Here is a 57671-nt window from a genome sequence, read left to right on the forward strand (position 1 = left end):
TTTTTGGCCACCTGGCATCATTGAAGGACCTTCAAGTGCACCAAGCTCACCACCCGAAACACCAGTACCAATAAAGTTGATACCTGAATTGTCTAATTCTGCATTTCGACGCATGGTGTCTTCAAAGAAAGTGTTCCCACCGTCAATTAAAACGTCACCTTTATCCAAATGAGGAAGTAATTCAGCAATTACCGCATCGGTTGGCTTTCCAGCCTTAACCATCATCATAATGCGACGAGGTTTTTCCAGTGAATTAACAAAATCTTCAATTGTATAGCTTGGTACTAAATGTTTATCAGGGTGATCAGAAACCACTTTTTCAGTCTTTGATCCAGTTCGATTATAGATTGCAACTGTGTAGCCACGGCTCTCAATGTTAAGGGCCAAGTTTTTACCCATAACAGCCATGCCAACTACCCCAATTTGTGGTTTATCCATGTTGTTGCCTCCTAATTTTTAATTCCTACTAATCGTAACAAAAACGCTCTCAAAATTAAAGTTTTTACATTTTAATTTTTATACCAAACAAAAAAGCAGGAAAAACCATGGCTTTTTCCTACTTTTCGTTAAATAACGAATTATTTACTTTTGACATCTAATACTTGTTTGCCATCATAATATCCACAACTTGGGCAAACACGATGTGAAACACGTAATTCACCACAATTTGGACATGGTGCCAAACCTGGAGTTTGTAATTTAATATGTCCACGACGATTACGTTTGCGTGATTTTGATGTTTTTCTTGCTGGTACGGCCATCAATAGCACCTCCTTTAAGAGAATTACGGTTTCCCGTTAAATTTTATGTCTCACTCAGATAAATTCATTTTAAATCAGAGTCTTCTGATTTAAACAGATCCTTTAATTTAGCAAGACGTGGATCAACTTGTTTAGTTTGCACTTCTTGTTCATCCTGTTCGGAAACGACTTCCCAATCTTTGCCAGAAGGCATCGGGACCTTGCCACTTTCTTCATCAGGTGAAAAGATTTGCATCGGAATTTGCAAAATTACATTATCCGCAACTGCCTTGGAAAAATCAATTTGATCATCTTGAACCGGCAACACCGTCTCCGTTGATTCAAAGCGATCCAAATTGGTCCCTTCAGCAACATAATACTCGTTGATCGCGAAATCCAACCCTAAATCAACAGGCTGAAGCGATCGCGATGACGGTACTACAATTTTCCCAGTAACATGTGCGGAAACTAATACTGCATTCCGATCTTTAATTGCATACCCATCAACTTTAATTAATGAAACGTCCAAAATTTCGGACACTCGATTAACTAAATCCTTCTTTAAATCAAGAGATTCATTAAAATGGAGGGGTTCCTTGTGTTTCATAAGATCAGAAAATGACCAATTCATTCAAAAACCTCCTAATGCAACGAATGTAATTATACCTGTGCACAAATTCTTTGTCAATGGAAATTCCTTGACAGTTATAACGAAATAATTGGTTTCCGTCCAATATTTTGCTCTTTTTGCGTCAAAAGTCCGTAAATTTGATCAGCTTGATAAGTACTTTGATACCCTACTGCGTTTTCTTTTTGACCAATCTTACTCAGTACAGGGATATCAAACTCCTTTAATTTGTGTAAGTATGTTTGCCCTTTTCGATTAAAACCAAGGACTCGATAAACGGGAACTTGACCACGCATTTGGTCCTTTTTTAAATTCAAAGCAATTGCCAAACAGAGGCGTTGAAGGTGCGTATAAGTATACCTTTTTGTTTTGAGGCTTTGCAAAAAAACTTCAAAACTGGTTGATTTGGGAGCTACCGTTTTAAGCCGATACTCAATTCCTTCTGAGCATCCGTAAATAGTTCTTAGCTCTGCTAATGAGGCTGTCAATAACCGATATTTCAAGTACGGCCACAAATCATTCCAGCTCACAAGCTGTCCCATTAAATCAATTGCAGTTTGTTTGGGGACAAAGTGTGTAAACACATCATTATGCGCCAACCTAGCTTTTCGAATGGCCGAACTGCTCGCAAAATGCATCCCTTTAAACGTCGCATCTGCGTGATCAGCCTCGTGTCTTTTTATTGGCATGAGGGCCATTGGCTTAGTCAGACTTTGGTTGGCATAAAAATAATTAAAGGCCAAAATATCATTTGCTGTATGCAAATTGATTTCCGTTTTTTCATAAAGTGCCGAAAATAATTGTCCCGCAAAGCTTTGTGAATACGTACTTGTGTTCAAACTGATTTTTTTAGCTTCCGCAGCTAAAACATTAAAATCAAGATTCGGATGTTCACTGCCAAATACTAAATAATCACTATGGATTTGGCTAGCCATTTGAACTGCGCCTTGAGCAAATAGGTGTGCAGCTTGCATAGACACGTAAATTGGTAATTCGATAACCAAATCAGCCTGCCCATTTAATGCTTCTTTTGTGCGCTGCCACTTATCAACAATTGCTGGTTCGCCTCTTTGCAAAAAATTACCACTCATCAAAACAACCAATACATCGGCATGTGTTACTTTTTTGGCTTGTGTTAAAAGGTATTCATGCCCGTTATGAAAAGGGTTAAATTCTGCAATCACACTACAAACATGCATTTACTCCTCACCTACTTTAAACACTCAAAAAACCATCTCGTGCTTTTTTCTCCAATTGTCCCTCTCCCAAAATCACTTGAAGTGACAATCTTTTGAAAACCAACCGTTTGCAATAAATCTAAATAAACTTGTAACTCATAGGTCCGTTCATGATGAATTTCGCTAATCTTATGAAATTGTTCATTTTGACTATTTTTAATAAAGAAAGTAAGTTCATGTTCGACACCATGAGGAATCTCAGTGGCATAAGACGACCACAAAAAAGCCTGCTGTTCATCCACATAATTATACATATAACCAGGATATACCTCGTCCGTTTGATAAGGTGAAATAACGTCAAATAAAAACTTGCCTCCTGGTTGTAAATGATCATAAACTTGCTTCAAACATTGTGCTAATGCTTTTTCGTCTGGTAAATAACACAAAGAATCTGCAAAACACGAAATCACATCATATTGACTTAATTCTTCTAAATCCAGCATGTTGCCCTGAATTAGTGGTAATGTGACGTTTGCTTCCTGAGCATGCTCATCTGCCAAAGCTAGCATTTCTTCTGAAAGGTCGAAACCAGAAACTTGATAACCTTGTTGGATAAGTTTAACAGCCAGTCGACCACTCCCACAAGCTAAATCCAACCAATTGGCGCTTTTGTCAGATTGACGTTGCGAAACAAAATCCAGCCACTGATCGTACATGGTTGGATCCATTAATTCATCATAAAGTTTTGCAAAGGTCTGATAAATCATGCCTCAACCCACTGATGGATATCGACTGGATCTGCTTGAGACCATAACTTCTCTAAATTATAGAATTTACGTTGATCCGTCTGGAACACGTTAACCACAACATCACCCAAATCAATAAGTACCCACTGTGCAGCACGTTGGCCTTCCACATGACGAATTTCTGTTTTATCTTTTTCATTAGCTTCAATGATAGCATCCGCAATGGCATCAACTTGACGACTTGAATCTGCGCTCATAATCACGAAATAATCAGCCAATAAACTAACCTTTTCCATGTCCAGAGCCACAATTTTCTCAGCGCGTTTCCCATCAGCCGCTTTAACGGTTGTTTCTAAAATTGTTTTACTTTCTGTCAATGAATTTCCTCCTATTGTATGTTCTGCCAGGCATTATATGTTGCAATGGTCCCCGGATAAATCGGGCGGCCGTTCTCAACTAAATATTTTAAAGTTTGCTGTGTTTGAAAGAATACACCCTTCTTTAAGCTCTGATTCGTAAGTTCTCTCGCTTTTTCAACGCCGGGGAAATCTCGACCAGGCTCAATGTAATCGGCCATATAAATAATTTGATCTAATCTTGTCATATATGGTGCTCCAACCGTATGGCGCCGTACTGCATTTAAAATTTCCTCATCAAAAATATGAAGTTCATCTTTGATAAATTCTGCTCCGACGACACCATGCCAAATCGCATTGCCATAATCGAGTAGTTCGGGATCCATCTGTTTATCATTAATTACCTTGATAAAATCATGGTCAGACCGCTGCTTTGCATAATCATGAAGTAATCCAGCGATAGCTGCTTTCTCAGTATTGACTTGATTTTGCTTAGCTAATTGAAATGCTTGTTGCTCCACACGTAAACAGTGTTGAAACCTCTTATCATCTAATTTTTCATGAACTTTTTTTATTAATTCATCTCTTGTATATGGGATCAAATTTTCTTGATATTCAGTAATTTCATTTTTTTCCATATAATTTATGCTCCTTGATGTACGCTAAAACTTGGTCGGGAACAAGATAGCGAATAGAGTGGTGTTTGGCAATTTTATTTCGAATTAGAGTTGAACTTAAATCAATTGTGGGGGTATCTACCCATAAAATGGGATACTCACTGTGAATCTTCACCCCAGGTCGTTTCACCCCGACAAATTGGACAATCTTAACTAAATCAGCAATTCGATACCATTTGGGCAAATAAGCCACCATGTCAGCTCCAATAATAAAGTAGTACTGATTTTCAGGATGGGCGCGTTTTAAAGCAACCAGAGTATCGTAACTGTAACTTTTACCTTGCCGTTTTATTTCGGCCAATTCGATACCAAAATTCGGATTGGAAGCAATTGCCGCCTTTACCATTGCTACTCGGTGTTTAGCCTCAATTGCCTCTTTAGTATCCACATGCGGTGGTATATAATCCGGCATAAAATCTACCCGATCTAGTCCTAATTGTGTGCAAACCTGTTCAGCCATAATTAAGTGACCTAAATGTGGTGGATTGAATGTTCCCCCAAGTAAGCCAATTCGTTTTCGCTTAATCTCACTAACTAATTCACTTTCAACAGCCACTTTTGTTTGTTGAATTGTTCTTGTTGCGCTCAAAATTCTCACACTCCGCTGATTAACTTAAATTGCTTTAACCTGTAACGAAATATTTCGTTTAGCTTCAATATCAGATTCTTTAAAAAGCACTAAAACATGGCCAATAATTTGGACAACTTGAATTGTAGTGTTTTTTTCAATATAGGCTTTTACTTCTTCGGGCGTCACGTCAGTATTTTGTTGTAAGTTGATTTTAATGAGTTCGTAATTATTCAAGGCACCATCCAACTGATCAACCCAGGCCCTTGTCAATCCGTTTTTACCCACAGAAAACTTAGAACGAAAACGCTGTGCCTTACTTCTTAAAAATCTTTTTTGTTTACCTCTTAAATTCATAATGTCCTCTTTCGTTTTAAACTAAAGGTTTTCGAACAACTGCGGCAATTCCCTTTGGCGCCCAAATTACAATTGTCGAATGTGCTGGTACTGTTAACCAACCTAATCCTTCAATGACCACATCACTTTTAGCATCTAGATGAAATTCATGCCGTTGTAATGCTGGTAACTTTTTTAGGCCCTCTTGATTAGGAGGCGTAAGCAGTTCACCAAGATGTTTTGTATAAAAATGGTCTGCATTGTCTAATTTGGTTCGGTGAATCATAAGATTGTTTTCAAAATACGTGCTAATTGCACCGTGACCACTTAAATAATCAAATCTTCCCAAACCACCAAAAAATAAAGTCTGTTGGTCGTCTAACTGAAAAGTTTTGGGCTTAATTGTTTTTTGCGGCGACACAAATTTTAAGTCTTTACCATCTAAAACATGTGCCATTTGATCTTCGTGAACAATTCCTGGAGTGTCAATCAACATTTTGCCATCTTCAAAAGGAATATCAATTTTATCAAGCGTTGTGCCAGGAAAACGTGACGTGGTAATTAAATCTTTGGTCCCGTTATTCAAACGAATAATTTGATTAATCAGCGTGGATTTTCCAACATTTGTCACACCGACCACATAGGCGTTACGGTGTTTACGATACTTTTCAATTGTATTCAAAAGATCTTCAATTTCATCAAGGCTCTTGGCACTTGTGAGCAAGACATCGATAGGTCGGATTCCTTGTAATTTAGCCTGTTGTTTCAGCCATTCTTTCATTTTAGATCGTTTTAAAGATTTTGGAAAAACGTCTTCTTTGTTACCCACTAGCAAAATAGGATTATCACCTACAAAGCGGTGAATTCCCGGAATCATACTACCATTAAAATCAAACATGTCCACTACATATACGATCAACGCATCGTCATCTCGAATTTGACTTAATAAGGCTAAAAAGTCATCATCCGTTAGCGATACAGGCGCAATTTCATTGTAATGTCTAAGCCGAAAACAACGTTGACAATAGACTTCCCCTTTTTCAAGTCCCTTTTCTAAAGCACTTTTGGGTGTGTAGCCTAACTGGTCTTTATCCGTAGTCTGTATTTTTGCACCACAACCGATACAGTAAACTTCTTCTTCAGTTTGATCCATTTACTTAATTTCCTCCTGCCAGTTGTTCATCTCTGGATATTTTTTGGTTAATCTTTTTTGAATAAAGTATTCAAAAAAGCGATTTATTTTTGTGTTCCATGCATCCGAGTTCAATAAAGGTTTCACTAAAATACTGCGTGTTCCGGCCATATTTGCAGCCAGGACATCTGTCAGTAATTGGTCGCCTACCATGACAACTTCATCAGCATCAAGACCTAGTTGCCGTAGCGCCCTAGAAATACCGTAGTTTAAAGGTTTCAGTGCTCTGGAAACAAATGGCAACTGAATGCTTTTTAAAGCTCGTTTGACACGCGAATGACTATTATTAGAGACAACCACAACAGGAATTCCTGCATTTTCCATACGTTTAATCCACGTCCACAATTCTTGCGTCCCATCAGGATTGTCCCAAGCAATCAACGTATTATCCAAATCTGTTAAAACCGCTTTAATTTTGGCTCTTTTTAACTCCTCTGGTGTCAAACTGTAAATTTTGTCCAAACACCAAGTTGGTTTAAACTTCTCAATCATACTACTCTCCTTAAAACACACTATCCAACCATTATAGTTGATTTTGTCTATTTTTGCATTTATAGACACTAGAAAAAATAAATCAGGTTCAAACTAGGTCATATGTTTAAATAAATTTGCCAAGATGCGTTAAGATAAAGCACAAGCTTAATTAATTAAAAGGAGGCTCCCCAGCATGAAAGCATTTGGTTTTAATCAATTTGGTAGTGCCGACGTTTTTGAAGAGCTCACAAGTGAAAATCTCACGCCTAAAAAAGGCCGCGTCATTGTGCAAACACACGCATTTGCCATGAACCCCTTTGATCGTAAAATGCGCCAAGGTGAAGTTAAGATGAAGCAACCGCCCTTTTTTCCAATCATTCCAGGGAGTGACATTTCTGGTACCGTGATCGATAAAGCCGCTGACGTTTCTGAATTTCACATCGGTGATGAAGTAATTGGCCGCGTTATCTCTGGTGGCTATGCTCAGCAGGTATCCGTTCCCCACCTCAAACTTGTTTTGAAACCCCACAATCTTTCGTTTACAGAAGCCGCTGGCATTCCCAATGCTGGTATTACTGCCTACGATATTTTGAAAGGCGCACTTAATCTGGAACACGTGACCTCAATCTTAGTCTTGGGGGCATCTGGAGCAGTAGGCGCTTTCCTGGTTCAGATTGCTCGAGCTACCGGTTTATTCGTCGCCGCAACGGCTTCATCAAAACATGCAAAGTTTGTCAAAAATTTAGGTGTCGATTTATTTATTCCAACAGAGCAGCTCACAAAGCGAAACTTTTTGGATGATGCCCCAGTCGACGTACTCATTAATGCCACTCCGGCTACGTTTGATAATAAGCTGGGTAACAATCGGTGGCTAAAACCAGACGGTCAGTTGGTCTCTCTAAACGGCTTTTCGCCAACTTTTAAAGCTGTATCAAATCAGCAACAGCTCACTGATTTTAATGATGCTGCTTTTCACCAAAATCGCAAAGCGTTAGTTTATTTAACCGAACTTGTTAAACATAATCAGCTTAAAGTTCCCATCGCACGCACTTATCCCTTTACTTTAGATGGCGTGATTCAAGGCCAAAAGCTTTTGGACGCACATCATATGCCAGGAAAAATCGTGATCACTCAAGAAGCTCCTAATAAGTAACTTTTCTTATCACTTATAAGCAAAAAAATCCCCGATGATTAAACAGCATTTCTAGAAATAACTGCTAATCCGAGGATTTTTTATTAAGCCAACGCTTTTTTGGCTGTTTCAACTAATGTTGTGAATGCGGCCGCATCATTGACAGCAAGATCAGCAAGCATCTTACGGTTCATATCAACGTTAGCTACCTTCAAGCCATGCATTAATTGACTGTAACTCATATCATTCAAACGAGCTGCAGCATTGATTCTTGCAATCCAGATTTTGCGGAAATCGCCTTTACGATTACGACGATCACGGAATGCATATAAACCAGATTTCATAACTTGGTCTTTAGCAACCTTAAAGTTAGTATGTTTTGGTCCGCGATAGCCCTTAGCAAGCTTTAAAATACGTTTACGACGACGATGTGTGACTGTTCCACCTTTTACTCGTGGCATAATAATTCCTCCTAGAACTGGTTACCCAGCATTTTATTCTTTTAAATTAAACTATTTGCTGATTGTAGATAACATCTTACGATAACGTTTAACGTTCGTATGATCCATCATGCTTAATCCACGTAATTGACGACGTTGTTTCTTCGTCTTTCCGTGAAAACGGTGACTTGTATAAGCATTGCCGCTTTTGAAACCACCCTTACCAGTTCGTTTGAAGCGCTTTGCAGCAGCGCGGTTTGTCTTCATTTTTGGCATAATATGTTCCTCCTACTTTTACTTTTCTGAAATTGGTGCCAACATCAAAAACATACTTCGTCCATCCATCTTAGGATACTGTTCAATCGTAGCCACATCAGATGCTTCTTTAGCCATGCGATTCAATACATCGCGACCAATATCCTTATGGGTAATTGCACGCCCCTTAAATCGAATTGAAACTCGAACTTTATCGCCCTTGGCTAAAAATTTCTTAGCGTTCTTAAGCTTGGTGTTAAAGTCATTGGTATCAATCGTCGGACTTAGACGAACTTCTTTAATGCTGACTGTCTTTTGTCGTTTACGAGCTTCACGTTGTTTCTTTTGTTGCTCAAAACGATACTTTCCATAATCCATGATCTTGGCAACCGGCGGCTTAGCTTTCGGGGAAACCAATACCAAATCAAGACCAGCTTGATCCGCTAACTCTAAAGCATCTCGTTTCGACTTCACACCCAATTGTGTGCCATCATCACCAATTAATCGTACCTCATGTGCACGAATACCGTTATTGACCATCATATCACTAGCTATGGCAATTCACCTCCAAATTATTTTAAGAAAAAGGCAGAAAAAAACGAGGTGCATACACACCCCGCCATTAAGACCATTCATAGTCTTTTCATCGTTTTAGCCCAGCAATCTAAATTACTAAGGCGAGAAGCGGGTGCCTCTGCTTAATTTCTTAACTTATACAGAATACCAGATTCCATGCTTCTCTGTCAAGAATTGTTTACTTGATAAGGTTATCGTTTTTGGCATTGTCTCCAGTACGACTATAATTTTGAATTTCTGCTAGCAAACTATCAATAAACATATTATTGTTTTCACTCTCAGAATCCTTTTGACCATACTTCCGAACACTAACTGAACCTGCTTCCAATTCCTGATCTCCCACAACTAAGACGTAAGGAACCTTTTGTGTCTGAGCTTCACGAATCTTGTAACCCATCTTTTCGTTACGATTATCTACATTAACGCGAATTTGTTTAGCAGCCATTTTTGCGCGCAGTTTTTCGGCATACGCACCATGCGCTTTTTGGTTAACAGGGATAATTGTCACTTGTTTTGGTGCCAACCAAGTTGGGAAAGCTCCCTTATAAATTTCAGTCAAGTAAGCTGTGAACCGTTCCATTGTGGATACTAATCCACGATGAATCATGACAGGACGATGATCTTGACCATCTGCTCCAACGTAATGCAAGTCAAATCGTTCTGGTAGCATGAAGTCTAACTGAATTGTCGAAAGTGTTTCTTCATTACCCAAAGCAGTTTTTGTTTGAACATCTAACTTTGGTCCGTAGAAAGCAGCTTCGCCTTCTGCCTCAACATAATCTAAACCAAGATCATCCATAGCAGCTTTTAACATAGTTTGTGATTTGTTCCACATCTCATCATCGTCAAAATACTTTTTAGTATTCTTAGGATCACGATAACTTAGGCGGAAAGTATAATCAGTAATGTCAAAATCATCATAAACTTCAACCATTAAACTGAGAATTTTTTTGAATTCATCTTGAATTTGATCTGGTGCCACAAAAGTATGACCATCATTCAAAGTCATCTCTCGTACCCGTTGCAGACCGGATAAAGCACCTGATTTTTCATAACGATGCATCATCCCTAATTCAGCAATGCGAATTGGTAACTCCCGATATGAACGAATGTGATGTTTATAAACTTGAATATGTGAAGGGCAATTCATTGGACGCAATTCCAACATTTCGCCGTCTCCCATGTCCATTGGAGGGAACATATCCTCACGATAATGCTCCCAATGACCAGAAGTCTTATAAGCATCCAAATTCATCAATACAGGTGTATAAACATGCTGATACCCATTAGCCACTTCTTTGTCAATAATGTAACGCTCAATGGTGCGCCGAATTGTCGCACCATTTGGCATCCAGTATGGAAGTCCTGCGCCAACTTTAGGGTCAACAAAGAACAAATCCAAATTATTACCAATTACTCGGTGATCGCGATCATGAGCCTCTTTTTGACGTGCTAATTCAGCATCCAACTCTTTTTGCTTGTAAAAAGCCGTTCCGTACACACGTTGAAGCATTGGATTGCTTGATTTACCTTCCCAATAGGCTCCCGCAACGGATAATAACTTAAAGACTTTGACGTCATGTGTATTTGATAGAACAACGCCACTACTCAAAACAGTACTGCCGTTAACCTGATACACGCTAACTTTTCCATCTTGAGCCAAGCGAGAAACTAATTTAGCCTGGTACGGATCGCCGTCTACAACCTTAAGTGCCTCGGCTTCACTAAGTTGCGCAGAAGCAATTGGTAATTTAGCATTAACTAACTCAGCCATCTTATCTGAAATAGCTGGCAATGCATCAACACTAATTTGTTCACTACCATTGTCTGTATCACAGTAAAAACCGTGTTCCACATTGCCCTTCATTCCAAAATGGATATCTGGATAAATTTCTTTGATCGCTGCCTGTAACACAACAGCGGCCGTGTTCCAGATAACTTGGAGGCCTTCTTCAGAATCTTTGGTCACAATTTCAAGTTTTGCAGAATTTAAAATTTTGTAGTCTAAAGCGACTAACTTGCCATCTAGCTGGCCGGCAACGGCCTTTTTAGCCAAACTTGTACTGATTTCTTTTGCAACATCCAATACACTTGCACCGGAATCTAATTCTTTTTTTGCACCATTTGCTAAAGTTATCTCAATCTTTGCCATATCCTTCGCTTCTTTCTAATTTTTTAATAAAAAAATCCCGAGTATACGATTGTATACTCGGGACGTTATTAACGCGGTTCCACCCAAAATTACAGACTAATGTCTGCATCTCATTGGGTTCGATAACGGGAACAATCCGTCCTGGTATTTCCACCAGGCTCAGAGAAGTGGTAATCATTGGCACTCATAGGCAGCTTTCAGTTATAACCGCCATTCCCTAAATGATTCAACAATGATCTTGTCTTCTCTTTGATTTCATGACTAATTAAACCACACTCAAAAAAAATGTCAATAACTTTCAGCACATTTTCTACTGGGAATTTAGTTAGAATTCTGACGTCTGTTGACGCCAACCATCGTAATCTCAGTAGCTAAAAAGCGAATTCTTTCCATCAAGCGTTTTGCTTTTAAAGGTTCCAATTCACCACGCTGATTCATCTGTAAATGTTCATTTTCTAACTGTGCCATCGAGAAATTAGAACTGAAAAATGTGGGTAATTCATTTTGCATACGATACTCCAAAATCACCCCTAAAACTTCATCTCGTACCCAACTGGACATGGCATCAGCACCAATATCGTCAAGCATCAAAAGAGGTGCCTTTTTGATGGCATCTAGTTTTTCAGCTAGTGTATTTTCCCCGATCGCTGTTTTCATTTCCACAGCAAAGCTTGGAAAATGTACTAATGTTGAAGCTAAATCTTGTGTCGCTAATTCATTTGCAATTGCACCTAACAAATAAGTTTTTCCCACGCCAAAACTCCCAGACAAATAAAGACCTTTGCGGAATTTATGCGGATTTTTTTCATAGGCTTGGACAAAGTCTAAAGCCGCATTCAATGCGCTTTTCCGATTCTCATCTGGAAAGAAATCTTCAAAGCGTGCTCGACGGATCATCTTAGGCATATTGACAGATCTCACGCGTGCATCTAGTGCTTGCTGCTTTTGATTAGCAAGAAGCTGCGCACTTGGCCGATAAGAAACCTCAATTAGATGATTGTTCACAATCAAAATCGGCTCATAACCAGGCATTAGCGTTGCTTCATGTCGTTGATACTTATTTCTTTCTTGAACATATTCATAAAGTTTAGAGGCTGAGCGTGCAACACTGTCAGATGATAATTCTGCTTTATGTTGTTCACAAAACTGAAGCACATCTGGATCCGTATACACGGCAGACATCAGCGTTTGAAACTTTGAATCTAATTTACGCTTACTCATAAGTTCTTGTAGAACTTCACGTACATTTTCCACGGTTTAGCTCCCCTCCTTATGTTGATGACGAAGTTCATTCAATCGTTGCTTTAAACGATCTTGATCATCTTTTTTGATGGTGACACTTTGTGAATTGTTTTTTTCATTCTTCGCCCAATCAGGTAGGGTTTCCTTCGCAATTGGTCGCTTAGTCGTCGTTCTTGCACGTTTGACAGTTTTATCCTTAGCAAATTGTTTAATTTGTAAAATAGCCGCTTCCGGCGTTGTTACATGTGCTCGGCTCCAACTGTTGGCCATTGTATCCACGAGTTTTGCGGGAAGTGTCGTGGCTTCTCGGTCCAAAACAATGTACGAAATCAAAATATTAACGACACTTACTGGAAATAGATTGCGATCAATTAATTCTTTTAAGATTTGTTTTTCACCATAAGTGACGTAGCCGCCATGAATGGCCATTTTTAGATTTTCTAAGTATGTGGCTGGTGCATAGGACTTTGCGGCCTTAATAAGTTCCAAATCATCTTTTGTCAATGTGGCACCTGTCTGCTTAGTTACTTGACTTGTAGGGTTTGAAAATTCCTGCGTATTTGAACTCGCATAAATTTGATTTTGCCCTTGTTTCGTCGCAAAATTATTTGAAATTTGTTGTTGCAATTTTTTAGTGTCTAATTGATTACTAACCAGATCCGTAGCCTGCGAAATTTGTCTAGCCATTTCTACTTCGTCAATACCATATAACAAATGCTCCGTCAAAATAAGACGCTGTGCTTCGTTAACCGATTGCCACTTTGTAAATCCTTTACTAAGCAATTCTTTCAGTAATTTAAAATCAAAATTATCACTTGCCAATGTGACCTGCTGATTAGCTGCCGACTGGTCAGCCTTTTTAAATTCAGCTTGCGTTTCCTGAATTAATGAACTGGGCTCTTTTAACGTTTGTTCGGAAATGTGAAAGGCTGTTAAAAAATCTGTTGAAACATTTTTTAAATCTTTTGTCTTTGTTTGAACAAGTTTAAACTGATTTGCAAGCTCAGAAAACCGACTTTCTCCCACAACCTGCAACAACAAACTACTGAGTAGACCGTCCTTAAAAAAACTGCTTGGCGACGCCGGCTTACACAGTTGATAGACAAAAAAACGTCCGACCGAATCTTGACCCTCGTACGTCTTAAGTAACCCAATACCTTCTAGCTTTTGACGACTTGAGAAAAACTCTGGCAGGTCTGAATTTAAAATATCCAGTAATTCAAGGTGCGATTTTCGTTGTGAGCGCACAACATCTGGTCTCATTTCCGTCCATAGTGTCAAGAACAGACTAAAGGCTTTGGCCCCAATAATAGGCTGATAAAGGTAGGTCAGAATTTTTTGATCAAAGTCACTTAAATAGGCCTGCTGTGTGACTATAAAGCCATCTTTTGGACTTAAATTAGCCCACCCTTCATTCATTTATGATCGCCACCAGTATCTTTTGAAGTCGTTTTTTTGTTTGTTTTTTCTTTTGCCATCATGTCTTTTAATTCAGTCATGAAAACATTCATATCCTTAAACTGGCGGTAAACACTTGCAAATCGAATATAAGCAATTTCGTCCACTTTTGCTAAACGATTCATCACATACTCACCAATAATTTGACTAGAGACTTCATTTTCACCTAAGGAACGGACTTTGTTCTCTACTTCGTCAACAATTTTGGACATTTCATCCATGCCGACAGGTCGCTTTTCGGCAGAACGAATAAGACCACGGAGGATTTTTTCACGGTTAAATTCCTCACGAGTCCCATTTTTCTTGATAACAAGCAATGGTGCAGCTTCAATCCGTTCAAACGTTGTAAATCTAAATCCGCATGCTTCACATTCTCGTCGTCTTCGAATCACGCGTCCATCATCCGTTGGACGACTATCAACTACGCGAGAACCATTATGATGACAGTGTGGACATCTCATGGGCTTCTTACCTCCACTAATTAACGTAACTTACTATTGTCAAGCCATTTTAACACTTGATGCTGTGTTTCTTCAACAGACGAACTATTATCAATCACAATATCAGCCAACTGAAGCTTCTTTTCTTGTGACCATTGACTGGAAATTCTTTGTTTAGCTTCTTTGAGTGGTAACCGGTCTCTTGCCATCAACCTTTGTACTTGTAACTCCGGCAAAATAGAGACAACCATCACTTTGTCAACTAACTTTTGATAGCCCTGCTCCAGCAACAACGCGGCATCCAAAACAACTAGCTTTTCGTCTTGATATTTGCGAAGCTGTCGCGTGATTTCGGTTCTTATTGCTGGTTGCATAATTTGATTCAAAAGCGTTAATTTTTGTGGATCAGAAAAAACTAATTGGCCTAACTTCTTTCTGTTCAAAGTACTGCCTTCAAACACAGCAGAACCAAATACACTTTTTAATTTATGATTGACTGGCATACCTGGCAATACCAATTTTCTAGCCACTAAATCAGCATCCACTACTGGATATCCCATTTTTTTAAAAAATGAACTAACAGTCGATTTCCCACTCGCAATACTACCCGTAAGCCCTAATATTTCTGCCACTATTTTTCACCTGCAACCAACTTTTGACAATGCGGACAAAAATGTGTCCCCCGTTGTGCCACTTTTATTCTCTCGATAGGCGTTCCACAACGTTCACACGGGAGTCCAGTTCGTTGATAAACATGTAATTGATTTTGAAAACTACCAGCATGACCGCTCGCGTCTAAATACGAAAAAACAGTGGTCCCTTTAGCACGAATAGCCAGTTCCAATTCGTCAAATATTTTTTGTCTAAGTGTCACGATTTTCCCTAAAGGGATCGTATTTGTAGGCTGAAGAGGATGAATTTTTGCTAGCCACAAAACCTCATCACAATAAATATTTCCTAACCCTGCAACCATGCTTTGATCCAGCAAAAAAGATTTAATTGCTTTGTGGTGCTTTTTCATCGTTGTCGCTAAATAGTCAACACTTAAACTTTGTGGCGTTGGTTCAGGACCAATTGTTTTCAGGCCAGCCACTGTATATTCTTCACCTTCTGGAACGACTACCATTCTGCCGAATTTGCGGGTGTCATTGTAGCGTAGTTCGGTCCCATCGGTAAATTCAAATACTACGTGATCGTGTTTGTTTAAAGGCGTCTCATGATCGTGAATCGCATATTTACCTTCCATTCGCAAATGTGAGACCATGGCTATTCCTTGGTCAAAGTGAAATAACAAATACTTTCCACGTCGTTTAATCGCGACAATCTTTTTACCCGTTAATGATTTCACAAAAATTTCTTCACTAGGAAGAACCATTTTAGGATAGTAAACATCTATTTTTTGAATTTGCTTACCAACCACCAGCGCTTCTAATCCACGTCGAACAGTTTCTACTTCTGGTAACTCAGGCATAACTTTTTTCCTTCTTATTCTTACTATTTGGCATCATACCAATTTTTGCCAAAGGCACTTTCAACTTTTAATGGCACATCGAGCTTTATCGCTGAATCCATTACACTTGGCACCAACTCTTGAATTTCAGAAAGTTCCTCATCTGGCACTTCAAAAATAAGCTCATCATGTACTTGCAAAAGCATTTTTGTTTCTAAATTCCGTGTCTCTAGTTCCTTTTGCATTCGAATCATTGCAATTTTAATAATATCTGCGGCGCTTCCCTGAATTGGCGTATTCATTGCTGTGCGCTCGGCAAATGACCGCTGATTATGATTACTTGAATTAATATCGGGAAGATAACGTCTACGATGAGCAATCGTTTCCACATAGCCCTTATCACGTGCGCTAGCCACAATTCGATCAATGTATGCCTTTACGCCCGGGAATTCTTGAAAGTAGGTATCAATAAACGCTTTTGCCTGTTTACGTGAAATACCAATATTTTGTGAGAGTCCATAATCACTAATTCCATAAACAATGCCGAAGTTCACGGCTTTGGCTTGACGGCGAATATTTGGCGTAACTTCAGAAGCATCTTTAAGTCCAAAAATCCGTACAGCGGTACTGGCATGGATATCTTCATCGTTTTTAAAAGCTTCTTGTAAATTCTTATCTCCCGTAATGTGAGCCAGGACACGTAACTCAATCTGTGAATAATCCGAAGAAAAGATTTTGGCTTTTTCATGGCTAGGAACAAAGGCTTGTCGAATTTTACGACCTTCCTCTAAACGAATCGGAATGTTCTGTAAATTAGGATCAATCGAAGATAATCGTCCCGTTTGCGTTAACGTTTGTAAATAGGTTGTATGCACTTTTTGATCCGTTGAATGAACCACCTTTAGCAAACCCTTCACGTAAGTTGATTGAATTTTTGAAATTTGGCGATAAGTCAAAATATTATCAATAATTGGCGCTTGACCACGCAAACCTTCTAATACACTGACAGCCGTTGAATATCCGGTCTTCGTCTTTTTAGAACTAGGTAATCCTAATTTTTCAAATAAAATTTTACCTAGTTGCTTCGTTGACTTAATATTAAATGTCTCGCCCGCTTCATTGTAAATAGTTTGCTCAATTTCGCTTAGACGCTCCGTAAATTCACTTTGCATCTGTTCAAGTCGATCCGTGTCCACCCTGATGCCGGCAATTTCCATCTTCGCCAAAACAAGTGCTAAGGGAAGTTCAATTGTTTCATACAGATCAACTTGCTCATTTTCTTTAAGTTCAGCTTGTAATTGAGGCACTAGCTCTTCAATTGCGCGTAGTTTTGCTGCTAAATGTTTAAAAAAGGCTTCATTATCATCAGGGATCTGCCGCTTAACACCGGTCCCATAAACCTCTTCGTCCGTCTTGATATCTAGGAACCCATGACGATGTGCAAGTGCCCCTAAATCATTCGAGTTATCATTTGTATCTAATAAATAGGATTGCAATAAAATATCATTTTTACCCGTAATAAATGATATTCCTAATCGATTTAATCCCACATAAGTGCGCTTAAGATCAAAAACATTTACTTCATGCGTTTTTTCTGTGAAAAAAGCTTTTAAAGTCTTAGACGTGAGTAAATCTACATTGCGCGATACAAACCAAGTTCCTTTTTGTCCAATACCAAATCCAGCGAATTCTGAGAGATGATAATTTTTATCGGGTAATTCTAAATAGAAGGAAACCGGACCTTTTAAAGTTTGAAGTGTAGCTAAGTTTTTTTCTGTCAGTTCCTCATAAGTAATTGTTTTGACTTCTTGCTTATCCTCAAATCCCTCACTGGCGCGCATCTGTTTCAGAAAGGATTGAAAATTCATACGTTCGTAAAAATCTACCAGTGTTGTGATATTTTTCCCGGAATAATGCACATCAGCCAATTGAACTTCGATCGGGGCCTCACGGTTAATGGTGGCTAATTTTTTACTTAAAAAAGCCTTATCTTTATCTTCAATCAGATGTTCTTTTAATTTAGAAGCTTTCATGTCATCCAAATGAGCATAAACGCCCTCAACAGTTCCGTACTGTTGCAATAATTTGATGGCTGTTTTTTCACCAACCTTAGTCACACCAGGATAATTGTCGGACGTATCACCCGCTAGTCCCTTCATATCCACAATTTGAGCTGGCTTGAGACCCAATTTTTCTTGAACGTGCTGTGGCGTATAATGCTCGACCTCACTAACTCCCTTGACGGTCACGGAAACTGTTGTTTTGTCACTAGAAAGCTGCGTCAAATCACGATCTCCAGTTACCACAGTTACCGTATAACCAGCATCTTCAGCCTGCTTGGAAAGTGTTCCAATAATGTCATCAGCTTCATAATTAGCAAGTTCATAAGTTTTGATGCCATAGCCTTTCAACAATTCTCTCAAATAAGGCATTTGTTCTGAAAGTTCTGGCGGTGTCTTAGATCTTCCGCCTTTATAGTCATCAAACATCTCGGTTCGGAAAGTGGTTTTTCCGGCATCGAAAGCCACCAAGGCATCCGTTGGCTGAACGATTTCTAAAATATGATCCAACATTTTGTTGAAACCGTAAATGGCATTTGTATGCAATCCATCTTGATTTGTAAATTTGCTCAAAGCATTATGGAGTGCGAAAAATGCCCGAAACGCCACACTATTCCCATCGATTAAAAGCAATTTTTTGTTAGCCATTATATTCTCCTTCGTATTCATATCTTCATTTTACCAAACTCTATGCCCTTATTGTACTATGGTCCCTTTATTCATCACTTACTTATGAAATAAAAAAACTGGCTTGTGAATTACACAAACCAGTTGATATAAGTTGCTTGACCTAGTCGCGACTGCCACCAAATCCGCCAAAAATTTGAAGCAAAAATTGGAACAAATTCAAAAAGTCTAAATAGAGTTCTAAAGCACCTTGAATGGCCAAGCCACTCATCGAAACCTGATCTCCATATTGTAAATAAAGAGACTTCATCTTGTTTGTGTCCGTCATTGAAAGTCCAGCAAAGATAACAACGCCAATAAAGGAAAAGAAGTAACTAATTGCTGCACTTCGTAGGAACAAATTAATAATCATGATCACAAACAATGCAATCAACGCAGCAAAAAGTTGATTCCCAACCCGTGTCATATCTTTATGCGTTGTAGCCCCAATGATAGACATCGACGCGAAAGTAACAGCGGCCGAAACAAATGCTGAAGCAATTGTAGGTAAGTTAAAGGTTAAAAAGATAAACGAAAATTCTAATCCGAAGAATAAAGAAAACAAGGTTAAAATTAGAAAGCTCGTTCTTGCATTTTGCAATGCCTTTCGACTAGCCGAAGCACTAAAAACCATTAATCCAATTAAAACGAATAAGAAAATAAACGGATGACCCACAAGAACTGGCATTAATTGTGTACGAAACACTACGCCAGTCAAATAGGCTACAATTGCGGATAACGCCACTGCGTACCCCATAAATCCATACATTCTTGTCATAAAACTACTGAGGCCAACCTCAGTGTTCACAAGATTTCGTGGTTCTTGCATCTAAATTCCCTCTTTCATTCATTTTAGTACATTCTATCAGATTCAAAAAATGAATCAAGAAAAAAGGTCAAACTTAGTCAAATAAGATTAATTATTTTTTAAGCTAAGATTGCTTAACAATTCTTCATAGGCCTTTTCGTATCTTTGTACATCGCCAGCACCCATGAAAACAACCACTGCATTGTGGAAATCTAGAAGAGGTGACATATTATCAGCCTTTAAAATTTCGCCGCCTTTATTAATTTTAGCAGCTAAATCACTAGAAGAAACTTTGCCATTCTTTTCACGTACGGAGCTGAAAATATCCGTTAAATAAACTTTATCAGCCAAATTCAAGCTTTTAGCGAAATCATCTAATAAGGCAATCGTTCGACTAAATGTATGTGGTTGAAATACCGCAATAATTTCTTTTTCAGGATATTTCTGCCGCGCTGCATCAAGAGTCGCTTTTATTTCCGAAGGATGATGTGCATAATCATCAATAATTGTCATGTCAGCTAGTTTCTTTTCAGAAAAGCGACGTTTAACCCCTTTAAAATCAAGTAATTCATCCTTAATTTCGTTAAGATCCACTTTCTCAAAATAGGCCACTGCGATGACGGCCAAGCTATTTAGAACATTGTGCTCCCCATAAAGGTGAATTTGATAATGGCCTAAATATTCATTTTCATGATAAACATCAAATTCTGAGCCTTGCGTTGTTCGCTTGATATCGCGCGCTTGGAAATCATCATTCTTGCTGGTTCCATAATAATAGACAGGAACATCCGCTTTTAAACGACGTAAATTAGGATCATCGCCCCAAGCAAAAATCCCCTTTTTAACTTGCTGAGAAACATCTTGGAATGCATGATAAACGTCTTCCATACCTGTGTAATAATCGGGGTGATCGAAATCAATATTTGTCATAATCATGTAATCAGGATGGTAAGCCATGAAGTGACGTCGATATTCGTCAGCCTCAAAAACAAAGAAACGTGCGTTAGGCGTTCCCTTGCCAGTGCCATCGCCAATTAAATAACTGGTTGGCGCAACACCACTTAATACGTGAGCAAGTAATCCCGTTGTACTAGTCTTGCCATGGGCTCCAGCCACACCGATACTGGTATAACCAGAAAGCATTTTACCAAGAAATTCATGGTATCTGGAAACTGGTAATCCCATCTTACGCGCCTTTTTAATTTCTGGGTGGTCATCTGTAAAGGCATTGCCAGCGATTACCGTTAAGCCCTCTGTAATGTTCTTTTCATCAAACGGCAGGACTTCAATGCCTGCTTTTTCCAAACCGCGTTGTGTAAACGTATATTTGGTAATATCTGAGCCTTTTACTCGGTAACCCTCGTCGTGCAAAATAAGTGCCAGTGCACTCATTCCAGATCCCTTGATACCTATAAAATAATATGTCGTTGCGTTATCCAATTTGTCTCTTCCTCTTTATCAGTTTTGTTAATAGTTTACCACAATAAAAGTGCGTTTTTACTGAAATCAAATCGGTTTATCATGAATTTTTTTCAAATCGGCTTGAGTAAAATAAACCTCGCGAGGTTTAGACCCACGTGCCTCTGAAATATAGTTCTGGCCTTCTAGTTGATCAATGATCGTTGCTGCATGGTTATACCCAATTGAGAAGACTCTCTGTAACTTAGATGTCGAAATCGTATCTTCATCAGCAAGATAACTTAAAACTTCAGGCATCAACTCATCTTGGTCATCAACGGCTTCAACCTCTTTTTTTAAAGCATTCGGATCAAAAGCATAGTGTGGTTGAGACTCTGATCGAATAAAATCAGTAATTTCGTCAATTTCACCGTCTACGTAAGAGCCCTGTAATCGAATTGGGGTGCTTGCACCATTTCCCAAGAATAGCATATCACCACGTCCCAGGAGGCGTTCTGCACCAGAATGGTCTAAGATCGTCCTTGAGTCAATTTGACTAGAAACCATAAATGCGACACGTGTTGGAATATTATTTTTAATTAAGCCAGTCACGACGTCAACACTTGGGCGCTGCGTTGCAATCACCAAATGAATACCTGCCGCACGCGCTTTTTGCGTAATTCGAACGATATAGTCTTGCACCTCAGAAGCTGCCACCATCATCAAATCAGCAAGCTCATCAATAATCACCACAATATATGGCAAACTATCAGCCTCATGACCGCTAGTCTGTGCTTTTTTATTAAACTGCTCAATATTGCGGACACCAGCAGCAGCCAGTCGTTCATACCGATTATCCATTTCTTCGGTCACCCATTTTAACGCCGCCGAAGCAGCCTTCGGGTCCGAAATGACTGGTGCTAGAAGATGCGGTAATTCATTGTATGGCGCTAGCTCCACCGTTTTAGGATCAATGAGCAACAAGCGTACTTGCCTAGGTGTGGCTTTATACAAAATGGATACTAATAAGCTATTAATAAAAACACTTTTACCTGAGCCTGTTGCTCCGGAAATTAAACCATGTGGCATTTTTCGTAAATCATAAACACGCGGACGTCCAAACAAATCCACTCCCAATGCTATCGTCAAAGGTGAGGCACTATTTTTAAAAACAGCAGAATTTAACACCTCTGATAGCATAACCGGACGAGATTTAAAATTCGGGATTTCAATACCAACTGTACTTTTACCAGGAATTGGCGCCTCAATTCGGATATCTTTAGCTGCAAGTTGAAGCTTTAAATCATCTGTAAGGTTTGTAATCTTATTTACCTTGACGCCCCGACCTAACTCAATTTGAAATTGCGTAACTGTCGGTCCTACAGTCCAATCGACAACTTTAGCATCCACCCCAAAAGCAGCTAATGCCTCATCCAGATTTTTAATTTGTCCCTGTAACCATTCAGATTGTGAACTGGCGTCTAATTTAACAGGAGATTTCAATAACGCCAAAGAAGGAAACTGATAAGTCCCACTTGTTTTATGTAAACCAGCCTGTTGGATACGTGCTGATTCGGTTGGCTCAACAGGTTGTCGGGCTTCAAACTGTTGTTCACTAGAAAAAGCAGGATCCGACATGTGATCAATTTGTTGAGATTTTACTGACCTCAATATTTCGTTATCTACCTGGGACGCTTTATTGACCGCACTACCGACAGGGGTTGCCCTTGACTCCGTCTCAATGCTATCGGATGCTGCTGGGACCACGCTTGCATTTGCACTTTCTTCTTTAGCATGATCAGCTGCACTGGTTGCCACCGCCTTTTCAGTTGAAGCATCGCTTGGTAGCTCAGTTGTCAATTCAGCCTTTGAACTTTCATCCGTATCGGCATTGAAAAAGGGAACCTGTGTAAGTTGACGGTCTAAATTAAGCGATTTGTGCTTTTTCACACGTTTTCGACTGACTGGTTGTTTTTTTGGTTCCTGATCTTTTCGAAAAAAAGCTGGACCATCATAATGTTTCATAACTCAATTCACCTTTTCTCACTTAGCTTGAAACAATTTTGCACCCTTTGAAAAATCAAATGGCAACCCAACTTTAAAATCATCATTCTCGGGAAGAATTAAAGCGCCTTTTTTCTGAGGAGCATTTGGTAAATGTAATTCTCTTGCAGAACAAATCATACCGTTACTTTCAACGCCTCGTAAGCTTCCCGGCCAGATAATAAGTCCATCAGGCATCATTGCCCCAACTTTAGCTACAACCACCCGAATATGAGCTTGCATGTTCGGCGAGCCACTGACGATTTGGACTTTTTCATCACGATCTACCAATGTTTGTGTTACCAACAAATGATCAGAATCTGGATGTTGTTCTGCAGTTTCGACATAACCTACAATAAACTTGTTTTGCGTATCTGCCACAAGTTCCCCTTCAAAACCAACGCTCGTTAGCTGCGTATTAAGCAGGTCTACTTGCTCGACAGTTAAAATAAGTTGACCTGCTCCATGCAATTCCTTTAGGTAATCAGAAACTTGTTTAAAATTATATCCCAAAGTTTCATTTGTCTGCTGATCGTAAATTCGGGTTATGGCGCCTTTAGTTTCGACAGCCTGTGTCTCTACATCTGGTCGTAAAATACAGATTAAAACATCGCCCAATTCCTTGGGATTATAACTACTAATTAACATGTGCAATTCCTTTCCACTTTAACTCATTCTGATATATATTTTTAAATGATCTTGGTATACTATAACTATAAAGACGAACTTAAAGGAGTGATGAATCATGTCTAGAAAAACACCCGTAATTAATCAGATGGCAGTTGGCCTTCTTGGCTTCACATCCGGTCTAATCATTAGCCACATCTTAATAAACAAACAAAAAGTTTCAGCTAATCGTATTTTAGAAAACGTTCGTAAAGCATTTTTAAAAGAAGGCCCTATTGAGGGCTCATGGGTTGAAATGAAGCAAGCACCCCTGCAAAAATTTGCCATTAAAACTAACGTGTATTACGGTGGCGTCACTCGCTACGAAGATGGTAATCTCATTCAATACGAATTTATAGCCGATGCTAAGACCGGAACAATTATCGACATCTACCGTCTTTAAAAATGAGCAGTAAGTTTAAAAATACGTTGCCCTTTTTCACTAAATTTATGTTCATACTCTGTCTCAACATTTTGATCGGCTTCTTTACTATGATGGAGGTCCAGAAAAACGGCATCAAATTGGAGTCCAAAGTTATTCATGCTGACCAAAGAATATTCAAAAAGACCTTGATTGTCCGTTTTTAATTCAATTACGCCATGTGATTTCAAAATATATTGATAGCCTTGTAAAAACGTTTTATAAGTCAAACGTCGCTTGATATGCCTTTTTTTTGGCCAAGGATCTGAAAAATTCAAATAAATTTGGTCCACTTCACCATCATTAAAGTATTCATTTAAGTCGCCACCATCTGCCAACATAAGTTGGAGATTGGGCAACTTATCTGTCAATGCTTTTTTTAGTGCAATCGCAGCAACTGAACGTTGAATTTCAATTCCAATAAAGTTCACTTCTGGATATTTAGCAGCCATTTTCGTAATGAACTGGCCTTTGCCCATTCCAATCTCAATATGCAACGGTTGAACTTTTTTAAACCGTTTTTGCCATTTCCCTTTAATTTGAATGGGATCCGTAATAATCATTTCAGGGTGCGCCGCAATTAGCGGTTCAGCCCAAGGTTTATTTCTTACTCGCATTATTTTTCCTCAAAATTTCTTTAAAAATTCCAGTACCAACTAATTCTATAGATTGTGCCCACAAGCGTCAAGAAGTCATTTTTTTGATTCTGGTTGGAAAATAAAGTTTTAACAACATCCAACTTTCTATAAACCCAATCATGAGGCTAACCACACCTTGAAGCACAGATGCATGTGCTATTCCAGCTGCCAATCCAAACAAAACAACTGTGGCAAGCAACAACCGGACCATGACCCAGTTAAAACCCGCCACTTGGATACTTTTTTGAATCGGATAGAGATGCGTAAACACATTTTCTTCGTAGTTTATCAACAATGGCAATAGCTGAAAACTAATTAAGTAAACAAATAAAATTTGTAAGAATAACGATAAATACAAATTGGAAATAAAAATAAGCAACACCATCCCCAACAAGGTCAATCGAAAGTACATCCCACTGTATTCCGTGCTCCGCGCAAGTGCTCTCATGAACAAATAGACGTACGGATTTGAAGTATTTCGATCAGCCCACTTCAAAATGCCATCAAAATACTTTCGACGATGAACAGTGCCACGAATGTTGGGTACGTCAGTAAATAGGTTAAAAAATCGATAAATTCGAAGCATCCGCTGGTCTTCAATTTGAATAGCCAGCCGCCAGCCCAAAGAATACAATTGCCACTGTTTTGCTTCATATAAAATTTCAACGAGACATTGTATAACAGCGCCAATTAAAGTTATCCAAACGTTTAGATAAAGCCCACCTACAAACCACAAGATTGGTAATCCCCAGTTCAAAACTAAGGTGTGCCATTGATTTGAGCGTGAATTTCGATACAGTTGATTTAAAGCAAGAAACAAGCTTCCCAATTTCAAAATGGGGAAACTAAGTCCAAGCACAATAACTTGAAAAGTCAGAAAATGGACTGCAATGGAAAGAAAGGGATATAAAATTGCAAATCCCAAAATTTCAACACAAAAACTAAATAACCAACTGTGGAATAGAGCTTGCTTTAAATAGCCATGCATGTCATGTTCTCTAGGTAACAAAAAAACGGGATCTGCTTTTTGAAACAGTGTTGCTAAGCTACCTAACTGAACCAGTACAGCGAGACACAAAATAACCACCGGTGCTGACCACCAACTTGGGCCATCAATCGTTTTTAAAAAGTTAGAATAACCATACCCCAGGCCACCAACTAAAAACAACAAGGCAATCACAAAATGGTCATTCAAGACATAACGCAAATATTTAAGCATTTCCAAAAAATGTGCACGTTGCCTTTTTTTCCAAAGACTAGTCATCGTGCTCACCTGCCCTCGCTAAGCCAAGATAGATTTCCGATAAAGAATTTCCTAAATTAGGATTTTGATTTCTTAAGGATGCCATGTCCCCTTGCGTCTGTACCTGACCACCATGTAACAAAACAAAACGGTCACAGTACTTTTCAGCGGTATCTAAGACGTGGGTAGACATCAGCACGCCTGCTCCCGCACGTTTGCGCTCATCAATTAACTTCAGCAAATCATCCGTTGCCAATGGGTCTAATCCCAAAAAGGGTTCATCAATGATGTACAATTTGGCGTCTGTAAGAAACGCACAGACAATCATGACCTTCTGTTTCATTCCCTTAGAGAAATTGTCGGGAAACCAGTCTAATTTGTTAGCCAAGCGGAAAGTCTTAAGAAGCTTATTAGCCGATTCCCAAGCTTTTTTGGCATCTAACCGATAAGCCATAATAGTCAAATTGATGTGTTCTCTCAAAGTTAATTCTGGATAAAGGACTGGTAGTTCAGGAATATAAGCAATTTGTTTTTTGTAGGCTTCACTATCCTGATAAATTGTTTTGCCATTAATAGTGACTTTTCCTTTTTGAGGCGTTAATAATCCAATAATGTGATTAATCGTGGTTGACTTACCAGCTCCGTTCAACCCGATCAAACCAACTAATTCACCAGCACGAACTTCAAAATTAATATCTTTTAATACTGGAATTTGCGAGTATCCACCAACTAAATGTTCAATTTTTAAAATCATTTTTGCTTGCCTCTTTCAATACGCGATTTGAATTGATTATATCATGATCCACTTATTTTCACAGCGAGATACAGGAATCTTAGTTGGGACTTCCTCTTCAATGTTGTTATAATGAAGTTACTTAAAAAAAAGAGGTAATTCCTATGATGAATAAACTTGACGCATCATGTATTTTTTGCAAAATTATTACTGGTGAAATTCCAAGCTATACCATTTATGAAGACGATAATATCAAAGCCTTTTTGGATCTTTCCCAAGCCACACCTGGTCACACGTTGGTCGTCCCTAAAACGCATATCAAAGACATTTTTGCTTATGATGCTGACTTAGCAGCTAAAACATTTGCCAAAATTCCTTTGATTGCTTCAGCGATCAAAACCAGTAATCCTAAAATTGTTGGTATGAACATCGTCAATAATAACGGTACAGTAGCTTACCAATCGGTATTTCATTCACATTTTCATCTGATTCCACGCTACTCTGAAAACGATGACTTTAAAATGATTTTCGGTGATAATTCGAAAGCTTATACAGAAGCACAATTAGCAAGTATTCAATCCACTATTCAAGCAGAATTGAGGAATTAATTATGGCTAAAAAAAATAAACACCGTTTCCTTAAATTGAGTTTTTTAACTTTTCTTAGTTATCATGGGGGTAAATACGTTTTCAATCACCCGCATCCCGTAATTGACCTAAAACAAAACATTAAAGAGACTGTGGCTAGCGTGCATCAATTCAGTCAGGCTGTTGCACATTTAAAAACAAGTACTTCTAATTTACAACAAGCTATCGACAAAACACAGCCTACCATTCGCGCCATTCAACAAGATGTGGCTCGATTTGAATATAAACTGAAGCCACGTCTGGAGAAAATTGACCAACTCACACAGGACATTAACAACCAGCTTGAGGGTTCATCACAAACGAAAGATAAAAAATAGTTATTCATGAATATAGTTTGAATTTTTATTAAAGATTCTATCTCCCTTATAAAACGAACCTTTTCTATGGTATGATGGGTATTGAAGTTTTTCAAACAATTAAGTTAGGATGTGTTTATGGATGAAGAAATGGTTAATTGCATTAGCCAGTGTTTTCATGGCAGTGACTTTAGCTGCCTGCGGTAATAAAACCGTCGCAACAACAAAGGGTGGTAAAATTACCGAAAGTGCTTATTACAGTAGCTTGAAGTCAACTTCAAGTGGTAAACAAGTCCTTCAACAAATGATCTTGAATAAAGTTCTGGAAAAGGATTATGGGAGCAAAGTTTCTAAGAAGACCGTCACTAAGCAATACAATGCTTACAAGACTCAATACGGTAGTCAGTTCAAGAGTGTGCTTGAACAAAACGGCATGACCACTTCTAGTTTTAGACAGGAAATTCGGTCGAACTTATTGCTAAAAGAGGCTGTCAAAGATAACGATAAGGTTTCCAATGCAGAATTAAAGAAGCAATGGAAGACGTACCAACCAAAAGTTACCGTTGCTCAGATTCTTGTGGCTAAAAAATCTACTGCCGAAACAGTTATCAAAAAACTTAAAAAAGGCGAAAGCTTTACTAAGTTAGCTAAAGAATACTCTACTGATAGTTCAACTAAGAACAAAGGTGGTAAACTTTCAGCATTTGATGATACAAACACAACTTTAGATTCCAGTTTTACTAAAGCTGCATTTGCTCTAGATGAAGGCAAATATACTACTACTCCAGTCAAGACACAATACGGTTACCAAGTGATCAAGATGCTTAACAAACCTGCCAAGGGTAAAATGAGCGATCACACAAAGGCTCTTAAAGAACGTATTTGGACAGCTGATATGAGCAGCAGTACAAAGCTTAAGAGTGTTGTTTCAAAAGTCCTTAAAAAGGGAAATGTTTCCATTAAGGACAGCGATTTGAAGGATGTCCTTTCAGACTACCTTTCAAGTTCATCAACTTCTAAATAATCAAAAAAAATACGAGTTTGGAAAAGTAATTTTCCTAGCTCGTATTTTTTTATTCTTTTTGATGACTAATTCGCTTATAAAAGTTACGGCCATCCATCCCAAAAATTCTTTCAGAAAATGTTCCCGCTTTGGTGTGGCTCAAGGCACCAGTAACCATTTGAATTGAAGCATCCAAATCGTCCAAGTCATGTAAGACAACAGCTTCCAGTAATAACGGTTCAATTGGAGATCCATATTCTTTTAACCCATGATGAGAAACAATCATGTGACGCAACAACAAGATGTCCTCGCTACTATCACTAATTTTAAGTTCTTGGCAGGCCTTCACAATTTCGCCATCCATAATAACAATATGTCCCAACAAATTGCCCTCAACCGTGTACGTTGTCGAAACCGGCCCCGATAATTCAATTGTTTTACCTAAATCATGTAAAATTGCACCGGCGTAAAGCAACGAACGATCAATCTGTGGATATTGATCACTCACATTTTTGGCAAGACGCAAAATTGAAATTGTATGAAAGGCGAGTCCCCCCTGAAAAGCATGGTGATTCGTTTTTGCGGCTGGATACGTATAAAATTGCTGATCATATTTCTGAATTAAAAAGCGTACTACCCGGTTCCAATTTGGATTTGTAATATCAAACAGTAATTGACTAATCTCCTCTTTCATATCGCTGACTGTCATTGGCGCCTTTTTGGTATACAAGCTTGCGTTATTTGGCTCAGTCTCCGTCGCAACACGCATACTTAATATTTTTATCTGCGGGGTCCCCTTATAATTTTCCCGCTTACCATTTAGGAAAACGACTTTTCCAGCTTGAAAATTATCAATATCCTCTGAACTAGCATCCCAAAACTTACCACCAATATCTCCAGAACGATCTTCAAAAACCATCGAAAGAAAATCTTTACCATTTTTGGCAACGCGTACTTCTGCGCTTTTAATCAAAACAAAAATATTCAAGGTTTCATCAACAGCAAAATCAAAAAGCTTTTTATCTTCCATTTATAATGCTCCCATCTGATAAGTCGATCAATCGTGTCGTTTCGTTTAACGTGTCTTCAATTTTTTCAGCCGTAAAGTAAATAACTTGATGATGCCCACTTAACTCCATTAGGAGTATCATCACATTTTTTTTGCGCTCTGCGTCGAAGTTAACAAACCCATCGTCAATAATAATCGGTAGATCAATCAAGTCAGCCATAACGCTAACAAAGGCCAACCGAATGGCAACATACAGCTGTTCTGCAGTTCCTTGTGAAAGTTCTCCTACTTCATAAGTCTGATGCATCTGATCCGTCACGACAATCGTTTGTGCATCGAAATCAATTTTATTGTAACGCTGACTCGTTAATAAAGAAAAATAACGCTGCGCATTTGTCATAATTTTAGGCAAACGACCTTGACTAGCCACGAGTAACGTTTCGTCAATCCACTGAGCCGTAAGTTCATCAGTCAGCCAATCCTTTGTTACTGCCAAGATTTCTGCCTCAAGGTTTGCTAATTGTTGCTGTAAATGTGCATAAGTCTGATCATCGGCTAATTGTTGCATTTTGGTCGTTAAAACTGTTTTTTGTGCCACAATTTTTTCTTGCTTTTGTCGTAACTGCTTTAACTGCTGCATCTCTGTGTCTAACTCATTTTGAGCCTCACTTTGATTCTCATACTGCTGCATAGCATTCAAAGTCTCTTTTCCCAATTGTTGAAACAGTTGATCATGAACCGCCCGTAGTTGTGCCTGCTGTATTTGTAATTCTTTTGCATCTTGGAAGGCAGTCCAATTTTTTAAATGCACATCATTCAGGAGTTTCTCTAAGTTTGTCTGTACCCTTTTTTGTTCTTTTTTCAGCTTATCCAGTCGTTCTTGATAGTAATGCAAATCTTGTGTATCTTTTTGTACAGCTTGCTCGCTTTGTTGAATCGACTGAAAATAGGCGATAACATTTGCTAATTGTTGCGTAAATCCGCCATTCAATTTGACCCAAGGTGAAAGAATTTGGATGCGAGTCTCAAAATCTTCTATTCGCTGCTTGTTAACATTTTGCTGTTCCTGCACATCCGCCTGCTTTTTCTGGAGTAGTTCGTACCGTTCCAAATTATTTTGCATTCCCAGCCAGGTTTGCGGATCGCCAGTTAGTGCTTTTGTTTTTCCAAGTGCTGTCAGCTGCTCATCAAATCGATCACTGTCCTTATCCGCTGTAACTAGCTTCGACTTTAACTGAGCAAGATTTGTCGCCAAATCTTCTTGGAGTGAAGGTTCCTTATTCGTGTGTGGCCGGACAACATAACTACCGACAACTGCAACCAAGCCTAAGGCACTGACGATCAGTTTCACACCTACTGCCCAAGGTAATAACCATGGGAAAATCAAACAAATAATTCCAACAATCAAAAAAATAGTTGTTAAACGAAAAGTAGCCTTTTGTTCAGCTTGTCCGGAACTCTTAAGCAATTGATTTTGTAAAGCTACGATTTGGTCTTGCACGGCTTGCTTATTTTGTTCATTATCATTTTTATCGGCTAAGATGTGCTTTAGTTGCGAAAACTCTTGTTCCGTAAAGGGAGTGGCTACCGCATCTTCTGTGCCCAACTGTCGTTTAATTTGTGCCTCTTCAGCTTTAATTTCTTGTTTTTTTTCTTGCAAAGCCACTTCTTGTTTGGCAACATCTTGAAACGATGCTAATTGTTGAGAAATTTCAGATAACTGAGCTGCATGATCATGATAAAAGGCCATCCGCGCATCGCTTGCAACCGCTTGTTTCAAATTAGCAATTTTTTCCTGCACTTCATGGATCGTTTGTGTGAGTTCATCCACCTGTTGATGATCATGCTCGATAGCTTGTAATTCTGTCGCTGAAATTTCCTGCACGTCAGATCTCATTTGTTGTTGAGTCTCTTGATATTTTTGATAAGTTTTCCAACCGTCAACAACATGTTCTAAACGATCTACTTTTATTTGATAATCGGCAATGGCCGCTTGAATAGTGTCTAGTTCGACCGTGTTTTTGCTTGCTTCCCTAGCTTGTTGCTGATATAACTCCGTTTCGCTCGCAGCTTGTTCAACTTGTTGACTAAGTTCATCATGCTGCTTTAACAATTTATTTAAAGGACGAACTCGGCCTTTAGGTGCATACACCTTGTCAGCATCTTTTTCGAACTTATTCTGTAAGTTGATCCATTGGTCGCTACCAACCGCTCCAATTTTCAACACGCGTTTACGAAAATCATCTCGACTCAATTGCCGAACTTCAGCTAATTCACTTTCACCAAAACTAAACATCTCATTGAATAGCGTCTCATCAACAGCACCTAACCAGGAGTCCAGCATCTCATTTTTCATAATTTCTTGAGTTTCAAGATTCGTAATGGTTAATTTGCCACCATTTTTTCCCTTAACTCGCTTCAATAAGTATTGCTTTTGTGCAACTTCAATCAATAGTTCGCCGCCATATTTGGAACCATTTTTAGGTTCATAACGCAAATAACGATCTGTACCTCTTTTGGTCCGAAAGCCAAAAAGAATACTTAAGATAAACTGACGTAAAGTTGATTTTCCAGCTTCATTTGGACCCGAAAGTATCGTTAAGTTTTTCGAAAGATCAAATTGTTGATCCTGCCATTTTCCGAAGCCATATACTTTAATTGTTAGTATTTTCATTGTTTTGCTCCTCACGCCCCCCATTTTCAAGTAATGAAATTTCTGCTTGCGCTTGAAGTTGTCCTTCCTGGATATCTTGACGTAAAGCTCCAGCGATGAAACCATAATTTAATAGCTTGCCAGCAACCTTATCAATATTTTCTGTGCTAAATACTTTCTGCTGACTCTTCTGCCAAAAAGTACTATCCAACGCTGTTAGATGACCTAAGGGCTGTTCAGACAGGAGGTTAATTTCATAAATCCAGGAGTGACCATTTTTCAATAATTGCTGCTGAATAACCTCCAGCAAGCTATTATCCTTGATCCGCAGTAATACCGCCGTGTCCAAATTTTGCACATTTTTTAAATTCACATTTATAAATTGTGGCTTGTTGGTCTGAGAGAGCTCAAGTGCTGAGGTAATTTTTTTAATCAATTGATCAAAGGTATCACCCATTTCTGCTTCAACAACTAAGCTTTGCCAATCGGTCACAGAGGCTTCAACAAATTCAGCACTCAGCTGACTTCCTTGGTTAGAAACCAAATAAAAGCCCTTTGGACCAGCTTCATTTTTATGTCGTCCCTGTAAATTTCCAGGATAAATAATCGGTGGTTGTTCATTCAAGACTTGTCGTTTATGAATGTGTCCAAGCGCCCAATAATCATAATGTAAGTTTACAAGTTCATTTTTAGAAAACGGTGCATAGTTTGCTTCCGGTGCATTTAAACTGTCTAGACTGCCGTGAACGGTGCCAATTTCAAAATCACTTTGATTGCGCATTGGAAACTGATCTACGACATCTTCTTTAACAGCTTGCTGTCCATAGCTGAATCCGACGATAGAAACACTCGTTCCATCTGTTAACGTGAGATCTTTTACTTCGGGTTTTGTTGCAAATACGTGTACATTTTTCGGAAAATGCATAATTTCAGTATTTTTATTTAAATAGTCATGATTACCATAACTCAGGTAAACCGGAATTTGGCGCTCGTTCAATCGTTCGAATTGCTCGTTAACGAAAATATCGGCCTGAATACTGTGCTTGACTTGATCAAATAAGTCACCGACTAGCAAAACAAAATCGACGTTTTCTTGGATTGCTGTGGTCACCAAATTAGAAAATGCCTGGTAAGTTGATTGATGAATAAGCTGCCAAACTTTATCAGGAGCTTGTCGTAATCCTTTAAATGGGCTATCTAAGTGAATATCTGCTGCGTGAATAAATTTCATAAGCGACTCCTTGATTCATAAAAAAGGGCCAGAACAAATCACCGTTTGCACTAACCCTACTGGTATTAAAATACGTTTTTTTAATTAACTCTTTTTATTCGTGATACAATTCTTGAATTGGTTTAGTGATAATCTGATTAATGTCATTTAAAAGTTGATTTAAATTACGTTCTTTATCCATCAATGACTTAATGACATCCACATTTCCCACCTGACTTGCAATATTGCGTGCCTTGTCCATTTCATCATCACTTAAGTCTTCTCCGTTCATTTGCTTTTGTTGCAAATTAACTTGGACCTCTTGGAACTCTTTAAAAAGCTTGTATGCTTCTTCGTCTTTTTTCATTTCATCATATGCAGTTACCAAGTTTGTATACTCGGTTGTTTGACGGAGTTCTTCTTCCATTTTGTTTGCAGTATCGTAAATATTAACAGCCATCGTTTTCCTCCTAGATGTGTCACACCTTTATAGTCATATTGTATCATACCAACCTACGTTTGATACGAATATCCAAAAAGTTAATTACCGATAAAGTCCTTTGCCTTATCAATCCATTCACTGGCTTTTTCTTTAAACGAGTCTGTGCCCTTTGCAATTTCCTTTTGTGCACTAGAAGCCCCACTTTGAATACTGTTCCAAATGCCTGATGCAGAACCGGAACTTTCTGCAGCAGCCAAACTAGAAGCACTGCTCGTATTGAAACTGGTTCCAGCTGTATTGGGTAAGATGGTTTCCATTTCTGCTTTAAATAACCCGCTCATACCGACGCCACTTAAATTCTCCAAATGATTCGTTTTGGTTGTATCGTCAAAGCCTTCCCAAGTTGCGACAACAACGTCTGGTGTGTAGCCAACCATCCACTCGTCGCTTGTCGCATCCGAAGTGGAGCCACCATCTACTTCGGTACTTCCAGTTTTACCAGCAATGGTGTATCCGTAAGGTTTAGCATTCACACCCGTTCCGTATGAATCACTGTATACACCCATCATCATACTCGTCATTTGTTTGGCGACTTTTTTGGAAACCACACGCTTAGTTTGTGGCGTATTATTGACAATCGTTTTTCCGGAAGAATCTACAATTTTACGGATAAAGCCAGTTTGTGCTAGTTCCCCGTTATTCGCAAAAGCGGTATACGCACTCGCTAATTGGTAGGGAGAAACACCTGCCGTTAATCCACCAAGTGCCAGTGCTAAGTTTTTGTCTCCCTTATCAAGGTTAATACCAAACTTCTCTACTGAAGCGTATCCCTTTGAAACACCAATTTTATTCAGTAACCAAACCGCTGGTGCATTACGACTTTCTGCCAGTGCTTTATACATTGGAATGGAACCTGCATACTGATTGTTGTAATTTTTGGGCCGGTAATGATTAGTGCCATAGGACTGTAATTTATCCTGTAATGTTGAGTCATAAGAATAACCACTCGCAAGTGCCGGCGCATAGACCGCAATCGGCTTCAAAGTGGAGCCTGGTTGGCGCTTAATTTGTGTAGCACGATTAAAGCCTCTAAATACGTGCTTACCACGCCCCCCTACCACTGCAGCGACACCACCTGTTTTGGGATTAATTGCAATGGACGCTGCCTGAACTTTTGTACCATCAGACGCATTTGTAGGGAAATAGCTTGAATTCTTAAACTGTGATTGCATATTAGTTTGATCATTTTGATTGAGATAGGTATAAATCTTATATCCTCGGTTCATGATATCAGACTCAGTTAATCCATATCGATTAATTGCTTCATTAATGACGGCATCAAAGTAATATGGATACTTATAATCACTCGTATCCGAATAGGCATTCGTAGTCACTAATGCCGTGTTTTGGTAAATTTTTGCCTGTGCTTTTGTAATCTTATGATTTTCTGCCATCAAACTCAAAACAACATTTCGCCGTTGTTTTGAAGCCGCCGGATGATCATCTGGATTATAAGCACTAGGTGACGTTAGCATTCCCGCCAAAACAGCTGCTTGCGGTGCGGTTAACTGGCTGGCTGAAACACCAAAATAACGTTTAGAAGCATCCTGAACACCCCAAATGCCATTTCCAAAATAAGCATTGTTTAAATACATTTCCAAAATTTCTGACTTGGTGTACACATTTTCGACCTCAATCGAAAGAAAGAGCTCTTTGGCTTTACGTGTAAACGTTTGTTGTTGGGATAAGAACGCATTCTTAACTAATTGTTGGGTTAAAGTACTGCCACCGCCACTAATGTAGTTACGACCCATTACTTTATTCATGCCATACAAAAGTGCAGCACGCCCAATTCCTTTAATAGAAAAGCCGTACTCTTTATAAAAACCACGATCCTCTGTAGAGATCACAGCATCTTGAACATTCGTCGAAATTTGATTTAATTTAACCCATGTCCCCTTTTGTGAATAGAGGGACCCCGCTTTTTTATTTTTAACGTCATAAACCAAGGTTGGTTTTTCCAAAGCACTTTTTAGATCCCCGACATTAGCTGTTTTGGCTTGATAAGTCAAATAAATACTCATGACAAGGAAAAAACTTAAAAAGAGAATAATCAACCAACGTGTCAGTTGAAATTTATGCCAAAAGTGTCCAAAAGAAACCCGAAAACGTCGCCAATGTGGCGCTAAAAAATGGCCACCTTGTTTTACCCATTTTTTTATAGTGGAGAAAAAATTATTAGTATTCATGAAAGTCTCCGTCTTAAATTGAATGTTAGGTGTATTGTATCATAAAAAAATTGCGAGTTTTCTTATTAGCTCCCGACTTAACAGAGCCTTAAAAAAATTCGTGATATTTGGAAACACTAAAAAAGAGTAACACGAAAATTTTTAAAAGTGAACCACTCGAATTCTCGTTTTTACTCTTTTCTAGTCTGTCTCCAGAATTTTTGCCAAACGTTGATTTAACTGAGTTGCCTGTTTTTGATCAGGACTAAAAATTACAATCGTATCGAAGCCCGCTATGGTTCCCACAATTTCAGGCATTTTTGTGTCATCAAAAACAGCAGCAAGGCGGTTACCGTCATTCGGTGTTGTTTTAATCACATTCACAAATTGAATTTGATCAATTTTCTTGGCCGTTTGCTTAAACGTCTTAAAAAGGACTTCTGTTGGATCTTCCGTAGAGGTTTGAAAAATCATATAGCGCTGTTTACCTTCACGATCGGCACCTTTTACGATATGCAACTCACGCATATCACGTGAAATGGTGGCTTGTGTGGCATTCACACCATGTTCCTCTAATAAACGCATTAAATCATCTTGTTTTGTAATCGGTTGGTTAATGATCAATTCGGTAATAATTTTTTGTCGTTCATTCTTTTTCATGATCGCACTTCGCTTCCATTTTAAGCTGTCTCAAGTATAGCAAAGTTTCAAAATGTCTAAAAGGCCCATGACCAATGATTATGACAAGTATTGTGGAAATGATAAGTACTTTCTAGAGTAACGCAGCTTCTGTTCGATATCCAACTCATGAATGACTTGGCTTGCTGTCTCTCTAGTAGTACCACCAATGCGTGCAATTTCTTTAATAGGCAAAGGAAACGGAATTTTCTTTTCGCCATCACAAACAACGCTATAGCGCTCATTTAGAATTCCTAAAAGTTGACGCACACGAATCTTAGCGGAGGAAGTGACGGTTTTTTGAATGAACGTTTCCCGCTCTGCCATAGCTTTTTGTAACTGTTTGATAATAAGTAGTGAAAAATGGTGATTGCTTTCCAACAAGCCTTCAAAAATTTCGGTTGTCACATATGCCACAACTACTTCTGACAAAGCTGTAGCTGTATAACAATAATAACTGTCGGCAAACATACCCCTTAACGGAAATAACCGATCTGGGCATAAGAAAGTTGTATAGGCTAATTCTTCAGCGTCATCAAAGGAATCAAGCTTTAAAAATCCTTCTTTAAGAAAAAATGCATAATTGCGATCATCGTATTGGTTGATCAAATTTTGACCCTTCGCAACTTTTTTGAACCGAAGCTGTGTTGAAATGACTTCACATTCTTTAGGGTTCAAAACCTGGCCTAATTCTGTGCGTGAGAGATAACGAAGATACTCTTTTTTTGTTTCGGGGTTAATCTTTTTCATTATTAGCCTCTTTTCAAATAGGAATTATAATATTTATATTATCTCAGAAGTTAGAACGAAAGCCAAGACTTTTCTTAGCTAATTTTTACATGCTTAATCACACTCAGCTAAAAATTCACCTAACTTCTGTAGTCCCATTTTTAAAGTTAAAGTATCCGTACAATAACCAATCCGGGCATGTCCGGGCATTTCAAATCGTGATCCTGGTACTAAAAGGACACCTGTCTGAGCCAACAAACGCTGACAAAACACCTCGTCGTTAATTTTTAATTTAATTTTGACACAAGCTGTCGAAACCTGTTCCGGCATAATAATCTCTAACTTTTCTTGTGCGGCAACCCACTCTTTTAAAATTTTGTGATTACGCTGCACTAATTCTGCATTTCGTTTTAAAATTTTATGCCGGTTTTTCAAAACTAAACAAGCTAAAGAATCATTCACAACGCCGCCGGAAATCATCGTGTAATCGCGATATTTTCGAAAAACATCTGCTAAAGCGTGAGAACGGGTCGCAACCCAACCAATGCGTAACCCAGGAACCGAATACGTTTTGGAAAGACTATTAACAGAAATTCCCTTTTCATACAAATCAACAATATTAGGAAACTGATCAATTTTGTCAACCGGTTGATAGACCTCATCCGCTAAAACATAGGCTCCCACTTTCTTGGCCAGTGAAACGACTTGCTTTAATAATGGCTTGCTGAGGAGGCTTCCCGTAGGATTTTGTGCATTATTTAAACAAATCATTTTGGTCTTAGGTGAGATCAATTCTTCAAGCTGTGTGATGTCTGGTTGCCAGTTTAAATCTTCTCTTATTTGCCATTGATCGACCTTAACCCCTAAAGATTTAGGTAAATCATATAATTGCTGATAACTAGGATATAAGGAGATAATATGATCACCCGGATTTAGTAAGCTAAACAAGGCTAAAAAGTTACCACCAGTTGCACCGTTGGTTTGTAAAATATTTTCTGGGGTCACATGCTGATATAGTTCTGCCACTAAACGCTTAAATTCCGGTGAACCTTCAATCCATCCGTAATTTAATTTGGTATCCAAATACTTCGTGAACAACTCAGATGGATTTTGATCTTCAAATTCAAGCAACTCTCCTAGTGTTAAGGAACTGATTGTACTTTGTGAGATATCAAATTGTGCTTTCTTTTCATTTTGGTTTAACCATTCTTCAACACCAAAACCTTTAATTTCCATATTTATGACCTCCCTTTCTTAAACTCAACTAATATCTCAACAAGATACATTGTAACAGGTCTCAATATTACGAGTCGTCGGATTCCGTCTTTTGAAATGAGAAATTCTTTGCATTTTATTTCTAAAGAAAGGAGGCTGGGGAAAACTCCCAGCCTCCTTCTGTCTCCGAACTTTAATAGTCGCTACCGGAAAAAAGCCAACTTCTCTGCTTAGCGACGAAAACTAAACGATTCAAAGAACAACTCATTCGTTTTCCTAAACGGTCATAGCAACTGAACGCTTTAACGAGTTTTGTTGCATAGACAACGTCGTATACTTGAAGTCAAAATGCCTTTTCCCACTTTTTCATTTTTACATTTCAGATGGTGCTTTTACACCTAATAACGCTAGTGCATTTTTAAGCACAGAGCTCACACTTTGCACTAATGCTAAACGGGCATTCAGCTGATCATCTTCAACTAAAACTTTTGAATTTGCATAATATTGATTAAACGATTTAGCCAAATGGAGCGCATACTTTGCAATAACTGAAGGTTCATATTCATTAACAGCTCGCAAAATAGTTTCAGGGAAAGCTTGTAAATACTTGAGCGTTTCCCATGCATTCGGATCAGCCAACACCACATCATCTGTCGCTACTTGTTTGTTGGCTTTTCTAAGGATACTTTCCGCTCGTGCCCGTGTATATTGGACGTAAGGCCCAGTTTCGCCTTCAAAACGCACAACTTCACTCAAATCAAAATCAAATGAATTCATGCGTTCATTTTTCAAATCATGGAAAATAACCGCGCCTACACCAACTTCATGCGCCACTTCATCCGCATTTTTCAGATCCGGATTCTTAGACTGAATTTGTTGTTTAGCTAAATCAATGGCATCATCCAACACTTTGTCCAAGAGCACAACCCGACCAGAACGCGTAGATAATTTCTTGCCGTTTAATGTAATTAATCCAAACGGAATATGGTGGACATCATCTGACCAATCAAATCCCATTTCTTTTAAAACGGCTTTCAATTGTTTGAAATGGTTAATTTGTTCTGCACCAACTACATATAAGGATTGAACAAAATCATACGTCCGTTTTCGATAAATCGCCGCAGCTAAATCACGGGTAATATAAAGAGTCGCACCGTCCGTTTTTTTAATTAACGCTGGATTTAAGTTATACTTATCCAAATCTACAATCTCAGCACCTTGACTTTCTTTTAAGAGATTGTGATCCTCTAGAATTTGAACAACTTCATCCATTTTATCGTTATAAAAAGCTTCACCTTTGTAGGAATCAAAGGTAATTCCCAACTTATCATAAATATGCTTAAATGATTGGAGAGAAACTGATCGGAACCACTGCCATAACTTGGTAGCTTCCTCATCCCCATCTTCTAACTTTTTGAACCATTTACGAGCTTCGTCATCTAATTCAGGATGTGCTTTATCTTCCTTATGGAAACGCACATAATACTCAAGTAGTTTATTGATTGGATCAGCTTTAACTTCTTCTTCACTACCCCAAAGTTTGTACGCCTCAATTAGCTTACCAAATTGCGTTCCCCAATCACCAAGATGATTAATCTTAACAGGTTGATAACCAGTTTTAGCCAATAGATTTGCTAACGAATTGCCAATGACGGTCGAGCGAAGATGCCCCATTGAAATGGGCTTTGCAATGTTAGGCGATGACATATCAATTGGGACCTTACCATTTTGGCCCACCGTAGCATCTCCATAATGGTCAGCCTGGTTTAAAACAGCTTGTAAAACCTCTTGGCTAAAAGCACTCTTATCTAAGAAAAAGTTAACGTAAGGACCTGCTGCCTCTACTTTTTCATAAACGTCCTGATCAATACTTTCAACTAGTTCTTGAGCAATCATTTGTGGTGCTTTGTGCAGTGTTTTCGCTAACACAAAAGTTGGAAATGCGAAATCTCCCAAATTAGAGGCTTTAGGAATCTCGATTTTATCATAAGCAACTTGTAATTCCAGTTGCCCGTCTAAGGCCGTCACAATACTTTCTGCAACTTGTTTTTTGTAATCCATTATTATTTCCTCCTGTTCAAATAAAAAAGCCTCTTACAAATAAACACTGTAAGAGACGAGTTAACCCGCGGTACCACTCTAATTGATTTAAAGAAATCCACTCAATCTGTTTAATTACAACATAAAAGCACGTTCTCTAACGTTTCTGGTTCGGCTCTCACCACTCCGAACTCGCTAAGCAGAAATAAAATTAGATACTACTCCTTTATGGAAAAGCGGGCAACGGGAATCGGACCCGCGACGCAAGCTTGGGAAGCTTGAATTTTACCACTAAACTATGCCCGCAAATACAAAAGTAAGTATAGCATATCAACTAATTTTTGTCATGACCCATTTCGAGTTTATATGCGGCTTACTTTTGAATTTATTTTTGGTTTCTTAATTTAGATGCCAGTTCAATTGATTTATCAACCAAGATAGATTGTGAGTCAGCCACCGGTAAGTTTAATTCAGGTGCCAACTCTTGCGCATAAGATAATTCTGTACAACCTAAAATAACGACTTCTGCACCCTGTTGAACTACCATTTGCTTAATAATATTATGAAATAGTTCCCCATCAACACGATTTTGATTCTTGATATCATCAAAAATTAGCTGCGTCGTTAAAGCCTGAATTTCTGGAGTTGGCTTTATGACTTCCAAATCTTCTCGCTCAAGTTCTCTGTCGTAAATGCCATCAGTGGTTGTACCTTTTGTACCAATCACGCCGATGCGTTTAGCATCAGGAAATTTGCGTTTAATATAACGCACCGTTTCTCTTGGCATATGGACAATTGGTACGTTTGTAGCAGCTTGTAAGTCATCATAAAAGTAGTGGGCTGTATTACAAGCAATCACGAAAAAGCTGGGCTTCAGCTCACTTTGCTCTTGAATATCTTCCAATAAATCTGGTAATGGACTTGGCTGACTGTGATCCATCAAATACGTAGACCGGTCAGGGACTGTCGCGTGATTCACCAATATATAGTTAAAATAATCTTGATCGCGATGTGCTGGAGTCCGCTTATTCAGGAGACGTAAATAACTCTCTGTAGCTGGTGTTCCCATTCCACCAATAATTGTAAAAAAATCTTTCATTTATTTCATCCCTTATTTTCTTCAAAATAACGATCGAAGTTTTTAACATAATTATGATTCATCCAAGTTAATAAGGCAAATCGTTTCAAATTCATATCCTTCTTATCAAAGGCTGTCATACCATAACGTTTTTGTTTAATCAGCTGTAAAGCCGTCACCTTATCGCGATTGTCTCGCGCATACTTCTTAAATACTTTTATAGGTACGCCAAGCCACAATTGGTGTGTCTTTTCAGAGCGGTTAGCATAGACGGTCGGCTTATTTTTCAAATCTTGAGTAACATAGTCTTCAACCACCCATTTGGCTAAATTGTAACCATTTAAAGTAACAAAAAAGCTACTACGTCCCTGCCGTAAATTAATTTCAAAAAGTTTAAAGGTTTGATCACGAGAATCATACTTCAAATCAAAATTAGCATAACCTGTAAACTCGATTTTTTCCAAAAAGTCTTGGATTGTTTTATAAATAGTTTGATTATATTCAGGTAAGATAGCCACATAATTGCCGATCGCTGAAGGCGCAGCGTCTTCTAACAGAGGATGGCCTAAACACATCATTTTGACATGGTGATGTTGGTCTACATAGGCATTTAAAACACGCATATTACTATCATCACCGGGAATGAATTCTTGTAAAATTAAATCAGACGTATAACCATTGTCATATATTTTTCCCACAACATCATCAAATTCAGCCCGTGATTGAATCCGAAATGCTTTTTTTCGCCCTTCAAAATGAATATCTAACCATTCCACACTATTAGCAGGCTTTAACGCTACCGGAAATTCAAAAGGCTCCTCAATGGGATGATCACTTTCATACTGTGCCTTAGTAATAATTCGCGTCTTTGGATAAGGCAGGTCAAATTTATCACAAATTTGATAAAAACGTTCTTTATTATTTAACTGACGCAACAAATCATAATCTACGTAGGGACAAACAAACACTTTTGAAAGTTCCGCTTTGTGCTTAGAAATCAACTCAGCATAGCCATCTCCCATGCCAAGCAAAATGATTTTTTCGCTACGCCCCTCATAACGTTTCATAATCTTCTGCATGGCATCAAAAAAGGCTGGATCTTCCGAAAATCCTGGGATTAATTCTAAATCCACAATTTTGGTAAAACGTGTCGGTGCCAATTCTTTTTCAGCAAAGGCTTTAACCTTTTTCCCAGTTAGTTTATAAAACGACCGCGCCATTCCATAAGCGTTAAAATCGCTCCCTAATAGAATCGGAATAAAGTCTGTTTTTGATTCTTCCATTATGCCAGTCCTTTCAAAACATCTTTTGCAACTTTGGTATCCGTTGGCCAGGGGGTGTCCACACCCTTAACCTTCTGATAAGGATCCTCGCCTTTAGCTGCCAAAACCACCACATCGTTGGCCTTGGCCATGGTAATCGCCGTTTTAATCGCCTCATAACGATCCACAACTTTTTTCACCTGAACCTTTTGATGGTCAATATGTTGATCGATTTCTTCAATAATAGCTTTTGGATCCTCAAATCCAGGATCGTCCGCCGTTAATACAGCCACATCAGCGTGCGCACTCAATGCTAAGCCAAATCCTTTACGTCGTGAAATTCCCTTGTCTCCTGGGCTACCCACAACCACAATCATGCGGCCTTTAGGATACTGACTTCGTAAAAAACTAAGTAAGGCATTCATACTGGCGTAATTATGTGCATAATCTACGTAAATGACGCCATGCTGCTTAGAAGTAATGGATTCCATTCTTCCCGGAACCTTTACCGAGGCCAATAAATCATGCATCTGCGCGTAGGTTGTTCCTGCTAAGCCTGCCACCAGAATCGCACTTGTGGCGTTACTTTGGTTATAATCACCAGGCATACTTAAATCATAGCGTCCATCAATTTGCAAACCAGCCCCTTTTTCACTGACTGACTTAATTTCGATTTCTGTCAGTCGTAAATTATCTTGATCATTATAAAAAACAATATCCATTGGTACCTTGGTTTCAATCGGTACATTAGCTTGCTTAAACAAGTAGATTTTATCAGGATCAGTTGTAGCCCTCGCTGCCTGATAGACCTCTTCAAAGTGTGCTGTCTGCGCATTAATCACACAAATATCAGAATTCACTAACAATTGTAGTTTACAGTGCAAATAATTTTCAAAAGTTGGATGCTCATTTCGACCAATATGATCCGGTGTAATATTTAAAAAGATACCCACATCAAAATGTAACCCATACACTCGGTTTCGCAAATAAGCTTGTGAGGAAACTTCCATAACCAACGTATGCATCCCGCTGTCAACCGCCTCACGCATGTCATGAAATAAGTTTAAAGATTCTGGTGTTGTCAGATCTGATTTGAATTCTTGTTCTGGTTTTGGTCCTGTGATGCGATCAATAGTTGAAAATAACGCCACTTGGTCTTTAGTAACCGCATTTAAAATGTGGTGCGTAAAGTACGCCGAAGTAGTCTTCCCCTTTGTTCCCGTAAATGCAATGATAAACAAATCATTTTGTGGATAATCATAATACGCGGCACCAATCAAGGCCATGGCTTTCGAAACGTTGGTCACCACAATCCCACACATATTTTGAGCTTGTTCATACACTTGCTCTGCAACATAAACACTTGCACCTTTGGCTTGGGCCGTTTCTAAATAACTTGGTTTAAAGTTACCCTTGCAGAAAAATAAATCGTTAGTCTCTACATGCCGAGAATCGTAAGTAACTCCCGTGATCGTTTGATGATCGCCTTTTGCATTATTTACAACGTGCTTGAGCAGCTGATGTTCCTTTAAAATTGTTGTAATCTCGGCAATCTCAAGTGCCATGTTTTTCATCTCCAAATATTAAATCTGTGTACGATGAACTAGTTTACTAGTTGTTGCAGTTGTATTTTCTGGGAAATAAACTTCATACCATAAAATAAAGGTATAAATGGTGAAAATCTTTTGCATGCTTGATTTACCATTAATATGTTCCTTTAAAATATGCATTAAAGCTTCTGGTTTAAAGAATTTCTTCGCAACATCAGAGTTAAATGCCGTTTCGATACGTTTACGGTACTTATCTTCTTTAATCCAACTTGCAATAGGTGATGGGAAGCCCATTTTTTCCTTTTTAGCTACTCGTTCAGGAAGTTCGCTTTCCGCAGCTGTCCGCAAAGAAATCTTAGTTTCTTCCTTATGAATGCGTGTTTTAATTGGCATTGTTGCCGCAAATTTAGCGACTTCTTTATCCACTAACGGTGTCCGTACTTCCAATGAATTACACATACTCATTCGATCAGCCTTGTGTAAGATATCAAATGGCAGCCAAGTATTAATATCAAAATACTGCATTTGTGTCATTTCATCTTTATCTTTCACTTCATCAAAAATATGCTTAGTATACGCACCTGAATCCACATTAATGCTTGGATCCTTTAAGATTTCATCCCGCTCGTGCTTATCAAACACATAATTGACACGGTAATAACGTTCACTTAATGGCTCTGCACCACGTACTAAGAACCGCTTACCATGAAAACGTGGCATATTTTGAACGAGACGTGCTAACCCAGTTCGAATAAACTGTGGCACTAATTTTTGATACCGTTCAAATGGAAAGGCCTCTAAATAGGTATTGTACCCGCCAAAGAATTCATCAGCACCTTCACCTGAGAGTGCCACCTTTACATGTTCACGTGTCCCCTTAGAAAGGTAATAAAGCTGCATTGCAGACGGATTAGAAAGTGGTTCATCCATATAATACATAATGGTTGGCAAAATATCGAAGTAATCATCGCCATCCATGGTTAACGGTGTATTTTGTTGGTGAATTTCTTTCGCAAATTCTGTTGAATAGCTTAATTCGCTATATTTCGAGTCGTTAAACCCTAGAGAAAATGATTGGATGGGCTTTAGCTTGGCTGCCTCTGCTAAAACATAACTCGAATCGATACCACTCGATAAGAAACTACCAACCTCAACATCGGCGATCATATGCGCTTTTACAGAATCTTTTACAATTCCTCGAATCTTTTTGGCATCCTCTTCAATCGTCTGTGACTCATCAATATGGTCATAGTTGAATTTGTAGTACGTATGTGTTTCTGTTTTTCCATTTTTGTGTAAGAAATAAGTGCCAGGTAATAATTTATACACGTTTTTGAACATTGTTTCTTTTGATGGAATAAACTCAAAGCTCAAATGAATAGGTAATAATTTTTCATTAAATTCCTTATGAAAATTAGGGTGATCCAAAAAAGCTTTAATTTCGGATCCCCAAAGAAATGTATCGCCATCGTCATAATAATAAAGAGGCTTAATTCCAAAATGATCTCGGGCACCGAAAACTTCTTTTTTCTCCATATCATAAATAACAAACGCGTACATCCCACGCAACTTTTGCAACAAGTCTGGGCCCCAAGCATCATAACCGTGGATCAAGACTTCAGAATCCACATCAGTCTGAAAAACATAACCTAATTTTTTAAGTTCTGTTCGTATTTCTTTATAATTATAGATTTCACCATTAAACGTTAAAACTTTAGTTTTGGTTGAATTTAGCATTGGCTGTTTCCCATGTGCTAAATCAATAATCGATAGGCGTCTAAAGCCTAATGAGGCAGTTTCGTCTTGGAAATAAGCCTCATCATCGGGACCACGATGTTTAATCCGATCCGCCATTGATTTGATGACATCAGAATCGACATCGGTTTGGTTAAGATACCCCACAAATCCACACATTTTAATAGACCCCTTTTATTTTAGTCATATAGTTAGTCAAGGTACGATTTTAACCATAAAACGATAAAACCGTAACAGAAATATTTTACCAAATTTAAGCCTAGAATACTACCAGCATTGCAAACTCTTAAACACCAGTCCCACATGTTTTGACCTAATAGTCATTAAACGTGCCCGCTTTTTAAAAAACATTGAATTTTGATAATAGCTATGTAATAGTATGATTAATACTTAATGAGAAAATGATAAGTTATTTGAAGGGTGTTCTGAATATGAAGAATAAAGCAGTTCTATTTACAAATATGTTAGTCAACATGGGAATTGGACTAATTATGCCCATTACGACTCTCTATATCCACGGTACACTACATAAAAGTTTAGTCACTGCAGGTTACGTTCTTTTCTGTTTTTCTGGTGCTATGATGCTTGGTAACCTTATCGGTGGACATCTTTTCGATCACTGGCGACAAAAACCGCTGATGTATTTAAATGGTAGCGGTGTGGTTCTAGCCTTATTACTGTTAGGCCTATTTCCACAGTGGCCCATTTATCCTATCCTAATCACACTTTACGGTTTTTGTTTGGGTGGGTTGAATTCAGCTATTAACGGGTACATTGCTTTTTTGCAAATTGAAGATCCCAATATCTTTAACAATGGATACTGGTTTGCCAGTTTAGGTATGGGCGCAGCGACTTTTCTATCTGGCATTCTATTTGGTGTGAGTATTCGTTTCGTATTTTTCAGTTCCGCTTTTCTTTTCTTGGTGACCACAGTAATTATAAAAATCATGTTTCATCCGGTCCACAAGCACCCCGTGCCTACCCAGAAAAAAGTTGACTCTGACAAGAAAAATCACTTTCTTATCAGCATTTTATTAATCTGCTTCGTAATGGTCGTTATTTGGATTTGCTATGAGCAATGGAACAGTAATGTCTCTGTTTTGATGATTTCAAAACACATTTCTGTGCCAAAATATAGTCTACTATTCACCATTAGTACCATCGAAGTGATTATCGTTCAGCCTTTCATGAACCGCTTTTTTAAGCCTAGTTTTCGTTCAGAAAAAAACCGCATCATTTTAGGATTACTATCCTTTGCGTTTTCTTATTTGGTCATTATTGATACCGGAGATTACTGGCGTTATGTGTTAGGCATTACATTAGTCACTTTTGGTGAGATGCTTGCCCTAATTGCAATCCCAGCCATACTGAATCGTTATGCCAATGACCAAAACCGCGGCACTATTCAATCCTTAGGTAGCTTTTCTGGTTCAATGGGTCGTGCTTTAGGGCCCTTATTTGGCGGTTATTTGATCACTACCTTTAATTATAGTTGGACTTTTTGGGGAATGTTTCTTGTTCACCTCCTTTTAATTTTACCAATTCTATCTTTGCAAAATAAAAAATCCAAATAGCTGGTTTGTCCTAGTAATTTAGTCATGATTCGCCTATAATATAGTTAGAATCATTCTAAATAAGAAGGAAGCTGTATAAAATGAAGCACACCACCAAATTTGCTTTAGTTGTCTTACTGGGTATCTTGGCCCTATTTTTGGAGTTTGCCTTTCATCTTCAATTGGCTGCACAACTTACCATCACAGTTGTTGGCGTCCTGATTGCCATTAGTATGACGCTTGAAATGATTAAGACACTTCGTTCAGGAAAATATGGTGTCGACTTATTAGCCATTACCGCAATCATAGCTACGTTAGCAGTTGGCGAATACTGGGCTAGTATTGTGGTTTTGATCATGTTAACCGGGGGAGATTCTCTGGAAGACTACGCAGCACATAAAGCGGGCAAAGAACTACAAAATCTTTTAGATAACTCCCCACAAACGGCCCACATTCTTGTCAACAATCAATTGACCACCAAACCAGTTGATATTGTTCAGGTCAATGACCAAGTTGTGGTCAAGCCCGGAGAAGTGGTGCCTGTCGATGGTGTCATCAAGTCAGGAACTTCTATCTTTGATGAATCTTCGTTGACGGGTGAGTCAAAGCCAGTTAATAAAGCCGTGGGAGATAGCCTTATGTCAGGTTCTGTCAATGGTGATGGTGCCATTACTATGACAGTTACGAAAGTTGCGGCTGACAGTCAGTATCAGACCATCGTCAAATTAGTTAAAGCTTCAGAGGCACAACCAGCGCATTTTGTACGGTTGGCAGATCGTTATGCCATCCCTTTTACTTTAATTTCCTATTTAATTGCTGGCATTGCCTGGTTTGTCTCTAAAGATCCTGTACGCTTTGCTGAAGTCCTTGTGGTTGCTTCACCCTGTCCTTTAATTTTGGCTGCTCCAATCGCTTTAGTATCTGGAATGAGTAGTGCCAATCGAAATGGGATTATCATAAAAAATGGCACAACCATTGAAAAATTTGCAGCAACAAAAGCCATTGCGTTTGATAAAACTGGTACTTTAACTAAGGGCATTTTAACCATTGACCAGATAAAAAATGAGTCCACCTTTTCAAAATCAGAATTTTTAACCATCGCGGCTAGTGCTGAGCAGCAGTCTAGCCACATCCTGGCACGTTCCATTGTAAATGCCGTTGATACCGAAAAACTTCTTCCCGTTTCTCAAATTCAGGAAGTCACTGGGATGGGAATTACTGCGCAGGTTGCGTCACACAAAGTGAAAATTGGACGAAAAAAATTTGTGTCCGAAGACCCCATTACCGCTCCCAAGCAGACAGCTATTTTCGTCTCAATTGATGATCAGTATGCTGGTTACATCAGTTTTTCTGATCAAATCCGCCCAGAAGCCTCGATTACAATTCAGCAATTAAATCAATTGGGGATTAAAACGACATTAATGATTAGTGGTGATCAAAAAGCCACTGCTAACCTAGTAGGCAACAAAATTGGCATTGCCAAAGTTTACGCGGAATGTTTGCCGAAAGATAAAATTGAAGTCTTAAAGGATCAGGAAGACCACTTGCGACCAGTTGCAATGGTCGGCGATGGTGTAAACGATGCCCCTTCACTAGCAGTAGCTGATGTGGGGATTGCAATGGGAGCTCGAGGTTCCACAGCGGCAAGCGAGTCAGCTGATATTGTGATTTTAAAAGATGATCTGGGTCGTGTATCACGTGCCCTGAGCATTTCACAATATACAATGCGAATTGCCAAACAATCAGTTTTGATCGGTATTTTTATTTGTATTGGCCTTATGCTGATCGCCTCTACTGGTGTCATTCCGGCATTAATTGGCGCCTTCTTTCAAGAAGTCGTAGATACTGTCACTATCCTGTGGGCTTTACTTGCGCACAGAGATAGCAGCCAACTAAAGCAATTGATTGCCCAACAAAAAAATAACGACTAAAAAAACTATCCATAATCAGCAAAAGCTGGTATGGATAGTTTTTTTACATGGCTTGTTCAACATCTTTAGGTTGTCGAATCTTTTTCAATGCTGAATCAATTTGTTTGAGAACCGCATCGACATTTTCAGGTTTTTCAAGATCATATTTTTGCAAATCAATCTTAAGCTTTGGACTTGCATCATAATCACGATACCAATCTTTGTATGCCGACCACATTTTAAAGTAATAGTCTTCAAGTTCTGGATTGTGATCAAATTGTTCATAGTCACGACCACGTTTTTTAATTCGATACAAGATCGTCTCGAAATCTGTTTCAGCATACACCATCAAATCGGGTGCCTTCTTTGGAAGATCGTTTAATTCATTCATCATGTTATCAAGAAGGTTTAAATACACCCCAAATTCGGTATCGGTAATGTTACCCTCTTTATTATTTTCACGTGTAAATAAGGCATCCTCATAAATGGAGCGATCCAACACATTGTTATCATCTGAAAGTGCTTTTTTAATCATTGCAAATCGTTTATTCAAAAAATAAATTTGTAATAAAAAGCCATAACTTTTTTGATCAGAATAATACAATGGCAAAACTGGATTATCACCAACGGGCTCGTAAAAAGCTTTTGATCCATAATGTTCTGCAATCTTTCCGGTCAAGGTTGTTTTTCCAACGCCAATCATTCCTGCTGTAATTATCACCATACAAGGCCCCTCTTTATCTTTAATCAAGATTTAGTATACCATACATTTTCTGCACACAACATCTTGTATTTTATTTCAAATTATGCCATGCCTTAAAGCTACCATGACTTGTAAAACTCATGTGCTTTTCTCACGTTAACTTAAACAAGCAGTAACTAGCATACCACATTTTACTTCCCGTTTACTTTAACAAAAGATGACAAATTCAAAAGAAAAATTTACTACATTTAAAGAAGTCCACTAGAACTACTTTGATTAATTTTTAAAAGCTTTCTGTGCAAAAAGTATTTACTTTCTAGTGTTTTCTAGTACTTTCTTGTGATAACTAAAAATCAGGAATGCCGGTATAAAGGCATTCCTGATTTTAAAAAAGTTCCTATATTGTCCTAAAATGCCCCAGGCAAGTTGTAATGCCTCAGACATGCTATGTGAAATCTGATAGCTGCCAGTACGAACTTGGGATTCCATACGATTAAAGGCTTCAATATATTCAAGCATGAATTCATCAGCTTCACGGCCGGTAAACCCCATGGCGATAAATGAAAAACCGTCACGATTCATATAGAACATTTTGTTAGGTTTTCCACTTCTGTCTTGATAGTTTCCTAAAATAAACATCCTTTTTAATTGGGCTGAATTTTCAGCCGAGCTCATTTTTGTCTCAATCGTTTGAATTACATTTTTATGTTTTTTTCCAAAAAAATTAGCCACTTGCAAACTGCTTGTCACTGCTTGTTGATCTTTCATTACAACTAGATTGTTCATTGCCTATTTCGCCTCCTTATCCTTTTCTGCAGACAGTCTTAGAACATCATCGATACTCACATGAAGATAATCGGATACGCGTTTTAGAGACACAACAGTTGGCGAGGAATCGTTCCACTTGTTAAGCGTCCCGTTTGCCAAGCCTAGGTCACGTTCAATTTTGCGAATTGATGCATTCTGCTCATCTGCAATTTTTTAATTGCTTCATAAATCACTTATCATTCCTCCTTCTTGAAAAAATTTAATTAAATGATCTATAACTATTGCTCTTTGTAGAATATTATTCTACGATAGGCACATAAAAATAAGGCTTAACCAAATCACTTTTATTGCGCTGCTGGGAAACAGTAATAAAAATTGACTTTTGTTTTGCTTTGGAAAAATAAATCACTTAACTACAAGAGCAATTATATAGACCATATTTCTACGCGTCGATAGTAAAATAGAAATATATTCTACACAAAGTTCTTAGAATGGATGGAAATGCCTTTATGACAATATATGCAAGGATTCAAGAAACTGCAAAATTGAAGAATATTTCTATACGTGAATTAGAGACTAAGCTAGGCTTTTCTAACGGCACACTTAGTAAATGGATTGATCGCGCTAATCTCAGTAAACTTAAAAAGGTGGCTGACTACTTGGACGTAACTACGGGATACCTATTAGGAACTGAAAAGCCTGGAACTGTAGACATCAAAAATCCTCAATCGATTGTAATGTACGATGGTAAACCAATTCCAGAAGAAGACATGGAAACAATCCGAAGAATTGTGGAGGGACTACGAAATGCAGATAAAAGATGATGAGCTGGAACAGTCGTTGCTGAACTATGCTTTCGATCATAAAGTGAGGTATAAATTAACTACCGAATTAACTCCTTATGCGCCTTCTTTCACAGAAATGCAGACAGGAACAATCGTGATTAACATGAACTGGCACGATTCTGCTGAAATTCCATTTCAGATAGCACATGAGACCGCACACGTTTTGAATGGCGACAAGCCACTTTATTTTCCAACCGAAGTTTCAAAATCAAAGATTGAGATTAAAGCAAATATTAGGGGGATTGAAATCCTGATGCCTTATTATTGCGCACATCGTACAGAAGAATACGCAGATCCGGTGCAGTTCTGTCATTTCTTTCGAATTCCATCACATTTATTCGATGTCGTGGATTCAAAAATGAAAGAATATTATGGATATAACGATATACAGGCAGGAATGCACTAAAAGGTTTCTGACCTGCCGTACGTCATAAAAAGGCGGAATGGAATATATGTATATTTGGAGGAATTGCACATATGAAAAAAGCAAGCGTATTATTCGTAGCATTGGCATTATCACTATCTCTAGGAGCATGCAGCAGTTCCGCTTCAAAAACGACATCATCAAGTTCTAAGGAAAGCACCTCAAAGAAAGTTTCAAAAGCAAGTAAGCTAAGTGTTGCCAAAGAAGATGTTGAAGTGCTGTTCACCGATTCTAGTATGAAGCAGCTAGATAAGAGAACTGAAAAATCATCCATAACTGCCGTAGACAAGGAAGTTAAGAAGCTTCCCTCTTCTACCGAAAAATCCAAGTTGAGTAAAGATGTTGAAAAGGCAAAGCAGCAATTTAATAGAAGAGTTACAAATCAGGAACAACATCTTGAACTTAATAACGGAACAAAAGTAACGGTAACTAAAGTAAATTGGTACAAACCAAGCTCTGCCTCTACCTGGAACGGAACGTTAAAAATCACAGAAATCGATGTAGCAAAAACTAACCCCTTCTCTTACGATGACGGTGATGGTGACACTACATGTGAAGGAATGATTCAGGTTCACTACTCATACACCACAACTGCTGACGTCACGTTATTTGATGACCAGGCCGTTTTAAGTACAAGTGATGGGCAGCAAGCCGATGTTGACAGTGATGATAGCCGGGACATTGGGGATATTAATTCAGGCGTCACAAAAAAAGGCGTCTCCGTTTTCTTTTTTCAAAAAAGTAACATAGATAAGGTTACATCAATTAGGTTAAAAGCAGATGCAGCGCCACAAGATATTAATAGCGATGATACACACACTTTTGATATAACTGTTCCGTTAGAAAAATAAATTAGTATAAAAAAAGCACATCCCCCACTGTCCAAAGTTAAGGATGCGCAAACAAGTGATACATAGCGATGCATGTCATATATATTTAAATTGTAAATGAAAGGAGGCGATAAATCAATATTTAGCCTGAACAAAGTCTTTGTAGTATTTCCCGCCTAGGTAATACGAAAGGATGAATTATTATGGCTTAAATTATTAAAAGAAAAAACGGTTATACAGTTCGTGCTTATTACAGGTACAACGGTCAACGACGCTCTAAAACTCAGGAGAGCTTCAAAACAAAAAAAGAGGATCAAAACTATGCTACTGAATTGGAACACAGAAAGTTGAATCACGAAATAATGTCCGAAAGTGAAGTTCCTTTTGCTGACTACTTTATTGACTGGTTTGAAACTTATAAGGAGCCGAAAGTGGCATATGCTACGGCTCTCAGATACAGGGCAACTCATCGTGTACTGAAAAAATATTTTGGCAACAGGTTGATGAAAGACATTTCGTATGACGATTATCAGAAATTTTTAAATAATTTTGGAGCAAAGCATTCAAAGACATCGGTCGAAAAAATTCATTTTCAATAGGAGCTGCAGTCAAAGCAGCAGTTCGGCGGGAGCTTTTACGAAAAAATTTCACAGAAGGCGCGGAGCTGTCAGGAAAAGCAGGAAAAGCAGAGGATTTGAAGTTTCTTGAAATTGAAGATATGAAGAAACTCATGAACAATTGTCGCAATGACATTCGTGTTAACAATGTTTCTAAGGTAATGATTGCCACCGCACTGTACACAGGCATGCGACTTGCAGAAGTTGCTGGATTAACCTGGAATTGTGTTAGCTTCAAAAAGCTAAGAATAAAAATCAATAAGACTTACAATTATAATAAAGGTGGCGGATTTAAGCCAACAAAAAATTATAGTTCAAATAGAACTATTGATATTAATCCCGAGTTAGTCAGCATTCTAAAAGAATGGCGTCTAAAGCAGAAAGAATATTTTCTGGCACATGGCATCAAGAATCCAGAAAACTATGTATTCTTAAACGATCGCCAGCATATCATTTCGTACAATGGCGTCAAGAAGGAATTAGACAAGTTGGCAGTCCAACTAGATATTAAATCTGTGACTTTCCACGCCTTACGACACACACATGCAAGTTTCCTAATTGCCAAGGGTGTTTTTCCATATATTACATTTCAAAACGCTTAGGGCACTCATCAATTACTGTGACGCTCGATGTGTACTCATATCTTCTGCGCGACTTTTCAGACGGCGAAACTATCAAGACAATGAAGGCACTTGCGACGATGTAAATGTGTGCCAATGTGTGGCAACTTTTAGTCTTAGTTAGTTTTACTTGGTTAATTATGAATAACAAAAAAATCAGCCGGACCCTTGGTGCAACAAGGATAAGGCTGATTTCATAAGGTTTATAGGGATTCTGAAAAACACGGGAAAATACCCTAAAATGCCCCAGGCAGGATTCGAACCTGTACATGGTTGCCCATACAGCGACCTGAACGCTGCGCGTCTGCCAATTCCGCCACTGGGGCTAAACAACAGTAATTATTTTACACTATATTCTCAAAAATAGAAAGACTTATTCTAAGTTAAAACTAGTGTTGGGCATTGGCAACGCATTTTCAAATTCGTTTAACATCACTACTTACTTGAAACCTAAATGGCACATTCAAACTCATTTTGAATCAAGGATTACTTTCCGCCACACGCATTGAACGGTCAATACGCGATCTACCAGTCGCATAATCAAACTGAACACCTGGTTCAACATTCCACACAAACACATTAAAATTAAGATCCCCATCTGTTGATAAGGCTTGTAAATGATAGCCCACTGGCATAAGATCTTCTTTTTTGAAAACTGTTGATACTTGGTAAATCACACGTTTATTTTGACCCAGAGCCTGACGCACCTTCTCTTCGAAAATCTGCATCGTCCGTTGATTACTAAATTCAGTCTGTGTCGCTAAATTTTGGGGATTATCAATCGATCCTAAAGCACCAGGACGATACCTGCCATCTTGATCAAATTTGCCTGTAATTGAATATGCTAAAAGATGACCACGATTTAAAATTTCCACGCGATGTCCATCCTGGGAAATCGCTTTTTGATGCCATCCAGTTGGACGCCATGCTTGACTGCTTCGCGTACTCGATTTAACCAAATTACGTTGCTCTAGATAGCCGGTTGCCATTGTCGTGCGATTCAATCGATCTAAATCACCATACACAATTTTATTAGTCCGCCAGTCACTTGCTTGCAACTTGCTTTTATTATCATTAACCGTCATGTAGGCCGCATCACCACTTTTAAATGTCAACTGACTTAAATGCGTATCTGCTACATTTTGAATACCCTTATGTTTATTTTTGGCCGATTGCGCCACTTCGATCTGCTCGGTGGCTTGATCAACGATTTTGGTAATCGATTGTCGATTAATTCCCAACAAAGCGGCTGCCAGAAGGATAAGCGTGCTTACCCAGCCTGTCATTTTTCTTCTTTTTTTCAATTCAACCCTACTCCTCTTGAAACTAAAGTAGCTGTTCTCTTCTTAGTGAAAAGAACAGCTAAGTAAAATTTTAAAGGGAAACTATGTTCCCGTCAATTGGAAATTAAAACGAAATGCGCTCACCTTTATAAAAGGGTGGCTACTATCGTTCTTTGACTGGCGTAATCGCATAATCCACAATTAAATTCAGTAACCGTTTTGGAATCCTTTTGTAAACACCAAAATCATAAGATTGTCTCACACTGATTCTGGCAGCTTTGATACCATTCCGCTTCACGTACAAGTAATCACCATCTTGTTGAACCGTTGTCACGTCCAACATTTCTAATTTTTTTATAAAATCATCCGTATGCACGTCTTCGCCCCTCGTTACGCATTCAATAAAAAACGCATAAACCAAATCTGATTCATGCGTCATCTTTTGAAATAGGTCATTTATCAAGCTTCACAATTGTTCCATAGCCTACCACAACAAGAAATTTAGGAGCTACATTAACATTCACAACATTCGTATTAAAATGAACACCGATCAAACCATCGCCGTCTTTTAACTCAGCTCGTTTAGCTAGTTTTTGTTTTGTTTCCTCAATTAATTGGTCAAACATCTGATACTGGTCAATCTCGTCAGCTGCTAACATAATTCGGCTAGTTGCAGAAACGATCCCTACAATCGTATGGCCCACATTTATTTCTTCTGTCGACATGAACATAAAACTTGTCACTCCTTAGGTTTCGTATCTTCTTGTGCGTTTTGCTTACGCATCGCATCAAGCTTTATTTTGAGTTCTATCAATGTGACCACGATAATCGCCACTAAAAAACCGACAATCCACAGACTTGCCAAAAGCCAAAAGGGTAGCTGACTACTCAGAGTCGCCCACACCAATGCAATCGCAATCACTCCTGGGATAGCCACTAATGCTAGTTTTAACATATTAAGCCCTCCCATTCATCTACAAGACAAATTTATGAATGGCTTCTGCAACACCGGTACGGTAGTTATTTTTAGTGACATATTTGGCTAAGTCTTTTGCTTCATTTGTGCCATTAGCGACCACAACCGGCATTCCAACTTTGCGTAACATGGGGAGATCATTGCTATTATCTCCCAACGCCAAAATTTCGTCCTTTTTAATGCCTAAAGATTTAGCTAACTCTAACGTAGCGGTACCCTTATCTGTTCCAAGATGATTAAACTCCGCATACATCCCAGAAGAGTAACTGGCATTTAATTTATTGTCAAATGCTGCCATAACTTCATCGTGCACTTGATGCTGCACGTTTTGATCCGGATTCATGGTAATGACTTTCATTATTTTATCATGTTTAAAAATTGAAAAATCATCCGTATCCATAATTTCGTATTTTACATGCCGTGGCTCTAGATACGCCAAATCTTCTTTGCGTGGATTATAGATATACAATTTATCTACAGTATAGACATGTGTATCATTTTCTGGGTAACGAGAAGTAATGTCAAAAACACCTTTTCCTTCCTCGTAAGTCATTTCATTGGTCTGTAAAATCTGATTATCTTTATTTTCGACAATGGCTCCTCCATTATACGAAATGACAAACTCATTTGA

General features: G+C 38.5%; 60 protein-coding genes, 2 tRNA genes and 1 other annotated feature (2 of these 63 only partly in view). Of the genes, 12 read left to right on the plus strand and 50 right to left on the minus strand.

What is annotated here, in order from left to right; translation table 11 throughout:
• From gndA to IV80_RS10165, 11 genes are all read right to left on the minus strand, one after another.
• Positions 1–438, minus strand: the 5' portion of a protein-coding gene (gene gndA, locus IV80_RS01390) for an NADP-dependent phosphogluconate dehydrogenase (RefSeq protein WP_057748390.1). The gene continues 981 nt to the left of window position 1, outside the view; only the first 438 of its 1419 coding nucleotides appear in the window; it begins with the start codon at positions 436–438; its stop codon lies off the left edge, out of view.
• Between the two features lie 140 nt (positions 439–578).
• Positions 579–761 carry a 50S ribosomal protein L32 gene (gene rpmF / locus IV80_RS01395; RefSeq protein WP_057748399.1) on the minus strand — a complete coding sequence of 61 codons (183 nt, stop codon included), beginning with the start codon at positions 759–761 and terminating at the stop codon, positions 579–581.
• A 64-nt stretch (positions 762–825) separates the two neighbouring features.
• Positions 826–1371, minus strand: coding sequence for a YceD family protein (locus IV80_RS01400; RefSeq protein ID WP_057748403.1), 546 nt, complete (start codon positions 1369–1371; stop codon positions 826–828).
• A gap of 74 nt (positions 1372–1445) precedes the next feature.
• Positions 1446–2567, minus strand: a complete 1122-nt coding sequence (locus IV80_RS01405) for a nucleotidyltransferase (protein ID WP_057748407.1) — start codon at positions 2565–2567, stop codon at positions 1446–1448.
• Positions 2568–2578: 11 nt separating this feature from the next.
• Positions 2579–3313: a class I SAM-dependent DNA methyltransferase gene (locus IV80_RS01410; RefSeq protein WP_057748410.1), complete on the minus strand. Its 735-nt coding sequence runs from the start codon at positions 3311–3313 to the stop codon at positions 2579–2581.
• Positions 3310–3669, minus strand: a complete 360-nt coding sequence (rsfS, locus tag IV80_RS01415; RefSeq protein WP_057748413.1) for a ribosome silencing factor — start codon at positions 3667–3669, stop codon at positions 3310–3312. Before rsfS ends, IV80_RS01410 begins: the two co-directional genes overlap by 4 nt.
• A gap of 11 nt (positions 3670–3680) precedes the next feature.
• On the minus strand, positions 3681–4286 hold the full coding sequence (gene yqeK / locus IV80_RS01420; RefSeq protein ID WP_057748415.1) for a bis(5'-nucleosyl)-tetraphosphatase (symmetrical) YqeK: 606 nt from the start codon (positions 4284–4286) through the stop codon (positions 3681–3683).
• On the minus strand, positions 4273–4917 hold the full coding sequence (locus IV80_RS01425; protein ID WP_057748654.1) for a nicotinate-nucleotide adenylyltransferase: 645 nt from the start codon (positions 4915–4917) through the stop codon (positions 4273–4275). The genes yqeK and IV80_RS01425 overlap by 14 nt, the downstream gene beginning before the upstream one ends.
• 21 nt (positions 4918–4938) lie before the next feature.
• A complete protein-coding gene (locus IV80_RS01430; RefSeq protein ID WP_057748417.1) occupies positions 4939–5250 on the minus strand; it encodes a YhbY family RNA-binding protein in 312 nt (103 codons plus the stop codon).
• 16 nt (positions 5251–5266) lie between these two features.
• On the minus strand, positions 5267–6382 hold the full coding sequence (yqeH, locus tag IV80_RS01435) for a ribosome biogenesis GTPase YqeH (protein WP_057748420.1): 1116 nt from the start codon (positions 6380–6382) through the stop codon (positions 5267–5269).
• On the minus strand, positions 6383–6913 hold the full coding sequence (locus IV80_RS10165; RefSeq protein ID WP_057748423.1) for a YqeG family HAD IIIA-type phosphatase: 531 nt from the start codon (positions 6911–6913) through the stop codon (positions 6383–6385).
• 175 nt (positions 6914–7088) lie between these two features.
• Between IV80_RS10165 and IV80_RS01445 the strand changes: the two genes are divergently transcribed.
• Entirely contained in the window at positions 7089–8048 is a 960-nt protein-coding gene (locus IV80_RS01445; protein ID WP_057748426.1) for an NADP-dependent oxidoreductase, read from the plus strand.
• Positions 8049–8131: 83 nt separating this feature from the next.
• On the opposite strand, the gene rplT is transcribed toward IV80_RS01445, so the two are convergent.
• From rplT to ytpR, 14 genes are all read right to left on the minus strand, one after another.
• Positions 8132–8488 carry a 50S ribosomal protein L20 gene (gene rplT, locus IV80_RS01450; RefSeq protein ID WP_057748429.1) on the minus strand — a complete coding sequence of 119 codons (357 nt, stop codon included), beginning with the start codon at positions 8486–8488 and terminating at the stop codon, positions 8132–8134.
• A 51-nt stretch (positions 8489–8539) separates the two neighbouring features.
• The gene (gene rpmI / locus IV80_RS01455) at positions 8540–8743 is read right to left on the minus strand and encodes a 50S ribosomal protein L35 (protein ID WP_057748432.1); all 204 of its coding nucleotides are present in this window, start codon (positions 8741–8743) and stop codon (positions 8540–8542) included.
• Between the two features lie 18 nt (positions 8744–8761).
• Positions 8762–9262, minus strand: a complete 501-nt coding sequence (infC, locus tag IV80_RS01460) for a translation initiation factor IF-3 (RefSeq protein ID WP_057748656.1) — start codon at positions 9260–9262, stop codon at positions 8762–8764.
• Positions 9263–9308: 46 nt separating this feature from the next.
• Positions 9309–9428, minus strand: a sequence feature (ribosomal protein L20 leader region).
• A 48-nt stretch (positions 9429–9476) separates the two neighbouring features.
• Positions 9477–11450, minus strand: coding sequence for a threonine--tRNA ligase (gene thrS / locus IV80_RS01465; protein ID WP_057748435.1), 1974 nt, complete (start codon positions 11448–11450; stop codon positions 9477–9479).
• Positions 11451–11771: 321 nt separating this feature from the next.
• Positions 11772–12704 carry a primosomal protein DnaI gene (dnaI, locus tag IV80_RS01470; RefSeq protein ID WP_057748438.1) on the minus strand — a complete coding sequence of 311 codons (933 nt, stop codon included), beginning with the start codon at positions 12702–12704 and terminating at the stop codon, positions 11772–11774.
• Between the two features lie 3 nt (positions 12705–12707).
• Positions 12708–14111, minus strand: a complete 1404-nt coding sequence (locus IV80_RS01475) for a replication initiation and membrane attachment family protein (RefSeq protein ID WP_057748440.1) — start codon at positions 14109–14111, stop codon at positions 12708–12710.
• Positions 14108–14611, minus strand: coding sequence for a transcriptional regulator NrdR (gene nrdR, locus IV80_RS01480; protein WP_057748443.1), 504 nt, complete (start codon positions 14609–14611; stop codon positions 14108–14110). Before nrdR ends, IV80_RS01475 begins: the two co-directional genes overlap by 4 nt.
• Before the next feature lie 20 nt (positions 14612–14631).
• A complete protein-coding gene (coaE, locus tag IV80_RS01485; protein WP_057748446.1) occupies positions 14632–15222 on the minus strand; it encodes a dephospho-CoA kinase in 591 nt (196 codons plus the stop codon).
• A complete protein-coding gene (mutM, locus tag IV80_RS01490) occupies positions 15222–16061 on the minus strand; it encodes a bifunctional DNA-formamidopyrimidine glycosylase/DNA-(apurinic or apyrimidinic site) lyase (RefSeq protein WP_057748449.1) in 840 nt (279 codons plus the stop codon). Before mutM ends, coaE begins: the two co-directional genes overlap by 1 nt.
• 23 nt (positions 16062–16084) lie before the next feature.
• On the minus strand, positions 16085–18748 hold the full coding sequence (polA, locus tag IV80_RS01495) for a DNA polymerase I (RefSeq protein ID WP_057748452.1): 2664 nt from the start codon (positions 18746–18748) through the stop codon (positions 16085–16087).
• 142 nt (positions 18749–18890) lie between these two features.
• On the minus strand, positions 18891–19595 hold the full coding sequence (locus tag IV80_RS01500; RefSeq protein ID WP_057748454.1) for a Bax inhibitor-1/YccA family protein: 705 nt from the start codon (positions 19593–19595) through the stop codon (positions 18891–18893).
• A gap of 87 nt (positions 19596–19682) precedes the next feature.
• Entirely contained in the window at positions 19683–21014 is a 1332-nt protein-coding gene (gene murC / locus IV80_RS01505; protein ID WP_057748458.1) for a UDP-N-acetylmuramate--L-alanine ligase, read from the minus strand.
• A 66-nt stretch (positions 21015–21080) separates the two neighbouring features.
• On the minus strand, positions 21081–22997 hold the full coding sequence (locus tag IV80_RS01510) for a DNA translocase FtsK (RefSeq protein ID WP_057748460.1): 1917 nt from the start codon (positions 22995–22997) through the stop codon (positions 21081–21083).
• A gap of 18 nt (positions 22998–23015) precedes the next feature.
• On the minus strand, positions 23016–23663 hold the full coding sequence (ytpR, locus tag IV80_RS01515) for a YtpR family tRNA-binding protein (RefSeq protein ID WP_057748463.1): 648 nt from the start codon (positions 23661–23663) through the stop codon (positions 23016–23018).
• 97 nt (positions 23664–23760) lie between these two features.
• Between ytpR and IV80_RS01520 the strand changes: the two genes are divergently transcribed.
• Positions 23761–24084: a PepSY domain-containing protein gene (locus tag IV80_RS01520; protein WP_057748466.1), complete on the plus strand. Its 324-nt coding sequence runs from the start codon at positions 23761–23763 to the stop codon at positions 24082–24084.
• Here IV80_RS01520 and trmB read toward each other — a convergent pair.
• From trmB to IV80_RS01535, 3 genes are all read right to left on the minus strand, one after another.
• Positions 24081–24719: a tRNA (guanosine(46)-N7)-methyltransferase TrmB gene (gene trmB / locus IV80_RS01525; RefSeq protein ID WP_057748467.1), complete on the minus strand. Its 639-nt coding sequence runs from the start codon at positions 24717–24719 to the stop codon at positions 24081–24083. The two genes, IV80_RS01520 and trmB, sit on opposite strands and share 4 nt — an antisense overlap.
• Before the next feature lie 67 nt (positions 24720–24786).
• Positions 24787–26004 (minus strand): ABC transporter permease, encoded by a 1218-nt coding sequence (locus IV80_RS01530; RefSeq protein WP_057748470.1) that lies wholly within the window; start codon positions 26002–26004, stop codon positions 24787–24789.
• Positions 25997–26737: an ABC transporter ATP-binding protein gene (locus IV80_RS01535; protein WP_057748473.1), complete on the minus strand. Its 741-nt coding sequence runs from the start codon at positions 26735–26737 to the stop codon at positions 25997–25999. The genes IV80_RS01530 and IV80_RS01535 overlap by 8 nt, the downstream gene beginning before the upstream one ends.
• Positions 26738–26880: 143 nt before the next feature.
• Between IV80_RS01535 and IV80_RS01540 the strand changes: the two genes are divergently transcribed.
• The 3 genes from IV80_RS01540 (at position 26881) to IV80_RS01550 (ending at position 28683) form a co-directional block, all read left to right on the plus strand.
• The gene (locus IV80_RS01540) at positions 26881–27324 is read left to right on the plus strand and encodes an HIT family protein (protein WP_147186292.1); all 444 of its coding nucleotides are present in this window, start codon (positions 26881–26883) and stop codon (positions 27322–27324) included.
• Positions 27325–27326: 2 nt separating this feature from the next.
• Complete coding sequence (locus tag IV80_RS01545; protein ID WP_057748476.1) at positions 27327–27680, plus strand: hypothetical protein; 354 nt, start codon at positions 27327–27329, stop codon at positions 27678–27680.
• A 121-nt stretch (positions 27681–27801) separates the two neighbouring features.
• Positions 27802–28683: a peptidylprolyl isomerase PrsA gene (locus IV80_RS01550; RefSeq protein ID WP_057748479.1), complete on the plus strand. Its 882-nt coding sequence runs from the start codon at positions 27802–27804 to the stop codon at positions 28681–28683.
• A gap of 49 nt (positions 28684–28732) precedes the next feature.
• On the opposite strand, the gene IV80_RS01555 is transcribed toward IV80_RS01550, so the two are convergent.
• From IV80_RS01555 to asnB, 14 genes are all read right to left on the minus strand, one after another.
• Positions 28733–29692: a 3'-5' exoribonuclease YhaM family protein gene (locus tag IV80_RS01555; RefSeq protein WP_057748481.1), complete on the minus strand. Its 960-nt coding sequence runs from the start codon at positions 29690–29692 to the stop codon at positions 28733–28735.
• On the minus strand, positions 29682–32345 hold the full coding sequence (locus IV80_RS01560) for an ATP-binding protein (RefSeq protein ID WP_057748484.1): 2664 nt from the start codon (positions 32343–32345) through the stop codon (positions 29682–29684). The genes IV80_RS01555 and IV80_RS01560 overlap by 11 nt, the downstream gene beginning before the upstream one ends.
• Positions 32326–33555, minus strand: coding sequence for a metallophosphoesterase family protein (locus IV80_RS01565; RefSeq protein WP_057748487.1), 1230 nt, complete (start codon positions 33553–33555; stop codon positions 32326–32328). Before IV80_RS01565 ends, IV80_RS01560 begins: the two co-directional genes overlap by 20 nt.
• 94 nt (positions 33556–33649) lie before the next feature.
• A complete protein-coding gene (locus IV80_RS01570) occupies positions 33650–33994 on the minus strand; it encodes a YlbF/YmcA family competence regulator (RefSeq protein WP_057748490.1) in 345 nt (114 codons plus the stop codon).
• 80 nt (positions 33995–34074) lie between these two features.
• Entirely contained in the window at positions 34075–36225 is a 2151-nt protein-coding gene (locus IV80_RS01575; protein ID WP_057748493.1) for a PBP1A family penicillin-binding protein, read from the minus strand.
• Positions 36226–36405: 180 nt separating this feature from the next.
• Positions 36406–36864: an arginine repressor gene (locus IV80_RS01580; protein WP_057748496.1), complete on the minus strand. Its 459-nt coding sequence runs from the start codon at positions 36862–36864 to the stop codon at positions 36406–36408.
• Positions 36865–36942: 78 nt separating this feature from the next.
• Positions 36943–37632: a Crp/Fnr family transcriptional regulator gene (locus tag IV80_RS01585; RefSeq protein ID WP_057748499.1), complete on the minus strand. Its 690-nt coding sequence runs from the start codon at positions 37630–37632 to the stop codon at positions 36943–36945.
• Between the two features lie 93 nt (positions 37633–37725).
• Positions 37726–38847 carry an aminotransferase gene (locus IV80_RS01590; protein ID WP_057748501.1) on the minus strand — a complete coding sequence of 374 codons (1122 nt, stop codon included), beginning with the start codon at positions 38845–38847 and terminating at the stop codon, positions 37726–37728.
• Positions 38848–39198: 351 nt separating this feature from the next.
• On the minus strand, positions 39199–40887 hold the full coding sequence (gene argS / locus IV80_RS01595; RefSeq protein WP_057748505.1) for an arginine--tRNA ligase: 1689 nt from the start codon (positions 40885–40887) through the stop codon (positions 39199–39201).
• Between the two features lie 214 nt (positions 40888–41101).
• A tRNA-Gly gene (locus IV80_RS01600) sits at positions 41102–41172 on the minus strand.
• 79 nt (positions 41173–41251) lie between these two features.
• On the minus strand, positions 41252–41965 hold the full coding sequence (locus tag IV80_RS01605; RefSeq protein ID WP_057748508.1) for an aspartate/glutamate racemase family protein: 714 nt from the start codon (positions 41963–41965) through the stop codon (positions 41252–41254).
• Between the two features lie 5 nt (positions 41966–41970).
• Positions 41971–43227 carry a carboxylate--amine ligase gene (locus IV80_RS01610; RefSeq protein WP_057748511.1) on the minus strand — a complete coding sequence of 419 codons (1257 nt, stop codon included), beginning with the start codon at positions 43225–43227 and terminating at the stop codon, positions 41971–41973.
• Entirely contained in the window at positions 43227–44771 is a 1545-nt protein-coding gene (locus IV80_RS01615; RefSeq protein ID WP_057748514.1) for a UDP-N-acetylmuramoyl-L-alanyl-D-glutamate--2,6-diaminopimelate ligase, read from the minus strand. Before IV80_RS01615 ends, IV80_RS01610 begins: the two co-directional genes overlap by 1 nt.
• An 18-nt stretch (positions 44772–44789) precedes the next feature.
• Positions 44790–46670, minus strand: a complete 1881-nt coding sequence (asnB, locus tag IV80_RS01620; RefSeq protein WP_057748517.1) for an asparagine synthase (glutamine-hydrolyzing) — start codon at positions 46668–46670, stop codon at positions 44790–44792.
• 272 nt (positions 46671–46942) lie between these two features.
• On the opposite strand from asnB, the gene IV80_RS01625 reads away from it, so the two are divergent.
• Entirely contained in the window at positions 46943–48085 is a 1143-nt protein-coding gene (locus tag IV80_RS01625) for an MFS transporter (RefSeq protein ID WP_057748521.1), read from the plus strand.
• An 80-nt stretch (positions 48086–48165) separates the two neighbouring features.
• Positions 48166–49995 (plus strand): heavy metal translocating P-type ATPase, encoded by a 1830-nt coding sequence (locus IV80_RS01630; RefSeq protein WP_057748525.1) that lies wholly within the window; start codon positions 48166–48168, stop codon positions 49993–49995.
• Between the two features lie 43 nt (positions 49996–50038).
• Here IV80_RS01630 and IV80_RS01635 read toward each other — a convergent pair whose 3' ends face one another.
• Both IV80_RS01635 and IV80_RS01640 read right to left on the minus strand, forming a co-directional pair.
• Positions 50039–50698: a deoxynucleoside kinase gene (locus IV80_RS01635; RefSeq protein ID WP_057748529.1), complete on the minus strand. Its 660-nt coding sequence runs from the start codon at positions 50696–50698 to the stop codon at positions 50039–50041.
• Positions 50699–50986: 288 nt separating this feature from the next.
• Positions 50987–51463 (minus strand): Rha family transcriptional regulator, encoded by a 477-nt coding sequence (locus tag IV80_RS01640; protein ID WP_057748532.1) that lies wholly within the window; start codon positions 51461–51463, stop codon positions 50987–50989.
• 491 nt (positions 51464–51954) lie between these two features.
• Here IV80_RS01640 and IV80_RS01645 point away from each other — a divergent pair, with 491 nt between their 5' ends.
• The 5 genes from IV80_RS01645 (at position 51955) to IV80_RS01665 (ending at position 54763) form a co-directional block, all read left to right on the plus strand.
• Positions 51955–52269 (plus strand): helix-turn-helix domain-containing protein, encoded by a 315-nt coding sequence (locus IV80_RS01645; RefSeq protein WP_057748534.1) that lies wholly within the window; start codon positions 51955–51957, stop codon positions 52267–52269.
• Positions 52253–52696 carry an ImmA/IrrE family metallo-endopeptidase gene (locus IV80_RS01650; RefSeq protein WP_057748537.1) on the plus strand — a complete coding sequence of 148 codons (444 nt, stop codon included), beginning with the start codon at positions 52253–52255 and terminating at the stop codon, positions 52694–52696. Before IV80_RS01645 ends, IV80_RS01650 begins: the two co-directional genes overlap by 17 nt.
• Before the next feature lie 71 nt (positions 52697–52767).
• Complete coding sequence (locus IV80_RS01655; protein ID WP_057748540.1) at positions 52768–53565, plus strand: toxin Cry1Ac domain D-VI-related protein; 798 nt, start codon at positions 52768–52770, stop codon at positions 53563–53565.
• Positions 53566–53759: 194 nt separating this feature from the next.
• Positions 53760–54143 (plus strand): tyrosine-type recombinase/integrase, encoded by a 384-nt coding sequence (locus tag IV80_RS10255; RefSeq protein ID WP_420806297.1) that lies wholly within the window; start codon positions 53760–53762, stop codon positions 54141–54143.
• A gap of 95 nt (positions 54144–54238) precedes the next feature.
• Positions 54239–54763: a site-specific integrase gene (locus tag IV80_RS01665; RefSeq protein ID WP_057748546.1), complete on the plus strand. Its 525-nt coding sequence runs from the start codon at positions 54239–54241 to the stop codon at positions 54761–54763.
• Positions 54764–55023: 260 nt separating this feature from the next.
• Here IV80_RS01665 and IV80_RS01670 read toward each other — a convergent pair.
• The 6 genes from IV80_RS01670 to IV80_RS01695 all read right to left on the minus strand — a co-directional run.
• Positions 55024–55107 (minus strand) — tRNA-Leu (locus IV80_RS01670).
• 153 nt (positions 55108–55260) lie between these two features.
• Positions 55261–56085 carry a DNA/RNA non-specific endonuclease gene (locus IV80_RS01675; RefSeq protein ID WP_057748548.1) on the minus strand — a complete coding sequence of 275 codons (825 nt, stop codon included), beginning with the start codon at positions 56083–56085 and terminating at the stop codon, positions 55261–55263.
• 142 nt (positions 56086–56227) lie between these two features.
• Complete coding sequence (locus IV80_RS01680) at positions 56228–56440, minus strand: hypothetical protein (RefSeq protein ID WP_057748551.1); 213 nt, start codon at positions 56438–56440, stop codon at positions 56228–56230.
• A gap of 76 nt (positions 56441–56516) precedes the next feature.
• On the minus strand, positions 56517–56795 hold the full coding sequence (locus IV80_RS01685) for a hypothetical protein (protein WP_057748554.1): 279 nt from the start codon (positions 56793–56795) through the stop codon (positions 56517–56519).
• Between the two features lie 8 nt (positions 56796–56803).
• On the minus strand, positions 56804–57019 hold the full coding sequence (locus IV80_RS01690; protein WP_057748557.1) for a hypothetical protein: 216 nt from the start codon (positions 57017–57019) through the stop codon (positions 56804–56806).
• A 19-nt stretch (positions 57020–57038) separates the two neighbouring features.
• Positions 57039–57671, minus strand: partial view of a Cof-type HAD-IIB family hydrolase gene (locus IV80_RS01695; RefSeq protein WP_057748660.1) — the 3' portion only. Its footprint extends 183 nt past the window's final position; 633 of the gene's 816 nt are visible here — the last part of the coding sequence; its start codon lies off the right edge, out of view — the gene reads right to left on this strand; its stop codon occupies positions 57039–57041.

Origin of the sequence: Pediococcus cellicola, assembly GCF_001438655.1 — a bacterium.
GTDB lineage: Bacteria > Bacillota > Bacilli > Lactobacillales > Lactobacillaceae > Pediococcus > Pediococcus cellicola.

What these genes read in the sequence shown, in the direction of transcription:
- rpmF (WP_057748399.1), bottom strand. Translation starts at nt 761, where the DNA reads ATGGCCGTACCAGCAAGAAAAACATCAAAATCACGCAAACGTAATCGT.
- IV80_RS01400 (WP_057748403.1), bottom strand. Translation starts at nt 1,371, where the DNA reads ATGAATTGGTCATTTTCTGATCTTATGAAACACAAGGAACCCCTCCAT.
- IV80_RS01405 (WP_057748407.1), bottom strand. Translation starts at nt 2,567, where the DNA reads ATGCATGTTTGTAGTGTGATTGCAGAATTTAACCCTTTTCATAACGGG.
- IV80_RS01410 (WP_057748410.1), bottom strand. Translation starts at nt 3,313, where the DNA reads ATGATTTATCAGACCTTTGCAAAACTTTATGATGAATTAATGGATCCA.
- yqeK (WP_057748415.1), bottom strand. Translation starts at nt 4,286, where the DNA reads ATGGAAAAAAATGAAATTACTGAATATCAAGAAAATTTGATCCCATAT.
- IV80_RS01430 (WP_057748417.1), bottom strand. Translation starts at nt 5,250, where the DNA reads ATGAATTTAAGAGGTAAACAAAAAAGATTTTTAAGAAGTAAGGCACAG.
- yqeH (WP_057748420.1), bottom strand. Translation starts at nt 6,382, where the DNA reads ATGGATCAAACTGAAGAAGAAGTTTACTGTATCGGTTGTGGTGCAAAA.
- IV80_RS10165 (WP_057748423.1), bottom strand. Translation starts at nt 6,913, where the DNA reads ATGATTGAGAAGTTTAAACCAACTTGGTGTTTGGACAAAATTTACAGT.
- IV80_RS01445 (WP_057748426.1), top strand. Translation starts at nt 7,089, where the DNA reads ATGAAAGCATTTGGTTTTAATCAATTTGGTAGTGCCGACGTTTTTGAA.
- rplT (WP_057748429.1), bottom strand. Translation starts at nt 8,488, where the DNA reads ATGCCACGAGTAAAAGGTGGAACAGTCACACATCGTCGTCGTAAACGT.
- rpmI (WP_057748432.1), bottom strand. Translation starts at nt 8,743, where the DNA reads ATGCCAAAAATGAAGACAAACCGCGCTGCTGCAAAGCGCTTCAAACGA.
- infC (WP_057748656.1), bottom strand. Translation starts at nt 9,262, where the DNA reads ATGGTCAATAACGGTATTCGTGCACATGAGGTACGATTAATTGGTGAT.
- thrS (WP_057748435.1), bottom strand. Translation starts at nt 11,450, where the DNA reads ATGGCAAAGATTGAGATAACTTTAGCAAATGGTGCAAAAAAAGAATTA.
- IV80_RS01475 (WP_057748440.1), bottom strand. Translation starts at nt 14,111, where the DNA reads ATGAATGAAGGGTGGGCTAATTTAAGTCCAAAAGATGGCTTTATAGTC.
- nrdR (WP_057748443.1), bottom strand. Translation starts at nt 14,611, where the DNA reads ATGAGATGTCCACACTGTCATCATAATGGTTCTCGCGTAGTTGATAGT.
- mutM (WP_057748449.1), bottom strand. Translation starts at nt 16,061, where the DNA reads ATGCCTGAGTTACCAGAAGTAGAAACTGTTCGACGTGGATTAGAAGCG.
- polA (WP_057748452.1), bottom strand. Translation starts at nt 18,748, where the DNA reads ATGGCTAACAAAAAATTGCTTTTAATCGATGGGAATAGTGTGGCGTTT.
- IV80_RS01500 (WP_057748454.1), bottom strand. Translation starts at nt 19,595, where the DNA reads ATGCAAGAACCACGAAATCTTGTGAACACTGAGGTTGGCCTCAGTAGT.
- IV80_RS01510 (WP_057748460.1), bottom strand. Translation starts at nt 22,997, where the DNA reads ATGAAACATTATGATGGTCCAGCTTTTTTTCGAAAAGATCAGGAACCA.
- ytpR (WP_057748463.1), bottom strand. Translation starts at nt 23,663, where the DNA reads ATGTTAATTAGTAGTTATAATCCCAAGGAATTGGGCGATGTTTTAATC.
- IV80_RS01520 (WP_057748466.1), top strand. Translation starts at nt 23,761, where the DNA reads ATGTCTAGAAAAACACCCGTAATTAATCAGATGGCAGTTGGCCTTCTT.
- trmB (WP_057748467.1), bottom strand. Translation starts at nt 24,719, where the DNA reads ATGCGAGTAAGAAATAAACCTTGGGCTGAACCGCTAATTGCGGCGCAC.
- IV80_RS01530 (WP_057748470.1), bottom strand. Translation starts at nt 26,004, where the DNA reads ATGACTAGTCTTTGGAAAAAAAGGCAACGTGCACATTTTTTGGAAATG.
- IV80_RS01535 (WP_057748473.1), bottom strand. Translation starts at nt 26,737, where the DNA reads ATGATTTTAAAAATTGAACATTTAGTTGGTGGATACTCGCAAATTCCA.
- IV80_RS01540 (WP_147186292.1), top strand. Translation starts at nt 26,881, where the DNA reads ATGATGAATAAACTTGACGCATCATGTATTTTTTGCAAAATTATTACT.
- IV80_RS01545 (WP_057748476.1), top strand. Translation starts at nt 27,327, where the DNA reads ATGGCTAAAAAAAATAAACACCGTTTCCTTAAATTGAGTTTTTTAACT.
- IV80_RS01550 (WP_057748479.1), top strand. Translation starts at nt 27,802, where the DNA reads ATGAAGAAATGGTTAATTGCATTAGCCAGTGTTTTCATGGCAGTGACT.
- IV80_RS01555 (WP_057748481.1), bottom strand. Translation starts at nt 29,692, where the DNA reads ATGGAAGATAAAAAGCTTTTTGATTTTGCTGTTGATGAAACCTTGAAT.
- IV80_RS01560 (WP_057748484.1), bottom strand. Translation starts at nt 32,345, where the DNA reads ATGAAAATACTAACAATTAAAGTATATGGCTTCGGAAAATGGCAGGAT.
- IV80_RS01565 (WP_057748487.1), bottom strand. Translation starts at nt 33,555, where the DNA reads ATGAAATTTATTCACGCAGCAGATATTCACTTAGATAGCCCATTTAAA.
- IV80_RS01570 (WP_057748490.1), bottom strand. Translation starts at nt 33,994, where the DNA reads ATGGCTGTTAATATTTACGATACTGCAAACAAAATGGAAGAAGAACTC.
- IV80_RS01575 (WP_057748493.1), bottom strand. Translation starts at nt 36,225, where the DNA reads ATGAATACTAATAATTTTTTCTCCACTATAAAAAAATGGGTAAAACAA.
- IV80_RS01580 (WP_057748496.1), bottom strand. Translation starts at nt 36,864, where the DNA reads ATGAAAAAGAATGAACGACAAAAAATTATTACCGAATTGATCATTAAC.
- IV80_RS01585 (WP_057748499.1), bottom strand. Translation starts at nt 37,632, where the DNA reads ATGAAAAAGATTAACCCCGAAACAAAAAAAGAGTATCTTCGTTATCTC.
- IV80_RS01590 (WP_057748501.1), bottom strand. Translation starts at nt 38,847, where the DNA reads ATGGAAATTAAAGGTTTTGGTGTTGAAGAATGGTTAAACCAAAATGAA.
- argS (WP_057748505.1), bottom strand. Translation starts at nt 40,887, where the DNA reads ATGGATTACAAAAAACAAGTTGCAGAAAGTATTGTGACGGCCTTAGAC.
- IV80_RS01605 (WP_057748508.1), bottom strand. Translation starts at nt 41,965, where the DNA reads ATGAAAGATTTTTTTACAATTATTGGTGGAATGGGAACACCAGCTACA.
- IV80_RS01610 (WP_057748511.1), bottom strand. Translation starts at nt 43,227, where the DNA reads ATGGAAGAATCAAAAACAGACTTTATTCCGATTCTATTAGGGAGCGAT.
- IV80_RS01615 (WP_057748514.1), bottom strand. Translation starts at nt 44,771, where the DNA reads ATGGCACTTGAGATTGCCGAGATTACAACAATTTTAAAGGAACATCAG.
- asnB (WP_057748517.1), bottom strand. Translation starts at nt 46,670, where the DNA reads ATGTGTGGATTTGTGGGGTATCTTAACCAAACCGATGTCGATTCTGAT.
- IV80_RS01625 (WP_057748521.1), top strand. Translation starts at nt 46,943, where the DNA reads ATGAAGAATAAAGCAGTTCTATTTACAAATATGTTAGTCAACATGGGA.
- IV80_RS01630 (WP_057748525.1), top strand. Translation starts at nt 48,166, where the DNA reads ATGAAGCACACCACCAAATTTGCTTTAGTTGTCTTACTGGGTATCTTG.
- IV80_RS01635 (WP_057748529.1), bottom strand. Translation starts at nt 50,698, where the DNA reads ATGGTGATAATTACAGCAGGAATGATTGGCGTTGGAAAAACAACCTTG.
- IV80_RS01640 (WP_057748532.1), bottom strand. Translation starts at nt 51,463, where the DNA reads ATGAACAATCTAGTTGTAATGAAAGATCAACAAGCAGTGACAAGCAGT.
- IV80_RS01645 (WP_057748534.1), top strand. Translation starts at nt 51,955, where the DNA reads ATGACAATATATGCAAGGATTCAAGAAACTGCAAAATTGAAGAATATT.
- IV80_RS01650 (WP_057748537.1), top strand. Translation starts at nt 52,253, where the DNA reads ATGCAGATAAAAGATGATGAGCTGGAACAGTCGTTGCTGAACTATGCT.
- IV80_RS01655 (WP_057748540.1), top strand. Translation starts at nt 52,768, where the DNA reads ATGAAAAAAGCAAGCGTATTATTCGTAGCATTGGCATTATCACTATCT.
- IV80_RS01685 (WP_057748554.1), bottom strand. Translation starts at nt 56,795, where the DNA reads ATGTTCATGTCGACAGAAGAAATAAATGTGGGCCATACGATTGTAGGG.
- IV80_RS01690 (WP_057748557.1), bottom strand. Translation starts at nt 57,019, where the DNA reads ATGTTAAAACTAGCATTAGTGGCTATCCCAGGAGTGATTGCGATTGCA.